Below are 57671 nucleotides of genomic sequence, written 5' to 3'. Positions count from 1 at the left end.
CAAAAGCTTTGTTCCGCTGGCGCACACCAACGAAGCCCGCGCACTGGTCGGCATTTTCCTTAACGATCAATATGTAAAAGGCAAAGCGAAAAAGCTTACCCAAGACGTTGAAACACCGAAACAGGCCGCTGTACTGGGCGCGGGCATTATGGGGGGCGGCATTGCTTACCAGTCCGCGTGGAAAGGCGTGCCGGTTGTCATGAAAGATATCAACGACAAGTCGTTAACCCTCGGCATGACCGAAGCCGCGAAACTGCTGAACAAGCAGCTTGAGCGCGGCAAGATCGATGGTCTGAAACTGGCTGGCGTGATCTCCACGATTCACCCAACGCTCGACTACGCCGGGTTTGACCGCGTGGATATTGTGGTAGAAGCGGTTGTTGAAAACCCGAAAGTGAAAAAAGCCGTGCTGGCAGAAACTGAGCAGAAAGTACGTCCGGATACCGTGCTGGCTTCTAACACTTCAACCATTCCTATCAGCGAACTGGCCAACGCGCTGGAACGCCCGGAAAATTTCTGCGGGATGCACTTCTTTAACCCGGTGCACCGGATGCCGTTGGTAGAAATTATTCGCGGTGAGAAAAGCTCCGACGAAACCATCGCAAAAGTTGTCGCCTGGGCAAGCAAGATGGGCAAGACGCCGATCGTAGTTAACGACTGCCCGGGCTTCTTCGTTAACCGCGTGCTGTTCCCGTACTTCGCTGGTTTCAGCCAGTTACTACGTGACGGTGCGGATTTCCGCAAGATCGACAAGGTGATGGAAAAACAGTTTGGCTGGCCGATGGGTCCGGCATACCTGCTGGATGTCGTGGGGATTGATACCGCGCATCACGCCCAGGCAGTGATGGCAGCGGGCTTCCCGCAGCGGATGCAAAAAGATTATCGCGACGCCATCGATTCATTGTTTGATGCCAACCGCTTTGGTCAGAAGAATTGCCTCGGTTTCTGGCGCTATAAAGAAGACAGCAAAGGCAAGCCGAAGAAAGAAGAAGATTCCGCCGTTGACGGCCTGCTGGCAGAAGTCAGCCAGCCAAAGCGTGATTTCAGCGAGGAAGAGATTATCGCCCGCATGATGATCCCGATGGTCAACGAAGTGGTGCGCTGCCTGGAAGAAGGCATTATCGCCACTCCGGCAGAAGCGGATATGGCGCTGGTCTACGGCCTGGGCTTCCCTCCGTTCCACGGCGGCGCGTTCCGCTGGCTGGACACCCTCGGCAGCGCGAAATATCTCGATATGGCGCAGCAATATCAGCACCTCGGCCCACTGTATGAAGTGCCGGAAGGTCTGCGTAATAAAGCGCGCCATAACGAACCATACTATCCCCCGGTTGAGCCAGCCCGTCCGGTTGGCGACCTGAAAACGGCTTAAGGAGTCACAATGGAACAGGTTGTCATTGTCGATGCAATTCGCACCCCGATGGGCCGTTCGAAGGGCGGTGCTTTTCGTCACGTGCGCGCGGAAGACCTCTCCGCTCATTTAATGCGTAGTCTACTGGCGCGTAATCCGGCGCTGGAAGCAGCGGCTCTCGACGATATTTACTGGGGTTGTGTGCAGCAAACGCTGGAGCAGGGTTTCAACATCGCCCGTAACGCGGCGCTGTTGGCAGAAGTGCCGCATTCCGTCCCGGCGGTTACCGTCAATCGCTTGTGTGGTTCATCCATGCAGGCATTGCACGACGCGGCACGAATGATCATGACTGGCGATGCGCAGGCATGTCTGGTCGGCGGTGTGGAACATATGGGTCATGTACCAATGAGCCACGGTGTCGATTTTCACCCAGGTCTTAGCCGCAATGTTGCCAAAGCGGCGGGCCTGATGGGCTTAACGGCAGAAATGCTGGCGCGTATGCACGGTATCAGCCGTGAAATGCAGGATGCCTTTGCCGCACGGTCACACGCTCGTGCCTGGGCCGCCACGCAGTCGGGCGCATTTAAAAATGAAATCATCCCGACAGGTGGTCACGATGCCGACGGTGTACTGAAGCAGTTTAATTACGACGAAGTGATTCGCCCGGAAACCACCGTGGAAGCCCTCGCCACGCTACGTCCGGCGTTCGATCCAGTCAGCGGTACGGTAACGGCGGGCACGTCTTCTGCGCTTTCCGATGGTGCTGCAGCCATGCTGGTGATGAGTGAAAGCCGCGCCCGTGAATTAGGTCTTAAGCCACGCGCCCGCGTGCGTTCGATGGCGGTTGTCGGTTGTGACCCGTCGATTATGGGTTACGGCCCGGTTCCGGCCTCGAAGCTGGCGCTGAAAAAAGCGGGGCTTTCTGCCAGCGATATCGGCGTGTTTGAAATGAATGAAGCCTTTGCCGCGCAGATCCTGCCGTGTATTAAAGATCTGGGGCTGATGGAGCAGATTGACGAGAAGATCAACCTCAACGGTGGCGCGATCGCACTGGGTCATCCGCTGGGCTGTTCCGGTGCGCGTATCAGCACCACGCTGCTGAATCTGATGGAACGCAAAGATGCCCAGTTTGGTCTGGCGACGATGTGTATCGGTCTGGGCCAGGGCATTGCGACGGTGTTTGAGCGGGTTTAAACACTTGCCGGATGCGGCGTGAACGCCTTATCCGGCCTACGGTTCAGGACTCTTTGTAGGCCGGATAAGACGCGACATAGAGTAATGCCACTGAATAAAGCTTTAGTTGCCGTTTTTCCCGCCTGTCAGGGGCGGGTTTTTTAACCCTTAGATAAACGCAAACGCATCGCCAAACAGGCGATCTTCCCGCGCATTACGCTCATTGCAGAACAGGTCTCGGGCGATTTTCGCCATCTCAAAACGTCCAGCGATATAGATATCATGCTCTGCTAACGTACCGTGATCCTGCAACACCGCCGTTAATACCGTACCGGTACGCCCTCGCCAACCCGCTTCCGGCTGTTCAACCACCGGCACCACTTGTAAACCAGGATGCTTAAGCGAAAGCGCCTCAAGCTCAGAAAGATCGTACAGATGTTGCTGCTCACGCCCGCCCCAGTAAATAGTGATATTACGATTGGGATTACGCGCCAGCGCCGTCAGCAAAATAGAACGGGCATAAGAGAAGCCCGTGCCGCCGGCAATAAGAATCATTGGACGCTCTTCATCATCGCGCAGCCAGGCTTCACCGTGGGGGATATCGACTACGATTTGATGATCTTTAAGGATGCGGTCCATGACAGCTTTCGCGTAAAGATTGATTTCAGAAGCACCGATATGCAACTCGATAAATCCTTTTTCATCAGGCGTTGAGGCCATTGAAAATGGGCGTTTATCGCGCTCGTCCATCACTACCATCAAATACTGACCTGCACGGAATGAAAAGGCCGCATCTGGCACGATTCGAACACGGTATACGGTATCCGTGATAGCTTCTACCGAGGTCACTTTACAGCTTAAGGTTGTCATGCGCTTTCTCTGTCGGATCAATAAATAGGGCAAAACAAACGCGCATCAGGCGCTTTTACCGTTGTTAAAGATGGCCAGTTCATCCCAGATTGCGTCAATATGCGCAACAACATCCGGATCTTTTTTGATAGGACGCCCCCACTCACGCTGGGTTTCCCCTGGCCATTTATTCGTGGCATCCAGCCCCATTTTTGAACCCAGCCCGGAAACAGGCGAGGCAAAGTCCAGATAATCAATAGGCGTATTTTCAACCAGCACCGTATCCCGCGCCGGGTCCATGCGGGTAGTAATCGCCCAAATCACATCGTTCCAGTCGCGTGCGTTGACATCATCATCGCAGACGATCACAAATTTAGTGTACATAAACTGACGTAAGAACGACCAGACGCCCATCATGACGCGCTTTGCGTGTCCAGCGTACTGTTTTTTGATCGTCACTACCGCCAGTCGATAAGAGCAGCCCTCCGGCGGCAGATAAAAATCAACAATTTCCGGGAACTGTTTTTGCAGAATCGGCACGAACACTTCGTTCAGCGCCACGCCCAACACCGCAGGTTCATCTGGCGGACGACCGGTATAGGTGGAGTGGTAAATCGCATCTTCACGCTGGGTAATGTGCGTTACGGTAAAGACAGGGAAGCTATCAACTTCATTATAGTAACCCGTGTGGTCACCATATGGGCCTTCTGCAGCCATCTCACCCGGGTCGATATACCCTTCCAGCACGATTTCTGCACTGGCAGGTACTTCGAGGTCATTAGAAATGCACTTCACCACTTCGGTTTTGGTGCCACGTAACAATCCGGCAAAGGCGTATTCCGACAACGTATCCGGCACTGGCGTCACCGCGCCGAGAATCGTCGCAGGATCAGCCCCCAGAGCAACAGAGATCGGAAAACGTTCACCCGGATGCGCCGCGCACCACTCCTGATAATCCAGCGCACCGCCGCGGTGCGACAGCCAGCGCATAATCAGCTTGTTTTTACCAATCAACTGCTGGCGATAAATGCCAAGATTTTGCCGCTCTTTGTGCGGCCCCCGCGTCACCGTCAACCCCCAGGTAATCAACGGAGCAGCATCTTCCGGCCAGCAGGTCATAATGGGAATGCGGTTGAGATCGACATCATCACCAGAAACAATTTTTTGCTGACAGGGCGCACCACGTAACCGTTTCGTCGGCATGTTCAACACCTGCTTAAACTGCGGCAGCTTATCAAACAGATCGCGAAAGCCTTTTGGCGGCTCCGGTTCTTTCAGAAACGCTAATAATTTACCGACTTCCCGCAACGCCGAAACATCCTCTTGCCCCATACCCATAGCGACACGTTTCGGCGTACCAAACAGGTTGCACAGCACCGGCATTGAATAACCTTTAGGATTTTCAAACAACAGCGCAGGTCCACCGGCACGCAATGTGCGGTCGGCTATTTCAGTCATTTCCAGATGCGGATCCACCGGGAGCGTGATACGTTTTAGCTCACCCTGCTGTTCAAGCAAGGTCAGGAAGTCGCGTAAATCGTTATATTTCATGGCGTCCATTGTAGCCTCTTAATCTGCGCACATTATACGGCGTTCATCTTTACGATGCTGTAAATTTGTTAAATTAGCGTGAACTCAGGCGGTATAACGCAAACCCGGGAATATAATTAACTTAACGCATCGCTTTTGCTATTCTTGCGCCCCGATTAAACGGATAAGAGTCATTATGCAATCCTGGTATTTACTGTACTGCAAGCGCGGGCAACTCCAACGTGCCCAGGAACACCTCGAAAGACAGGCGGTTAATTGCCTGGCGCCGATGATCACCCTGGAAAAAATCGTACGAGGCAAACGTACTGCAGTCAGTGAGCCATTGTTCCCCAACTACCTGTTTGTGGAATTTGATCCAGAAGTGATTCATACCACCACCATCAACGCCACTCGGGGTGTCAGCCACTTTGTCCGTTTTGGCGCATCGCCAGCGATAGTCCCATCGGCGGTGATTCATCAGTTATCGGTGTATAAACCGAAAGACATTGTCGATCCGGCAACGCCATATCCAGGTGATAAGGTGATTATTACCGAAGGTGCTTTCGAAGGTTTTCAGGCCATTTTCACCGAACCCGACGGTGAGGCACGCTCTATGCTCTTGCTTAATCTTATCAATAAAGAGATTAAGCACAGTGTGAAGAACACCGAGTTCCGCAAACTCTAGAACGCAATCCCAAATAACTTTTTGACATTGGCATCCGTGGTGGCAGCCAGCCATGCGGCATCTTCCCCACGCCAGTACGCAATACGTTGCAAAATATGGGGCAAACAGGCTGGCTCGTTGCGCCGGGAGGATGGCTTCGGCGTGAGATCGCGCGGGAGCAAATACGGTGCATCAGTTTCAATCAGTAGTTTATCTGCCGGAATCAACGGCAACAGTTCTCGCAGTTCCAGTCCGCGTCGTTCATCGCAAACCCAACCAGTAATGCCAATATAAATGCCTCGCGCCACACATGCCTGCATCTCTTCGCGTGTGCCAGTAAAACAGTGCAACACCGCGCCAGGTAGTTTATCCAGCCACGGCTCCAGCAATGTAATAAACCGCTCATGGGCATCGCGACAGTGCATAAACACCGGCATGTTTAATTCTGCGGCAATACGCAACTGGGCAACAAAGGCACGTTCCTGTTCTTCTGGCGTAGAAAAGTTGCGGTTAAAGTCGAGGCCACACTCACCCATCGCCACCACTTCTGGCTGCGAGGCCAGCTCCACAAGCACTTCTTCTGTTGCATCTTGCCACTGGCTGCTGTCGTGAGGATGCACGCCTGCCGTTGACCAACAGTGCAGATACTGACGCGCCAGTTTTTGCGCCTGTTGGCTTTCGTGCAGGTTAGTGCCGGTGACGAGTAGCCCATCAACACCCGCAGCAAAAGCGCGTGCCACAACATCATCGCGGTCTTTCGCAAATTGCGAACTGGTCAAATTAACGCCGATATCAAACATCCTGCTCTCCATATGACAACCGCCCTGACGGGCGGTTGAATTTATTCTTCAGTTTTTTCGCTTTCTGCTTCAGCGTCGTTTTCTTCTTCCCGGTTTCGACCTTTACCAACGTAAAAGCGTGAGAAGAAGACACCGATTTCAAACAGGCAGTACATCGGGATCGCCAGCAGCGTTTGCGAGAAGACATCCGGCGGCGTCAGTAGCATCCCGACAACAAATGCGCCAACCAGCACATACGGGCGTTTTTTGCGTAAGTCTTCTGGAGAGGTAATCCCCATCCAGCACAGCAACACAATTGCCACCGGTACTTCGAAGGAGACGCCAAACGCCATAAACAACGCCATAACGAAGCTTAAGTAGCTGGCGATGTCGGTGGACACCTGTACCCCTTCTGGCGCGGTATTGGCAAGGAAGCCAAATGCCAGCGGGAAGACCACAAAATAGGCAAACGCCATACCGATATAAAACAGCAGAGAGCTGGAAACCAGCAACGGCACCACCAGACGACGTTCGTGCTTATACAGCGCGGGAGCGATAAACGCCCACACCTGATAGAGAATCACCGGCGCTGACAGAATCAGCGACACCATAAAGGTCAACTTGATCGGCGTAAAGAACGGCGAGGCCACGTCGGTGGCGATCATCGTTGAACCTTGCGGCAACTGCTTGATCAACGGCGCGGATACCAGGTGATAGATATCATTGGCGAAATAGACCAGGCACAGAAATATCACGATCACCGCGATAATGCAGTTCAGCAGACGCTTACGCAGCTCAATCAGATGCGTGATAAGCGGTTGAGTATCTTCTACAGACATGTTTACGGTTTATCACTCGATGAAGGGGAAGATGCAGCGGTTTTCGGTTCAGCATCCGCAGCAGGTTTTACCACCGGCTCTGGCGTGGCTTCTGGCTTCTGTTCCGGCGAGCTGGCCTGAGTTTCCGCAGCGGCAGGCGTGACGCCTTCATGCGCAGCCTCATTGTCTTTCACCACCGGGTTATGGATGGTGTGCGCTTCATCACTCACCTTTTCAGGATCGTTTGCGACGTAGGAACGTTTCATCGACTCCGCGGCCTGGCGCAGTTCATCCATCGACGCTTTCAGTTCGGGCGTCAGGTTAGTGAGACTCGCCTTTTCAACCTTTTTCAGGCTGTCCTGAAACTCCTGGAGTTTTAACTCCTGGGTCAGTTCGTTCTGCACCGTTGTCGCCAGTGAACGCAACGCACGAATCCAGCCCGCTACCGTTTTTACCGCCACAGGCAATCGTTGCGGCCCCAGAACGACGAGGCCGATGATGAATACCAATAGCAGTTCGCTAAAACCGATATCAAACACGGATTACACCTGCTCTTTATCGTGGCGCTTCGCGTCTTCTGTTTTAGCCTGTTCCTGGTTCGTATCCGCCTGCTTATCGACGATAGTTTTCGCAGTAAAATCAGCATCCTGACTGGTTTTATCCTGCTTTGGTTCATCATCGCTCATTGCTTTTTTAAAGCCTTTGATCGACGCACCAAGATCGGAACCGATGGAGCCGAGCTTTTTGGTGCCAAAAAGCAGTACAACGATGACGGCAATAATCAATAACTGCCAAATACTGATACCACCCATACATGTTCCTCTGTGGTAGATGATGATTAAACAAGGCCGCATTATACGTTACACGGCTCGCCTTGAGCGATGAAAAAATCAGCGTGTTTTGCGCCAACCGACAAACCAGGCGCTCAGCCCCCCCGCCATTAACCAGGCGGGCATCAACCCAAATTCAGGTCGGCTGACCAACAAGAATGTGCCACTTAATACTAATGTCGCACCAATTCCGAGAAAATAACGGGATTGTCCCTGACGCACATGATTCGACTGTAACTCGCGCGCAATCTTATCAACACTGTGCTGTAAATACTTGCCCTGGCGCAAACTGTCATAAACCAATTCAGGCAGTTCTGGCATTTTTTCGATCCAGAACGGCGCTTTTTCCTTAAAGGCTCTCACCAGCGCAGGAATACCAACCTGATCTTTAATCCACGATTCAAGGAAGGGTTTTGCAGTTTTCCATAAATCGAGCTGTGGATAAAGTTGCCGTCCAACGCCTTCGATATAGAGCAACGTTTTCTGAAGTAACACCAGTTGCGGCTGTACTTCCATGTTGAATCGACGCGCCGTATTAAACAGATTTAACAGCACATGTCCAAACGAAATTTCCGCCAGCGGTTTTTCAAAGATAGGCTCGCACACGGTACGAATGGCAAATTCAAAATCTTCCACGTTGGTATCTGGCGGCACCCAGCCTGAATCAACGTGCAACTCCGCCACTTTGCGATAGTCACGGTTAAAGAAGGCGATAAAGTTTTCCGCCAGATAGCGTTTATCTTCTTTGTTTAGCGAGCCAACAATCCCGCAATCAATACCGATATACTTCGGGTTTTCCGGGTGTTCGAAGCTTACGAAGATGTTGCCTGGGTGCATGTCGGCATGGAAAAAACTGTCACGGAAGACCTGAGTAAAAAACACCTGCACGCCGCGTTCCGCCAGCAATTTCATGTTGGTGCCGTTTTTCTCCAGCGCCGCGACATCAGAAACCGGAATGCCGTAGATGCGCTCCATCACCATCATCCCTTCGCTGCAATAGTCAGGGTAAACTTCCGGAATGTAGAGCATCGGGCTGTTTTCAAAATTGCGCCGCAACTGGATTGCGTTAGCGGATTCCCGCAACAAATTCAGTTCGTCGATCAACGTTTTCTCGTACTCGCGAACCACTTCAGTTGGGCGCAGACGACGTCCATCCGGCAGTAAGCGCGGCACCCAGCGGGCGAGACGATAAATAAGTTTCAGGTCCGCTTTAATAACCGGCAAAATATCCGGGCGGATAACTTTAATCACCACCTCTTTGCCATTCGATTTCAGCCGCGCAGTATGTACCTGCGCAACGGAAGCCGATGCCAGGGGCGTAATGTCAAAATCATCAAACCACGCTTCCACCGGCAAGCCGCCCATCGCCGCTTCAATTTGTGCTTTCGCCAGTTTGCCATCAAACGGTGCGACTTTGTCCTGCAATAACGCCAGTTGGTCGGCAATATTCGGCGGGAAAAGATCGCGGCGGGTCGATAACATCTGCCCAAACTTGATCCATACAGGACCCAGTTCTTGCAGCGCCAGTCGTAGCCGCTCGCCTAATGGTTTATCTTTATGCCGATTCGGCATCCAGAACAATGAGTATCGCCATAACCGCAGCGGCAAAGTGATACGCATTTTAGGAATCAGTTCATCAAGTCCGTAGCTTAAAAAAGTGCGAATGATGAAATACAGGCGCCGTACTTCACCTGGCGTCATTAAACTGCCTCCAGTTTTTCCAGCCGTTTGGTTAGCGCATCAACGGCACGTTCAACGGCGGCTGTCTCTTCCGCAAACCAGGCCACTTCAAGCGGACCTGGCGCCATACGCCACTCTTCGGTAATTGCTTCAGCCACATAACGTTGCTGGCGTTTAATACCGTGATGCAGGAACTTCGCGCCACCACGCAGGGCTTTGCTGATGCCTTCGGCAGCGATATCACCAGTATAAGGAGCCAGCAGCTCCGCTGGGTCAAACTCCGCGAGATCTGCCAGTGCAACGAAGTTCTGTACTACCTGAATATCGCCCTGCACTTCCAGCTCGCCGCTGCGGATTAACGCGGCAAGCTGCTGGCGATCGCGGAGTTTCGGTAACACGCTGGCATAAGCAATGACGGTGCAATCAGCATCACCCGCCCATTCTCCCAGAACATCGACCTGACGTTCGCTAAATACCAAAATCAGCGAGGTCGAAAAGCCTTTTACCTCTATGCGCAATACTTTGCCCAACAGACGCGAGCGGGCAGTTTTCAGCGCGGGTGAGCGATACAGGAAGGTGTTGAGCAGACTTTCTATTCCTGCCGTCACTAAAGGTTTAAAAGGCATAGTCGTACTCCTGTCAGAACTTATAACCACGGTGCAGCGCCACAACGCCAGCCGTCAGGTTGTAATAATCGACACTTTCGAATCCGGCATCTTGCATCATGGCTTTCAGGGTATCCTGATCGGGATGCATACGGATGGATTCTGCCAGATAACGGTAGCTGTCGGCGTCATTCGCCACCAGCGAGCCAATACGCGGCAACACATGGAAGGAGTAAGCGTCATAAGCTTTGCTTAGCGGCTCGATAATCGGCTTCGAGAACTCAAGCACCAGCAGACGACCGCCGGGTTTCAGCACGCGATACATCGAACGCAGCGCTTTATCTTTGTCAGTGACGTTACGCAGACCAAACGAAATGGTGATGCAATCAAAGGTGTTATCCGGGAACGGTAGAGCCTCGGCATTTGCCTGAACATACTCAACGTTGCCAATCACGCCGATATTACGCAGCTTCTCGCGCCCCATTTTGAGCATGGATTCATTGATATCAGCGAGGACCACTTTGCCAGTTTCACCGACCAGGCGGGAGAATTTCGCCGTCAGATCGCCAGTGCCGCCAGCCAGATCCAGCACGGTCTGCCCACGGCGTACGCCGCTACAATCGATCGTGAATCGCTTCCACAAACGATGAATACCAAAGGACATCAAATCGTTCATGACATCGTATTTCGATGCCACGGAATGGAAAACGTGGGCGACCATGTCCGCTTTTTGTTCCTTCGCGACGGTCTGAAAACCAAAGTGCGTCGTTTCTTGTGACTTATCCACCATCTCAATGCCTGCTCATCAAAAAATTGTTCCAGAAGTGTAACAGATTGGGCGTCGTTGCCCTAGATTTCTACCCGGTTTAGCTACCCCTAATGGGCTAACGCGATTGCTGATTATATTCATCATCACGTTGATAAGCTTCACCATTCGGCTGCTCCGGAACCGACCGCAATCGGTACTCTTCGTCCTGGCTTACCGCCTGATCGGCCAAATCCGGATTAATCTCGCGTTTAATTTCTACCCCTAAACCACGAAACGCTTCTGCCTGCGCCAGCACATTTCCGCGACCTGAAGAAAGTTTTTTCATCGCCTGGCGATAGTTATCCTGCGCTTTATCCAGACTTTGACCAATCGCAGACATATCATCAACAAACAGGCGCATTTTGTCGTACAGCTTGCTGGCACGATCAGCGATTTGCTGAGCGTTACGGCTTTGATGCTCATAACGCCACAGGTTGGCGATAGTACGCAACGCCACCAGCAGCGTGGTGGGGCTAACCAGCATAATATTGTTTTTCAACGCTTCGGTGATTAGCTCCGGCTGCCTGTCCAGCGCCAGTAAGAATGCCGGTTCGACGGGGATAAACATCAGCACGTAATCCAGGGTTCTTAGCCCAGGAAGCTGCTGATAATCTTTACGCCCCAACAAGCGGATATGGTTACGCACCGACGCGATATGTTCCTGCAATGCGCTTTCGCGGGTGTAGTCGTCTTCCGCATTGAAGTAGCGTTCATAAGCGACCAGCGTCATTTTGGCGTCGATAACCACATCTTTCCCCTGTGGTAAGCGCACGATGACATCTGGTTGCATCCGCGAGCGGGCGTCATTCTCGATGCTGACCTGGGTTTCATATTCATACCCCTCACGCAACCCGGAAGCCTCCAGTACTCGCGTTAATACCACTTCGCCCCAGTTACCCTGGGTTTTATTGTCGCCTTTTAGCGCCCGTGTCAGGTTGATTGCTTCCTGGGCCATTTGGGCGTTGAGTTGTTGGAGATTGCGAATTTCGTGGGTCAGGGTATGGCGTTCTTGTGCTTCTTTACCAAAACTGTCCTGAACCTGACGGCGAAAACCATCCAGTTGTTCACGCAGCGGCGACAAAAGGCTGTTCAGACTCTGGCGATTTTGTTCATCAACCCGGCGATTGCTGTGTTCAAAAATACGGTTAGCGAGGTTTTCAAACTGCTCGCTTAAACGCTGTTCGCTGTTGATCATCTGGCGAATTTTATCGTCAGCATGTTGCTGTGCGGCTTCCATCCGCGTGGTCACTTCACGCAGATCGGCCTCCAGCGAGGTGTTAATACTTTGCAGGCTGCGCACTTCGTTATTGAGTAGTTCACACTCTTCACGCCAGTGCTCACTTTGGGTAATTTGTTGTTTTGCCGCACTTAACTCCGCAACCATCTCTTCACGTTCGGCTAGTTGCTCGGCTTTTTGCTGTGCATGTTGATAACTGGCAAACAGCCAGCCGATGGCCACACTGACCAGTGCAATAATGGCATAAACAATGATTGAGAAATCCACAAAGCCTCCTGACGCAACAACTTACCCGCACAAAATAGAATTGTGCTGTACAAACGTCCAGTTGGAAAGGCATTTCCTGCGAGGCGCTACGCAAAAATACAAAAGGCCGAACGTATCGGCCTTCAGACAGGAGAAGAGAATTACAGCAGACGACGCGCCGCTTCCACCACGATTTTCACCGCATGGCTTTCGGTTTGTTTCATCGTCTCAGCATTCGGGATCTCTTGCTGGGTACGGTTAACAATAACGCCAGCTACCATACCGGCACGCAGGCCCTGGCTTGCACACATGGTCAGCAGAGTTGCAGATTCCATCTCATAGTTCATTACGCCCATCGCCTGCCACTCTTCCATAGAGCCTTTAAAGTGACGGACTACACGGCCAGAATAAGTGTCGTAACGTTCCTGGCCCGGGTAGAAAGTGTCAGAAGAGGCAGTCACACCCACGTGAGTGGTTGCACCAATAGACTTCGCTGCTTCAACCAGCGCGGTAGTACATTCGAAATCAGCCACTGCCGGGAATTCCAGCGGTGCGAAATGCAGGCTCGCGCCATCCAGACGAACAGACGCCGTAGTAACCAGTACATCACCAACATTAATATGCGGCTGAATAGCGCCAGTCGTACCGATACGCAGGAAAGTGCGAATGCCAAGCTGTGCCAGTTCTTCAACGGCAATAGAAGTCGACGGACCACCGATACCGGTAGAACAAACGATAACAGGTTTACCATCCAGCTCTGCACGCCAGGTGGTGAATTCGCGGTGAGATGCCAGTTTAACCGGCTTATCCATTAGCGCGGCGATCTTTTCCACACGATCCGGGTCGCCAGGAACGATGGCTAGCGTAGCCCCTTGTAAATCGTTTTTAGTGAGGCCGAGATGAAAAACATCAGACTTGGACATATACAACTCCTCTGTGAATCGGTTTAGTCAGAAGAAGCAAAATGATACTTTACCGAAGGGATTAACATTTTTTCGTGATAATCATCACTATGATGCAAATGTGTTGCATACATTTACTCATCAAAGGTGACTTAAATCACATAATTTGCTCTTAAGTCAGTAAGGCTGCTTAAAAGATGAGCCATTTGAGGCAATGTGAATTGTTGCACGCTGACTATAGTTAACATTGCGCAAAATTTTCATAAGGGTACGGAGAATCCCATGACAACAACACAACAATCCGGATTTGCACCTGCTGCATCACCCCTCGCCTCAACAATTGTTCATACCCCGGACGATACGATTGTGGCAGGGTTCACCTCTATCCCTTCACAAGGGGATAACATGCCTGCTTATCATGCTCGTCCAAAGCAGAGCGATGGCCCACTACCTGTGGTCATTGTAGTGCAGGAAATTTTTGGTGTGCATGAACATATCCGCGACATTTGTCGCCGTCTGGCGCTGGAGGGGTATCTGGCTATCGCACCAGAGCTTTACTTCCGCGAAGGCGATCCGAATGATTTCACCGACATCTCGACGCTGTTAAGTGGTCTGGTAGAAAAAGTACCTGACTCACAGGTGCTTGCCGATCTCGATCACGTCGCCAGTTGGGCGTCACGCAATGGCGGTGATGTGCATCGCTTAATGATCACTGGATTTTGCTGGGGTGGGCGAATCGCCTGGCTGTATGCCGCGCATAACCCGCAACTGAAAGCGGCAGTAGCGTGGTATGGCAAACTGACGGGCGACAAAACATTAAATTCACCGAAACAGCCTGTTGATATCGCGGCTGACCTTAATGCCCCGGTTCTCGGGTTGTACGGCGGTCAGGATAACAGCATTCCGCAGGAGAGCGTTGAAACCATGCGCCAGGCGCTGCGGGCAGCGAACGCGAAAGCGGAGATTATCGTTTACCCGGATGCCGGACATGCATTCAACGCCGATTATCGCCCGAGCTATCATGCCGAGTCTGCGCAAGACGGCTGGCAGCGAATGCTGGAATGGTTTACGCAGTATGGTGTTAAAAAGTAACGCCATTGCCGCTAAATCTGATGATTAAGCTCACACAATTTCAACGATTTTTTTAATCTCAAAAACATACAGCATCAAAAAATTTGTTGCTGTATGCCACTATTTGACCCCCTTCACATTCGTCATCACACCACCTGCTGAATGCAAAAATTTCGTTGCTGTGCGGCAAACTTTTTTCCTGTTTTATACCGCTTTTCTCCTGAATACTCGCTCTCAGAACAACCGGATCGTTTAAACATCAGACAGGAGATTTACCATGACGCAATCCATTTTTCAGGCCCAACCCTTTGAATTACCTTTTGATCCGTGTACGACTGCACTGGTCATGATCGACATGCAGCGTGACTTTGTCGAGGCAGGAGGCTTCGGTGAGGCATTGGGTAATGATGTTTCGCTGGTTCGCACGGCTATCGCGCCATGTACAGAGGTGCTGGCAGCCGCACGTCAAAAAGGAATTATGGTTATTCATACCCGTGAAGGCCATCGCGCTGACTTAAGCGACTGCCCACCAGCCAAACTGACACGCGGTGGTAAAGCCTTTATTGGTGAACCAGGACCGATGGGACGCATTCTGGTCAGAGGTGAAGCAGGTCATGACATCATTCCTGAACTGTACCCGGTAGCAGGCGAACCGGTGATTGATAAACCTGGCAAAGGCGCTTTTTATCAAACCGACTTACATCTGATTTTGCAAAACCACGGTATCAAGACGCTGATTGTTTGTGGTGTGACTACCGAAGTTTGCGTAACCACCACCGTGCGCGAAGCAAATGACCGTGGCTATGAATGCATCATCCCGGAAGATTGTGTTGGCTCCTATTTCCCGGAATTCCAGAAATACGCCCTAGAAATGATCAAAGCACAAGGTGCTATTTTCGGTTGGGTGACTGATTCCAAAGCCATTATTGCAGGTCTGGAAGGCTAACACCGATGGTACAGGTTACGCTTTGCGCATCGTCGTTGGGGTATCTTTTTCCGCGGAATGAAACGCAAAATTTACGTCTGCATAGTGCTTTTAAGCATGCGGTAAATCTGTCTTCAGAAGCGGGAACATTCATCACCCTGCTGTGTGCGCAAACGTATCTGAATCTCCCTGATGCCGCCAGAGTCATCCTGCCTGAGCGTTGGGACTGGCGAAGAGAGATCGCCCGTTCAGATCCTGTTCAGTTAACCCCTGGCTTGCTACAAACACCTCGCTTTTACGTGGTGCTTCATAACACAACACTCTGGCAGCCGCCATTTGTGGGGGGAATGTTGACACTTGAGGCGTTCCCTTTGGTTTTACAGCACTACCCAACAATGGCATCGCAACGGCTTTTATTTTGTCTGGAGCATAACGTTCAAAGCACATTGCACCTGCCGGATAGCCTCATGCACGAGGGATTAGAGATTATGGAACATCCAGATGCGCTGGAACGCCAGGTGCCACAACTGATCGGCTTTGGCAAAGGCTTAACGCCCGATGGTGATGACTATTTGCTGGGCTATCTGGCGGCGCTCTGGTTATGGCAACTACCTGCACCACTTGCCGATCATCAATACCGGTTGCAGCAGGCAATTAACCAACATGCACACAACACCACGGATATTAGTCGTCATTATCTGGAGCGTGCACTTCAGGGACATTTTTCAGAACCGATTTGCCAGTTACTCGCACAACTGGTTGGGGGCGCATCGGCAATGACCATCGCATCTTATGCTGAACGGGTCATGCAATTTGGCGCAACGTCAGGAGTGGACTGCCTTGCAGGAATGCTGCATGGCTTTCGAACCCTGAACACCATGAATTGATTTCAACCTTTTCTCCCGTAGCCCGTTTATGGCGCTACACGGGGATGCTTTGCCCGAATTTTGCTATCGGGCGGAATGAAACAGGCATAACAGCATGAAAGTTAAATATAAAGTTTTCAGCAATCTTTATCAGGACTCAGTGTCTCTGATGCAGATTTCCGCGCAAATCAGCAAGTTGACCGGTATTCAACAGGCCTCGGTCGTCATGGGAACGCCCAATAATCTCGAACAATTGCGCGATGCGGGTCTGGGCGACGAAATCAACGCCAGCCCCAATGATTTAGTGATCGCGGTTATGGGTGAAGAAGAGATTTGCAATGAAGCACTGGTGCTGGCCCAACAACGTCTGACCAGCAAGCCTGATGATGAAACGGATAGTGGCATTAAAACACCGGAAAAGGTCAGTCTGGAAATGGCACTGGAAGCCGAACCCGAAGCCAACCTGGCACTCATTTCTGTACCGGGAGACTACGCCGCCGCCGAAGCGATTAAAGCGTTAAACCTCGGAATGAACGTGATGATGTTCAGCGATAACGTCAGTATCGAGCAGGAAAAATCCATCAAAACTCTAGCCCGGGAACGTCAGCGCATCGTAATGGGGCCGGACTGTGGAACCGCCATTGTTAACGGAATTCCGTTAGGCTTCGCCAATGTGGTGAAACGCGGAGCAATTGGTGTTATCGGTGCATCCGGCACCGGGTTACAGGAAGTGACTTGCCGAATCGACCGACTCGGAGCAGGCATTTCTCAGGCTCTGGGAACAGGTGGGCATGATCTCCGTGAAGAGATTGGTGGAATATCGATGCTCTTTGCTTTAGATGCACTGGCGCAAGATGATGAAACGCGCGTGATTGTGCTGATTTCAAAACCGCCGTCACCCATCGTTGCCCAAAATATTCTGGAGCGTGCCGAGGCTTGTGGAAAACCCGTGGTAGTGAATTTCCTCGGTGCAAATCCGCACGATCTGGCACGCCCCAATATCACCGCTGCCACCACGCTGGCCAGCGCTGCGGATATCGCCGTGGCGTTGCTAAATGCTCAGCCTCTTCCGGCTGTTGAGACAGAGGTTTCCTCTGCCGATCTCGCAATGTTAGAACACGCCAGCCAACATCTGTCAGCCCATCGCCAGGCGATACGCGGAGTTTTCGCCGGAGGAACCTTCTGTTACGAAGCGCAACTTATCTGCCAACAAAAGGGATTCAGCGCAGCCTCCAATACGCCAGTTGCGGGTAATCGCACACTGGCAAATATCTGGCAAAGCGAAGAACACACGCTGATCGATATGGGCGACGATGATTTCACCCGTGGCAAACCGCATCCAATGATCGACCCGACTCTGCGCAATCAACGTCTGCTCAACGAACTCAACGACTCACACACTGCCGTCGTGTTATTCGACCTGGTCCTTGGTTATGGCGCTTCCGCTATGCCTGCCAGCGAATTACTGGAGCAACTTTCACACATCAACATGAATAACGCACCGTTGCTGATTGCGCACGTTTGCGGAACAGAAGCTGATCCACAAGTACGCAGCCAACAGATAAGTGCGCTGCAAAACGCAGGCGTCATCATCGCCGGCAGTAATGCACAGGCGGCGCTATGGGCCAGCACCGTTGCGCAGACTCAGTTGCAGAAAAAGGGGCTAAACGCATGAACACCTTATTTAATCAGCCTTTGAAGGTCGTGAACGCGGGACTACACAGTTTTGCTGACAATATTCAACACGCCGGGGGAAGCGCAATTGCCCTCAACTGGCAGCCACCAGCACAAGGCGATATTGACGCTGGATTGGATCTGGCATCGTTGCTACGTCATCCACTGGTAGAAAATGCCAACCAAATCGCCATGACACGTTATCTCGAAGCACAACCCGTGCTGGTGGATGTCATGCTCGCTAAAGAGGCCATTCCAGCAATGGCTGAACAAAAACGTATTTTGCACTCTGGTCCGCCGATTGCCTGGGAAGAGATGTGTGGTCCGGTAAAAGGAGCGATTATTGGTGCCATGCTGTACGAAGGTTGGGCCACCAACCAGCAAGATGCAGAAAACCAGATAACCGCAGGCGATATCGACCTTGCCCCTTGTCATCATTATCACGCGGTTGGCCCAATGGCAGGCATCATCAGTCCGTCAATGCCGTTATGGGTGGTAGAAAACAAAACCAACGGCCACCGTACTTTTAGCAATTTCAATGAAGGTCTGGGTAAGGTTCTCCGTTTTGGTGCCAATAACGACGAAGTTCTCAATCGTCTGGCCTGGATGCGCGATGAGCTGGCTCCGGCAATGAAAGCAGCAATCGCACAACACGGCGAGCTGGAACTCAAGCCATTAATGGCGCAGGCGCTGCATATGGGGGATGAAGTTCATAATCGCAATGCCGCTGCTACCGGTTTGCTGATTAAGCGTCTTCTTCCGGCATTGCTGGCCAGCTCTCTTCCACAAGAACATATCCAGCGCGCCGTGGCATTTATCACCAGTAACGATCACTTCTTCCTTAATCTGTCGATGGCTGCCTGCAAAGCGATGATGGATGCCGCCGCCAATGTACCGTTCAGTTCAATGGTTACGGTAATGGCGCGTAACGGGGTGAATTTTGGTATTCGGCTTTCCGGTACTGGCGATCGCTGGTTCCAGGCTCCCGCCAATGCAGTTGAAGGTCTGTTCTTCCCCGGATTTGGCGTTGACGACGCCGCTGCTGACCTGGGCGATAGCGCAATTACCGAAACCGCAGGTGTGGGTGGCTTCGCGATGGCGTCATCTCCGGCGATCGTCAAATTTGTGGGAGGCACCCCTGCCGATGCCACCAATAACAGCCGCCGGATGCAGGCAATCACCCTCGGCGGCAATCCCGCATTTACACTTCCGGCTCTCAATTTTGCCCCCACCGCAGCAGGGATTGATGCGCGTAAAGTGACCGACCGCGGCATTTTACCGGTCATCAATACGGGTATCGCCCACAAACAAGCGGGGGTCGGGCAAATTGGTGCCGGGATCACCACTGCGCCAATGGCCTGTTTTGTCGCCGCTGTACGTGCACTGGCTGAGATCGTCGCAAAGGAGAATCATCATGGTTAAGCCTCTGGCTGTTGTCGCGGTTGGCGGCAATGCGCTCATCCAAGACGATCAGCACAATAGTATCCCCGATCAATATGTTGCAGTGATGGAAAGCGTGCAGCATATCGTTGATATGGTTGAAGCCGGATGGGATCTGGTGCTAACCCACGGTAATGGGCCGCAGGTGGGCTTTATTCTGCGCCGCTCAGAACTTGCCAGTAACGAAGTTTCTCCGGTTCCGCTTGATTACGCCGTGGGTGATACACAAGGTGCTATTGGCTACATGTTCCAGAAGGCACTGCATAACGAACTGGCTCGCCGTGGCATAAACAAACCGGTAATTGCGCTGGTGACACAAACGCGAGTCAACCCACATGACGATGCTTTCACCAGCCCCAGTAAACCGATTGGCGCATTTCTCGATGAAGTAACGGCTCAACAACGCCAACAACAACTCGGCTGGACTCTGATGGAGGATGCCGGGCGCGGATGGCGGCGTACGGTTCCCTCTCCTGCGCCACTGGAAATTATTGAACATGGCACCATCGCTCATCTGGTGCGCCAGGGATATCTGGTCATTGCCTGCGGCGGTGGTGGTATTCCGGTGGTGCGAGACGGGCAACAACTGAAAGGTGTGGAAGCTGTGATCGATAAAGATCTGGCCTCCGCGCTGCTCGCCAGTCAGTTGGCCGCGGATCTACTGGTGATCCCCACCGGTGTAGAAAAAGTGGCGATTAACTTTGGTACACCACAACAACAGTGGCTCGATGCTATCAGCGTTGCCGAAGCACAAACGCTGTTGCGGGAAGGTCAATTTGGTATCGGCAGTATGCAACCAAAAGTGGAAGCCATTGTTGATTTCATCAATACCAGCCTGCAACAAGGCAAACAGGCCAGCGGCCTGATTACTTCACCGCAAACCATAAAAGCAGCCCTTTCGCATCAGAGCGGCACATGGATAACCCTTTAATTCTCTGGAGAACTCAATGACTACAACACTTTTAGCCGTTAACGGAACGCTGATGCGCGGCCTGGAACTCAACCCAAATATGCAAAAAGCGGGCGGCATTTTTGTCCGTGAAGACCGAACTGACGCCCATTACCGGTTGTGGAGTATTAACGATCGCCATCCGGGAATGATTCGCGTGAATGAAGGGGGAACACACGTCGACGTAGAAATTTGGCAACTGCCACTGGCCAGTTTTGCCGCTCTATTAATGAGCGAACCTGCCGGACTGGCAATTGGCAAAATCAAACTTGCCGATGGTAGCGAAGTGCTGGGCGTACTGGCAGAAAACTGGCTGACGGAAGGCCAACGGGAAATTACAGAACTGGGTAGCTGGCGCAAATACACCGGGCATTTTCATACTGTGTAACGCGCATTTATAAAGGGAACATACTATGCGTAAAAAAGAAGAGAATCTGAAAACGGCATCAGGATTGCGTATTGCCATGATTTTGCTGGGTATTGCCGTCACACCTGTGCTGTTGTCATCCTCAAGCCTCGGCAATCAACTTTCCAGCGGCAGTTTAATTAGCGTCGTATTGTTAGGCGGCGTCATTCTGACCTTACTTTCTACCATCACCATTAGCGTTGGAGAAAAAGCCCGCCTGCCAACGTATGGCATTGTGAAATATTCGTTTGGCGAAAAAGGGGCCATTGCCATTAACATTTTGATGGCGATAAGTCTGTTCGGCTGGATTGCCGTTACCGCCAATATGTTTGGTCATTCGGTACATGACTTACTGGCCCAGCATGGGCTGGAAGTTCCACTGGCACTGTTAGTGGCGCTTGGTTGTGTCATTTTTGTCGCCTCTACGGCATTTGGTTTTGCCGTTCTGGGAAAAATTGCCCAGATTGCCGTGCCAGTTATCGCGCTGGTGCTGTGTTACATCCTCTATGTGGCAACCCATACCGAAGTAGCAGCACCAGCAGCGATAGTGGAGATGAATACGGGTGTCGCCGTTTCCACCGTTGTTGGTACGATTATTGTACTGGTTGCCACACTGCCTGATTTCGGTAGCTTTGTGCATAACCGCAAACATGCGCTGATTGCCGCAGGCGTGACGTTTCTGGTTGCCTACCCTCTGCTCTACTGGGCGGGTGCAACGCCGAGCGCCATTAGCGGTCAGGGATCTTTACTGGGTGCAATGGCGGTATTCGGTGCGGTTCTGCCCGCGGCGCTGTTATTGATTTTCGCCTGCGTCACCGGTAACGCGGGCAATATGTTCCAGGGCACGCTGGTGGTTTCCACGCTGCTTACCCGCTTTCCAAAATGGCAGATTACCGTGGCGCTGGGTATCCTTTCCGCCATCGTAGGCAGTCTGGATATTATGGCGTGGTTTATTCCGTTTCTACTGTTCCTCGGTATCGCCACGCCACCCGTTGCCGGAATTTATATCGCTGACTTTTTCCTTTATCGCCGTAATGGCTATCAAGAGTCAGTATTAGCCCAGGAGTCACAGATTAAAGTGCTGACATTCGCAGCCTGGATCATAGGCGCTGCGGTTGGCTTTATGACGGTAAAAGGCTTATTCACCCTGACGACGATCCCTTCGGTGGACTCTATTCTGGTGGCATGCATCGCGTATGCGATTCTCAGTCGGGTAAGTCAACACCGCTAATTCCTGGGTATACTCAAGCAATGATTACGGCTGAATCTGGAGTGATTCAGCCACTTTACCACTGACCAGGGAGCCTTATGTTCATCTCAGATGAAACGCTTCGTGTTATTCATCTGGTCGCCAGACACCAGAGCATTACCACCGCAGCCGAGCAGTTAAATAAAGTTCCTTCCGCCATCAGCTACACCATTAAGAAAGCGGAAGAGAGTCTGGGCGTTGAACTGTTCATTCGTAAGGGACGCTATATTGAATTATCTCCGGCCGGGAGTTACTTCATCGAACATAGCAAAACTATTCTGGGCGACCTGGAAGCATTAAAGCGCAACACAGTGCTGATTCACGATGGTATTGAACGTGAACTGACAATTGCGGTGAACAATATTATTCCTGGTGATTTGCTGGTGGCATTCATTCGAGATTTTGAACGGCAATTCACATCAACAACACTGACGGTAGATCTTGAGGTATACAACGGCTGCTGGGATGCGCTGTACAGTAAGCGTGCCGATCTGGTCTACGGTGCTCCTCATGCAGTGCCAAGCAGTGAAGGCATCATTAGCGAACCGGTCGGACAAATGGAATGGGATTTTGTCGTCAGCCCACTCCACCCACTGGCAGCGAAGCGGCATCCATTAGAAAACAGTGAATTGCGTCATTATCCGGCGGTTTGTATCCGCGATACCTCCGTTAATTTCCCCCCGATGCAAGCCTGGCTACTGGAAGGACAAAAACCCATTTTTGTTCCTGACTTCACTACGGCAATCGCCTTAATAGAACAAAACGTCGGTATTGGTTATATTCCACATCATCTGGCATTGCCGTTATTAAATAGCGGTAAATTACTGAAAAAGCCGATGCGCGAACATAAACACGCCACCAAGTTATTTCTTGCCGCTCGTTCCGATGGTATGGGCAAAGCCTGTCAGTGGTGCATTGAGTATTTAAGAAATCCGCAATTAATTTTCTGCTCCTGAAGATCCACTTAATACCAGTCACACATAGCAAAATGGCTTCCAGTGCTGGAAGCCATCATCGTACTGCAATTTACAGTGACTCGTTAATACTCATCACCCCCGACGCAAGTTCTGCGCCGCCTGCACCATGTTCGCCAGTGCCGCGCGGGTTTCTGGCCAACCACGCGTTTTCAGGCCGCAGTCCGGGTTGACCCACAGGCGCTCTGCCGGAATACGTTGTGCCGCTTTCTTCAGCAGGGATTCAATCCATTCCACGCTCGGTACGTTTGGCGAGTGAATGTCATAGACGCCAGGACCGATTTCATTCGGATAATCAAACTCTTCAAACGACTCCAGCAACTCCATGTCGGAACGCGAGGTTTCAATGGTAATGACGTCTGCGTCCAGCGCCGCAATCGAATCCATGATGTCGTTGAACTCGCAATAACACATGTGGGTGTGAATTTGCGTTTCATCCTTCGCCACGGCGGCGTTGATACGGAAGGCCTCTACGCCCCACTGGAGATAGGCATCCCAGTCGCTGCGACGCAGCGGTAAACCTTCGCGCAGTGCCGGTTCGTCAATCTGGATGATGCCAATTCCAGCGGCTTCCAGATCCGCCACTTCATCACGCAGCGCCAAAGCGATCTGTTTAGCGATGGTTTCACGGCTGACATCTTCACGCGGGAACGACCAGCAGAGAATCGTCACCGGCCCCGTCAGCATCCCTTTCACCGGTTTGTCAGTCAGCGATTGCGCATACTTTGCCCACTCAACGGTAATCGGCGCCGGACGGCTAACGTCACCAATGACAATCGGCGGCTTAACGCAGCGGGAACCGTAGCTCTGTACCCAACCGTTTTGTGTGAAGACAAAACCGTCGAGATGCTCGCCAAAGTATTCCACCATGTCGTTACGTTCAGCTTCGCCGTGCACCAGCACATCCAATCCCAAACGTTCCTGCTCAACAATGGCCTGCTTGATATGTTCCGCAATACCCGTGCGGTAGTTGTTGGCGTCAAGATTGCCCTTTTTGAAATCCAGACGCAGGGTACGAATTTCCGTGGTTTGCGGGAAGGACCCAATCGTGGTGGTCGGCCATGCGGGCAGTTTAAAACGCGCACGCTGGGCTTCAGCACGCACTTCATAGACATTCGCACGCTGACTGTCCTGGGCGGTAATGGCTGCCAAACGTTTTTCTACAGCCGGATTATGTACGCGGGTTGAGTGACGGCGCGCCTGAATCGGTGCGCTCCACTCTGCCAGAGCTGCCGTGTCACCACTGTTCAACGCATCACGTAGCAGTGCCAGTTCATGACATTTTTGCAGGGCGAAGGCAAACCAGCTTTTCACTTCTGCATCAAGGCGCGTTTCCACGCTCAGGTCGATAGGGCTATGAAGCAGTGAGCAGGAAGATGCCACCCATAAATCACGTTTACCGACAATGTCCTTAATTTGCGCATATTTCTCGGTGAGATCGGCGCGCCAGACGTTACGACCATTGACCAGTCCGGCAGACAGCAGCCAGTCAGAAGGCAGGCGCTTGTGTAGTTCTGCTACATCATCTTTGCCATGTACGAGGTCGACATGCAGACCCTGAACAGGCAGCGCAGTAATCGTGTCGAGGTTCGGTGTTACGCCTTCAAAATAGGTGGTCAACAGCAGTTTCACCTGCCCCTGCAGTGCATCGTAAGCAGGTTTATACGCGTCCAGCCACGCCTGCGGCAGTTCCAGTACCAGCGCCGGTTCGTCGATCTGTACCCACTCAATGCCACGTTTTGCCAGTTCCGCCAGAACTTGCTGATAAACCGGCAGAATGTCATTCAGCAGACTCAGGCGATCAAACTGTTCACCTTTCACTTTACCCAGCCACAGGTAGGTGACCGGTCCCAGTAGCACAGGTTTCACCTTGTGACCCAGCGCCTGCGCCTCATCCACTTCATCCAGCAACTGCGTCCAGGTCAGTTTGAATTGCTGCCCTTTAACGAACTCCGGCACCATGTAGTGATAGTTGGTGTTAAACCATTTGGTCATTTCCGCCGCCGCCGCAGGTTCGCCAGTTGGCGCACGTCCACGACCAATACGGAAAAGGGTGTCGATATCTACAGAACCATCTTTGTTCTGATGACGCGCCGGAACGTTACCCAGCAACAGGCTGGTGGTCAGAACATGATCGTACCAGGCAAAGTCGCCCACCGGCAGCAAGTCGATACCGGCCTGCTTTTGTTGATCCCAGTGACGGGCACGCAATTCACGCCCCACCGCCAGTAATTCTTCACGCGTGGAGTTCCCCGCCCAATAACTTTCTTGTGCTTTTTTCAGCTCGCGACGCAGGCCAACGCGAGGAAAACCGAGGGTGTGATTAAGAATTGTCATTATATGCCCCTTATGGAATTTTTAGTATTTAGACGTCCAGATGTTTACACATCCATAATTGGCGGTTACTGTATATTCCTCAAGCGCAAATTATTCATGCCGAAGTGAAGGACTTTCATGATCGAAGTAAAACACCTGAAAACGCTACAAGCGTTGCGGAACTGCGGCTCGCTCGCAGCCGCTGCGGCGACGTTGCATCAGACGCAATCCGCCCTGTCTCACCAGTTTAGCGATCTGGAACAACGTCTTGGCTTCCGGCTATTTGTGCGTAAAAGCCAGCCGCTACGCTTTACGCCGCAGGGAGAAATCCTGTTACAACTGGCAAACCAGGTACTGCCGCAAATCAGTCAGGCACTGCAAGCCTGCAATGAACCGCAGCAGACTCGCCTGCGTATCGCCATCGAATGTCATAGCTGTATTCAGTGGCTGACGCCCGCGTTAGAAAACTTTCATAAGAACTGGCCGCAGGTCGAGACGGATTTTAAATCGGGCGTAACCTTTGACCCGCAGCCCGCGTTGCAACAGGGCGAGCTGGATCTGGTGATGACATCCGATATTCTGCCGCGCAGTGGCCTGCATTACTCGCCAATGTTCGATTATGAAGTGCGTCTGGTGTTAGCACCTGACCATCCACTGGCTGCGAAAACGCGGATCACGCCGGAAGATCTCGCCAGCGAGACGCTGTTAATTTATCCGGTGCAGCGTAGCCGACTGGATGTCTGGCGGCATTTTCTTCAGCCCGCAGGCGTCAGTCCGTCACTGAAAAGCGTCGATAACACCTTATTGTTGATTCAGATGGTTGCCGCGCGGATGGGTATTGCCGCCCTGCCGCATTGGGTGGTGGAGAGCTTTGAACGCCAGGGTTTGGTAGTGACTAAAACCCTTGGCGAAGGATTGTGGAGCCGACTGTACGCCGCCGTTCGCGATGGCGAGCAGCGTCAGCCGGTTACGGAAGCGTTTATTCGCTCAACGCGCAATCACGCCTGCGATCATCTGCCGTTTGTGAAGAGCGCGGAGCGACCCACTTACGATGCACCCACAGTGAGGCCAGGATCACCAGCGCGCCTGTAATAAACGTTGGCCAGTGCGGCTGTTGGTGCCAGATTGCCAGGTTAACCAGCAGCCCTGCCGGAACATGCATATTATTCATAATACCCAGCGTTCCGGCGTCCACCTGAGTCGCGCCGTAGTTCCACATAAAGTAACCAATCCCGGAGGCCACCACGCCAAGAAACACCAGAATGCTCCATTGCAGCGTAGTTTCCGGCATTTTCTGCGTATTGCCCAGCAAGAACCATGCAATCACCGCCACCAGGAACGCGCCGAGATAGAACCACGCAAAGGCGTTATGCTGCGGCATCGGGCGGGTTTCCATCAGGCGTTTATAGCCCACCATACCAATCGCGAAAGTGATATTGGAGAGTTGCACCAGCAGCAGGCCAGTCCAGAAATGGTCAGTGACCTGATCGTAACGAATAATCCCGGCACCAATAACTGCCAGCAAGGCGCTAAAAGCGTAGCCCCAGCGCAGACGGCGCTTACTCATGATGTCATAAATCAGCGTGATGTAGAGCGGCGTCAGGACGGTAAATAACAGCAGTTCAGAGACAGTCAGGTAAAGATAGGCACGGAAACTAAGCATATACATAATGCCAAGCTGCATCGCGCCCACCAGCATATACAGGCCAATGGTTTTCAGGCTATTGCCTCGGGTACGCAGGAACGGCAGGAAAACGAGCGCCGCCAGGCCAACGCGTACCAGCACCGAAAAATAGCTGTCGACGTGCCCCGCAAGGTACTCGCCGTAAAAGCTAAAGGAGAAGGCCCACAGAATAGTGGTGATGATTAGTAGCGCCACAATGGAAAACTCTTTGATTAACGAGTATCCATTGTAGCGAAGTATCAGGTTGACAACTGAACAAATAAAGAACGATTACGATAAATAGAGCTTACGCAGATAATGCGGCACCGCGTCTTCGGCATTAGTCCCAATGACTTCCAGTTCCGGATGCAGATCTTTCAGACGCTGGTGCGCGCTGCCCATAATGCAACCTTTCCCCGCCATCGACAGCATTTCGGCGTCGTTCATCCCGTCGCCAAAGGCAATGCAATCCTTCAGACTGTAACCCAGTTTCTTCGCCACCGCTTCCAGCGCATGGCCTTTAGAAACACCGCCAGCCATCACTTCCAGACAGGTTAAGGTAGAGAAGCTGACGTTGACGCGATCGCCCCAGCGAGCATTGATTGCTTGCTCAAGTGGTAACAATTTTTCATGAGAATCGCAGGTGAAGAATACTTTGCTGACGCCTTCCGGCTCCAGCAATCCCGGCTCATACAGAGCATATTTGAATACCGCTTCTTTAAAAAAGCGCATCTCTTCCGGGCGGTGGCGGTTCATAAACCATTCATCATCACGATAAACGTTAGTAATGATGTCCGGGTTGTCGTTGACCACGCCAAACAGATCGCTGGCAATGTCATGATCCAGGTTATGAGCAAAAATCAGATTGCCATCGAGGTCGTGAACGCGCGCGCCATTGGAGGTGATCATGTACGACTTAATCTCCAGATTATCGCGAATTTGCCCCACATCGACGTGGTGGCGACCGGTCGCAAACACAAAGTTGATACCGCGCGCAGTGAGCAATTTCAGCGTTTCTTTGGCGTAAGGGGACAACGTATGGTCGGGGGAAAGTAACGTACCATCTAAATCAGACGCAACAACCTGATACATAAGAAATTTAAACCTCTATAACGAGCGACTTCCGCTGGATGTGTTATGCCGGTCGAAAAATTCGACGATGGCGTGGAGCGCGACTGAGCGCATTGCGTCCTTTTCAAAAAGGATCTCGTGGTACGCACCTTTAATTACCAGCGGTCGCCCCCCTTCTACAGGATGACCCGCTGCGGCGCGGAGTTCACAAAAACGGTCGTGCATACGGTTATCTACCACACGTTCTTCTTCGGCCTGCAAGAGAAGCGTTGGTGTGGCGTCATTACCCGCACCGGCTAACACCTGTTCGCCAGCCAGAATACTTTCGCGTACCCAATGGTAGGTCGGCCCACCGACGCGAATCGTTGGATCATCAGCATAGAAGCGTAAATTACGTCGATATCGCTGTCTGCTGTGGGTCAGTACATTGATGGCAAACGGCAGCGCGCGCCAGCGACCGGTGCCTATTGCATAGCCATCACGAAAACGTGGGTGCGCTTCAGCCCAGTTAAGGATTTTCCGCGCCATAAATGACGGCATACGAATCACAATACCGAACATTGGTGCAGTTAGCGCAATGGCGTCACATACACCTGGATGGCGTTGCAGAAATAATGTGGAGATCGCGCCGCCCATCGAATGTGCCAGTATATAGCGTTTACGCCACGGGCCTGGCTGGATCTCTTGTTGCCAGAATGCCGCCAGGTCATCGACATAATCATTAAACTGGTTCACGTGTCCGAGATGCGGATCGGCTAACAGACGACCGGAGCGTCCCTGCCCTCGATGGTCGATGATTAACACATCAAACCCCAGATGGAACAGGTCATAGGCTAGTTCGGCATACTTTACATAGCTCTCAATGCGCCCCGGACAAACGACGACTACCCGGTCATGTTGCGGAGCGCAAAAACGGACAAAGCGCACCGGAATATCATCCACGCCAATAAACTCTGCCTCGTCCCGCTGACGCCAGAAGTCAGTCAGTGGCCCCATCGTAAAAGCAGCAAACGCTTTTTCTCTTGTTTCCCAGTCTTTTTGCTGCTGAAACATCGGGTAATCTGCCTCTTAAACCACGTAAAATCGTTTTTTTAAGCGTGTCTGACACAACGCCGCGACAGTAGCGTATTGTGGCACAAAAATAGACTATCCGGGAGATTCCCATGACCTTTGAATGGTGGTTCGCCTACTTGCTGACATCGATCATTTTAAGCCTCTCGCCAGGCTCTGGCGCAATCAACACCATGACGACCTCACTTAACCACGGTTATCGCGGTGCGTTAGCGTCTATCGCTGGACTGCAAACCGGACTGGCGATTCATATTGTATTGGTTGGTGTGGGTTTGGGTACGCTATTTTCACGCTCGGTTATTGCTTTTGAAATATTAAAATGGGCAGGTGCCGCCTACCTGATTTGGCTGGGAATTCAGCAATGGCGCGCCGCCGGAGCTATCGACCTCAAGTCGCTGTCCCCAACCCAATCTCGCCGTCATCTGTTTCAGCGAGCCGTGTTTGTGAATCTTACTAATCCCAAAAGTATTGTGTTTCTGGCGGCGCTATTTCCACAATTCATCATGCCCCAGCAGCCACAACTGATGCAGTATATCGTGCTCGGCGTCACCACCATTGTGGTCGATATTATTGTGATGATCGGTTACGCCACCCTCGCCCAACGGATTGCACTCTGGATTAAAGGGCCAAAACAAATGAAGGCGTTGAATAAGATTTTCGGCTCGTTGTTTATGCTGGTGGGAGCACTGTTGGCATCGGCCAGACATGCCTGAAAATCATGTCGGATACGGCGAAACGCCTTATCCGACTTACTCTGATGACGCGTCAGGTATCAACGCGAAATAATCAAATGTATGCCAAATCCGGCAAATAACGCTCCGGCAAAACCATCGATCCACTTCGACAGGCGCTGATAACCACGGCGCATCTTCGGCAAGGCAAACAGGCTGGCAACGACGGTAAACCACGCCAGCGTTTCGATAATGATCAGCGCGAAAATGCCCCAACGAGCGGTGGTGCCGACGTTATCACCGACAAACAGCGAGAACACCGAACCAAAGTAGATAATCGCTTTAGGATTGGCGAGATTCGTCAGCAAACCTTTCAGGAAACTGCGTCCACTTTTCGCCAGTTCCACCTGTGGTGCAGGCGCGGAAACCGTCTCTTTTTTCAGTGCGCCGCGCAGCATCTGGTAACCCATCCAGCAGAGATACAGCCCACCGCCAACCATAATCAGCGTATGCAGCCAGGCCATTTTTTCGATAATCAGATGCAAGCCAAGCAGCGCGATCCCTGCCCAAACCATTACACCACAGGTAATACCCAACACGCCCATCATCGCTTCTTTACGGGAACGACTAACGGCAGTCTGAGAGACAAAAAAGAAATCGGGACCGGGACTCATAAGCGCCACAATATGCACCATGGCAACGGTGAGGAATAACATCAACATACATTTGACTCGTGGGGAAAACGTTTACGGAATATTCATCCTGGCACTTTTTTATGCCGATGACTACTCTTCGTCGTCACCGTCGACATGCGCGCGGATCAGCGTCATAAACGGTTTGCCAAAGCGTTCCAGCTTACGCATCCCGACACCGTTAACGCTCAACATTTCGCTGGCGGTGATCGGAATCTGCTCTGCCATCTCAATCAGCGTTGCATCGTTAAACACGACATATGGCGGAACATTGCTTTCATCAGCAATAGACTTCCGCAGTTTGCGTAATTTGGCGAACAGCTTGCGGTCATAATTGCCGCCGAATGATTTCTGCATCACCTTCGGTTTAAGCGCCACAATACGCGGCACGGCGAGTTGCAGAGGGGATTCGCCACGCAGCACCGGGCGCGCGGCTTCTGTCAGTTGTAGGGCAGAATGCTGGGCGATGTTTTGTGTCACCAGACCGAGGTGAATCAGTTGGCGAATTACGCTCACCCAGTGCTCATGGCTTTTCTCACGCCCCATGCCATAGACTTTCAGTTTGTCGTGACCGTAGTCGCGGATACGCTGGTTATTGGCACCGCGAATCACTTCCACCACATAGCCCATACCAAAACGCTGATTCACCCGGCCAATGGTGGAAAGCGCAATCTGCGCATCGGTTGAACCGTCGTATTGTTTCGGCGGATCGAGGCAGATATCGCAGTTACCGCACGGCTCCTGACGACCTTCGCCAAAATAGTTCAGCAACACCAGACGGCGACAGGTTTGCGCTTCGGCAAATGCGCCCATCGCATTGAGTTTATGGCGCTCGATATCCTGCAACTGCCCTTGTGGCTTTTCTTCCAGACAACGACGCAGCCACGCCATATCGGCCGGATCGTAAAACAGCATCGCTTCCGCTGGCAGGCCATCACGCCCGGCGCGACCGGTTTCCTGATAATAGGATTCAATGTTGCGCGGAATATCAAAATGCACCACGAAGCGAACGTTAGGCTTGTTGATGCCCATGCCAAACGCCACGGTCGCCACGACAATTTGCAGATCATCGCGCTGGAATTTCTCCTGCACATCGGCGCGGACATCGTTTTCCAGTCCGGCGTGATACGCTGCTGCGCTAATCCCCTTGCTTTGCAGACGCGCGGCGGTGTCTTCCACTTTCGCCCGACTGTTACAGTAAATAATGCCGGACTTACCCCGCTGTTCCTGCACGTAACGCATCAGTTGATCGAGTGGTTTAAACTTCTCCATCAACATGTAGCGAATATTCGGGCGGTCAAAACTGCTGATTTGAATCAGCGGATCGTTCAACCCGAGCAGGCGCACAATATCTTGTCGCGTGGTGTCGTCGGCGGTGGCTGTCAGCGCCATAAATGGCAGCATCGGGAAACGCTGGCGCAGTTGACCAAGCGCGGCATATTCCGGGCGGAAATCGTGTCCCCATTGGGAAATACAGTGCGCTTCATCAACGGCTAATAAGACAGGATTCCAGTGCGCCAGATGCTCAAGGAAGTTATCCAGCATCAGGCGTTCTGGTGCGATATACAGCAGGCGAATTTGCCCGGTACGGCAGCCAGTCATCACTTCAAGCTGCTGCTCGCGGGTTTGCGTTGAGTTAAGGCACGCCGCCGCCACACCGTTGGCTTGCAGTTGATCCACCTGGTCTTTCATCAACGAAATCAGTGGTGAAACAACAACGGTCAGGCCGTTCAATAACAACGCAGGAATTTGATAACACAGAGATTTGCCGCCGCCGGTTGGCATAACGACGAGGCAATCGCGACCGGAAAGTACGGTGTCGATAATTTCTTCCTGGCCTGGGCGAAACTGTTGGTAGCCAAAGGTTTCTTGTAAAACCTGTTTAGCTCCGGACTCCAGATTCAACACTTCCGCCTGCGCCACATTCACCCCGATTGCCTGAAATAAAAACAGGCGCTATTTTCAGCGCCTGAGCGAGAAACTGCAATGCTTTTAGCGCCAGGATGGATAATGTTGGAAGTAAGATTCCAGTTTTGCCTGCCGCTCAACTCGCATTAGAACAGGTCGTTTAGCATAACCCCCACACCGACGCGGGTCTGGTTAAAGTTATAGTCGATAAGTGATTCACCGTAACCGCTGTAGACCTGAGTATAAAGACGCACATGTTTGGTGATTGGGTAACTTAAGCCTAACTCTGCGCCGCCGTAACCGGTGTTCCAGTTATACTGCCCTTTCGCGCTCAATACCGCATCACCGAGGTGATAGCCGATTTTAAGCTGGTAGTAACCCATATATTTGGTGATATCCGGGTTATCGTCCGTATTACCCACCACATACCACGGCTTCACTTCTACCAGCCAGTTACCGTGTTCTGCCATCAGGCGGGTATAAAGGCGGTTCCAGCTACGGGACGTCGGGTCAGAACGCCCGTTCGAGTCATGGTTGTAGCCCATCTCCACATCACGCAGTGTCCAGCCTGCAAAACGGTAATCGGTAGCAAAACCGAGGAACAATTGCGGTTCATAGTTGGTTTCACGAAACGGCGATGACTCTTCGCTATTAGAAAGCTGCCACCAGGATTTCTGGGTGTAGGAAGCGCCCAGTACAGAGTTTGGCCCCAAAATCCCCCGCCACAGCGGAAACGCCAGACTCAACTGGAATTTCACTTCATCCTTACGCGCGTTTTCTGCCCAGTCGTAGCTGGCAATCGCTTCTTTATTCAGATCGCTGGTCTGGGTATAGATGATGTAGTTGGTGTCATAAGGATAAAGGGTGAAAGGATTATCATGCTCCTGCAACATATTGGCGATAATGCTGCCACGTACTGCAGGCGCATCATGCACATCTTTCACCGTTGCCTCTTGCGCATTTGCCACTATCGGCAGCATACACACCGGCAACAAGCAGCCCAGTAGAGTCCGCATCGATCGTGTTCTCCGTAACGAATTATTGATTAGATGAATATTTTTTCTGCGGGCTATTTTACATACTTAACTCAATTGCCGTTAGTTATCCCTTCCTAAAGTAGAAACCAACAACAAAGAAGCATAAAATCAACATTTCATTAACCACTGAAGTGTAAGGATGATATGTCTGCCGTACTGACTGCCGAAAAAGCCCTGAAATTAGTGGGTGAGATGTTTGTTTATCACATGCCGTTTAATCGGGCATTGGGGATAGAACTGGAGCGTTACGAGAAAGAATTTGCGCAACTGGCCTTTAACAATCAGCCAATGATGGTTGGTAACTGGGCACAAAGCATTTTGCACGGCGGGGTGATTGCGTCGGCGCTGGATGTCGCCGCTGGCCTGGTATGTGTAGGTAGTACCTTAACCCGCCACGAAACCATCAGTGAAGATGAACTGCGCCAGCGGTTATCGCGGATGGGAACCATTGATCTTCGCGTCGATTATCTGCGCCCAGGCAGAGGCGAGCGTTTTACAGCCACCAGCAGCCTGTTACGTGCGGGTAATAAAGTCGCCGTCGCCCGCGTTGAACTGCACAATGAAGAACAACTTTATATTGCCAGTGCTACCGCCACCTATATGGTGGGTTGAAAATCTAAAAGCAGGTAAACTGCTGAGACTGATAACAAACGCAAATTGCCTGATGCGCTACGCTTATCAGGCCTACCAGAGAAATGCAATATATTGAGTTTGCATGATTTTGTAGGCCAGATAAGGCGTTAACACCGCATCCAGCATGGGCAAAGCGCACTTTGTCAGCAATCTGAGCAGGTAAGCTGCCGTTAACAATTAAAAATGAGTTTTTCCAATGGATACCAAACAAACGCGGCAGGGCGTATTACTCGCTCTTGCCGCTTATTTTATTTGGGGTATTGCTCCTGCGTACTTCAAGCTGATTTATTACGTACCTGCTGATGAGATCCTGACGCATCGTGTAATCTGGTCGTTTTTCTTTATGGTGGTGCTGATGAGCATCAGCCGTCAGTGGTCCTATTTAAAAACCCTGATTCAGACGCCACAGAAAATCTTTATGCTGGCAGTCTCTGCTGTGCTGATTGGTGGCAACTGGCTACTGTTTATCTGGGCAGTGAACAATCACCATATGCTGGAGGCGAGTCTCGGTTACTTTATTAACCCGTTGGTGAACATTGTGCTGGGAATGATTTTCCTCGGTGAGCGGTTCCGCCGGATGCAGTGGCTGGCGGTAATTCTGGCGGTGTGTGGTGTGCTGGTCCAGCTCTGGACTTTTGGTTCGCTGCCAATCATCGCGCTGGGTCTGGCATTTAGCTTTGCCTTCTATGGTCTGGTGCGTAAGAAGATAGCGGTAGAAGCACAAGCTGGCATGTTAATCGAAACCATGTGGCTGCTGCCCGTGGCGGCGATTTATCTGTTTGCTATTGCTGACAGTTCTACCAGCCATATGGGGCAAAACCCAATGTCGCTGAATTTACTGCTGATCGCTGCTGGAGTTGTCACCACCGTTCCGCTGTTGTGCTTTACCGCCGCCACGCGCCTGCGTCTCTCCACTCTGGGCTTTTTCCAGTATATTGGCCCGACGCTAATGTTCCTGCTGGCAGTAACGTTTTATGGTGAAAAACCGGGTGCCGATAAAATGGTGACATTTGCCTTTATTTGGGTGGCACTGGCGATTTTTGTAATGGATGCGATTTATACGCAGCGTAGAACGACCAAATAAAAAATAAATATATTCTGAAAAAATATGCCTGCTCTTGCACGAGAGTGGGCGTATTGTCATGCTGGCAGGAGATTAAGACAAGGATGTAAAATTAATGTTACGTGTATTTATTCCAACATCTGATGGTAGGATTTCCAGACGCCATTATATATTGTCATTTACTTTGACAAACCTAATCTGCACCTTTCTTATTGTCTTCTTTGCAAATGTGGAAGCAAATTTTCTTGTTATAGCCTCTACTCTCTTACTCCATTATCTCGTCATCAACATGAGTTGCCAACGACTCCGTGATAGTGGGTTCACGTATATAAAAACTTATATTTTTGGTACATTAGCAGTCTATATCGTCTCTTTCATCACAATGATTGCCGAACATTTTGACTGTTCAGGCACTGGTTCGATGATTTTCTTAATTTGCTACTTTTCCACTTTCAGTATGCTAATGCTTGCACCTACTGATTCATCAAAAAAATAGTTAAGGGAGTATTTATGAGTAAGGAATATATGAACGATGGTTCATTAACTGAAAAATGGAAATTTCGATTTAATTTTTATGAAAAACATGGTTTTCCTGGATTCTGGGGAGCAACACCTGAATATAAAACAGCATATAAAGAATTAAAAATAAGACAACGATTAACTATTCAAATGAATTTTATTGCTTTCTTCTTTTCCTGGATATATTTATTTGTTCTCGGGTTATGGAAAAAAGCGATTATAGTTCTATTACTTGGCATTTTATCTCTATTTGTCGGTGCATTAATTGGCGTTAACATTCTGGGAATTGTTGTAGTAGCCTATTTTGCTGTTAACACGAATAAATGGTTCTATGAGAAAGAGGTAAAAGGATTAAATACCTGGAGCCTTTGAATGACCGGTGGCTTAGCCTGGCTAAACCACCATTCTCGTTTTTTACAACCAGTTCTTCCGCTTAAAGTACAGATACGGCGCCAGGCCCGCGAGGATCATAAAGATAATTGCGCCCGGGTAGCCGAAAGTCCACTTCAGTTCCGGCATAAACTCGAAGTTCATCCCGTAGCTGGAAGCGACCAGCGTCGGCGGCAGGAACACGACGGATACCACCGAGAAGATCTTGATGATGCGGTTCTGCTCGATGTTGATAAAGCCCATCGCCGCCTGCATCAGGAAGTTCACCTTCTGGAACAGAGACTCGTTATGTGGCAACAGGGATTCGATATCACGCAGGATCTCGCGCGCCTGCTCCAGTTGCCCACCCGGTAAGCGCGCTTTGCGCACCAGGAAGTTGAGCGCACGCTGGGTATCCATCAGACACAGGCGAACTTTCCAACCGATATCTTCCAGTTCTGCCAACGTGGAGAGCGCCTCGTCGTACTCATCGCCCTGACGCCCTTCCATAATCACCCGGCTCAGTTGCTCCAGATCGCTGTAGATGTTTTCAATTTCATCTGCCAACTGTTCAATTTTGGTTTCGAACAAATCCAGCAGTAACTCGTAGGCGTTACCGTCAACCATCGACTGGCTACGGGCGCGCATACGATACAGACGGAATGCAGGCAACTCACGCTCACGCAGGGTAAACAGGCGGCCATCACGGATGGTAAATGCCACGGTGGAGTTACCGGCGTGATCTTCCGCATCTTCAAAGAAGAAGAAGGAGTGAATATGCAGGCCGTCATCGTCTTCAAAGAAACGTGCCGATGCTTCGATGTCTTCCAGTTCCGGGCGAGTTGCCAGGCTCTGGCCAAGTTCAGATTGTACGCGCAGTCGCTCGTCGTCATCCGGTTCGACAAGATCAATCCATACTGCATTGACAAGGGGTTGTGACTCTTCGACTTCCAGCCGGGTCAGTCGGTTATTTTCCAGTTGAAATGCGCTCAGCATGACCGGGACTCCCAATGCTTAAAATATCGGACAGTTCGGTGGGCACACAGAAACATATTGGGTTTCAGACCATTAAACAGCCTGACTCAGCGCGACGGGAAAAATTGAGGTCGCTGACAACCGCTAAGGCTATCAGCAAAAGGGGATAGCCTTAGGAGTTGATCCTGGATGACAGGATAGTGAGCCAGTATCTACTGGGTGTGTCCAAGGCGAATGTCCTCTTAGAGTGATCGTGCGCGCATGTTACGCCAGCAAAATTTTGCCGTCAACACGCAACGGAACACCACAGAACAATAGTTGAACTTCGCGCTTTTCGGTACTCGTCAAGGTCATTAACAGGATAAAAAAATCCCACATCCAGAACCTATAATGGCGCATTGACTACTCATTGGTAAAGGAATGATCACCTTGAATCTCAAACGGATTTTTCTCACTCTCACCTTACTCCCCTTGTTTGCTGTTGCCGCTGATGACTGCACGCTCTCCGATCCGACGCTGACCGTACAAGCGTATACCGTCAATCCCCAGACAGAACGGGTGAAAATGTACTGGCAAAAAACTAATGGCGAAGCGTGGGGAACATTTCATGCGCTGCTGGCTGATGTTGACAGCCTGGGGCAAGTGCAGATGGTGATGAACGGAGGTATTTATGATGAAGGTTATGCGCCTCTCGGTTTGTACATCGAAAACGGTCAACAGAAGGTAGCGTTAAATCTCACCTCGGGGGAAGGTAATTTCTTTATTCGTCCTGGCGGCGTGTTTTATGTTGCGGGAGATAAAGCCGCTATCGTTCCGCTGCAGGCATTTAAAGCCAGTAAAGATATTCAGTTTGCGGTGCAGTCGGGGCCGATGTTGCTGGAGAATGGCGTGATAAATTCGCGTATTCACCCCAACGTCGCGTCGCGCAAAATCCGTAACGGTGTAGGGATTAATAAACAAGGTAACGCAGTATTTTTGCTCAGTCAGCAGGCGACAAACTTTTATGATTTTGCCTGCTATGCCAAAGCGAAACTGGATGTCGGGCAGTTGCTTTATCTTGATGGCACTATCTCACATATGTATGTGAAAGGCGGCACGATCCCCTGGCAACGTTATCCCTTCGTCACCATGATTTCCGTCGAGCGGAAAAGTTAGAACGATAGTTTTATGTCAGATACTGAATATGGTGCAGATGCCGGATGCGGCGTAAACGCCTTATCCGGCCTACATGACGTTGCAATTTATTGAATCTGCATGATTTTGTAGGCCGGATAAGGTGCGCAGCACCGCATCCGGCAACGGAATCGTAAATTACACCGTCTCCAGCCGGGCGTAAGCCGCCACCAGCCATTTAATACCCTGGCCCTGGAACGCCACCTGCAGGCGGCTATGCTCGCCGCTGCCTTCCATATTGACGATAGTCCCTTCACCAAACTTGGCATGGCGCACACGCTGGCCGAGTTTGTAACCGCTGTCGTTCTCAGCCAGTGGCGTACCCATACGCTGATGACTGACCGGACGACTCACCGTAGCGCGTAATCGCACCTCTTCCACACATTCTTCCGGCAGCTCACCAATAAAGCGCGACGGGCGATGGTAAACCTCTTTGCCATACAGACGGCGAGTTTCCGCATAGGTCAGCGTCAGTTTCTGCATCGCACGGGTTACCCCAACGTAGGCCAGACGACGTTCTTCTTCCAGACGCCCACCTTCATCCAGCGACATCTGGCTGGGGAACATTCCCTCTTCCATACCGACGATAAATACCTGCGGGAACTCCAGCCCTTTCGCTGAGTGCAAAGTCATCAACTGCACCGCATCCTGCCAGGTATCCGCCTGCCCTTCACCCGCTTCCAGTGCCGCATGCGAGAGGAAAGCCTGCAGCGGCATTAAATCTTCATCTTCTTCGTTGTAGCTGAACTGGCGCGTTGCTGTCACCAGTTCCTCTAAGTTTTCAATACGCGTCTGGCCTTTTTCGCCTTTCTCCTGTTCATACATGGTACGCAGGCCAGAGTCTTTAATTACCCGGTCAGTCTGTACATGCAGCGGCATATCGGCAGTTTCTTGCGCTAAGGCGTCAATCAGTTCCATAAACCGTTGCAAGGCGCTGGCAGCGCGCCCAGCGAGGGCTTTTTCCTGTAACAGTTCACGACACGCCTGCCAGAGAGTTAGCTGGCGATCGCGCGATGTCTGGCGAACTACGTCCAGCGTCCGATCACCAATACCCCGCGTTGGCGTATTCACCACGCGCTCAAATGCCGCGTCATCGTTACGGTTGGCAATCAGGCGCAGATACGAGAGCGCATCTTTGATTTCCTGGCGTTCGAAGAAGCGCATACCGCCATAAATACGGTACGGCATACTGGCCTGCAATAAGGCCTCTTCCAGCACACGCGACTGGGCGTTGCTACGGTAGAGAATGGCGCACTCAGCGAGCGCCCCGCCATTGTCCTGCCAGGTTTTGATGCGGTTAACCACAAAACGCGCTTCATCGAGTTCGTTAAAGGCACAATAAAGGGAAATCGGCTCACCGTCCGCGCCATCGGTCCACAATTTTTTACCTAAGCGTCCATTGTTGTTTTCAATCAGGGCGTTGGCGGCGCTCAGAATGTTACTGGTGGAGCGATAGTTCTGCTCCAGGCGAATAGTTTCGGCACCAGGGAAATCATTGAGGAAACGCTGAATATTCTCGACCTGCGCACCGCGCCAGCCATAAATTGACTGGTCATCATCACCGACGATCATCACTTTGCCGGTATCACCCGCCAGCAGGCGGATCCACGCGTACTGAATGTTGTTGGTATCCTGGAATTCGTCCACAAGGATATTGGTAAAACGTTCGCGGTAGTGCTGAAGGATATGCGGCTTGTTAAGCCACAGTTCGTGGGCGCGCAGCAGCAGTTCAGCGAAGTCCACCAGGCCCGCGCGGTCACACGCTTCCTGATACGCCTGATAAACCTTCTGCCAGGTTTGCTCTACCGGGTTACCGTAGCTCTGAATATGATGCGGCCGCAGGCCTTCATCTTTCTGGCTGTTGATGTACCACATTGCCTGGCGCGGCGGCCACTGCTTCTCGTCGAGGTTCATCGCTTTGATCAAACGCTTGAGCAGGCGCAGTTGGTCTTCGCTATCGAGGATCTGGAAATCCTGCGGTAGGTTAGCGTCCATATGGTGCGCACGCAGCAGGCGGTGCGCCAGCCCGTGGAAGGTGCCAACCCACATGCCGCCCTGGCTGGTGCCCATCAATTGCCCGATGCGATGGCGCATTTCCGCCGCCGCTTTGTTGGTAAACGTCACCGCCATAATCGAGTACGGCGAGCAGTTTTCCACGCTCATCAGCCACGCAATACGATGCACCAGAACGCGCGTCTTACCACTGCCCGCGCCCGCCAGCACCAGAAGATTGCTGCGTGGCGCGGCCACCGCTTCGCGCTGTTTGTCATTAAGGCTTTCGAGCAGGTAAGAAACGTCCATTGGCACCGCCGCGTAAAAATGTTGGGGCGGAGAAGCGCAACGCCCTCCGCCAAAAAGCTGGGTATATATACAGAGTTGCTGATTATATCAGCGAGGTCAGAGATGCCAACCGGGAAATTTCCAGATGCGGCAGTAAACGGCTGTCCCAGGTTTGCATCAGATCGCCATTTTCCGGTTTGATCCAGCACGCCTGCATTCCGCTGCGAATTGCCCCACCAACGTCGGTGGTGAGATCATCGCCAACATGCAGGATCTCACCGATCGGCACATTGAGTTTTTCTGCCGCCAGAAAGTACATATCGCTGAACGGTTTCGAGCGCCCGTGCGGGCCAGCACGCAGCACGAACTCAAAGTAATCGCCCAGGCCAAACAATTCAGGCTGGGCGTTACCGTTGGTGATCGCCACCAGCGGCCATTTCTTCGCCAGTTGTTTTAAGGTGTCGTGAGTTTGCTGCGGCACATCAATACGGCTGCGCCATTTAGCAAAGTTGATCATCGCCGCGTGTGCGCCTGCACTGGCCTCTTCGGCACTCAGCCCGGCGTCGAGCATGGCTTGTTCGATAGAACGAAAACGCCAGCGCGTCACATCATGATAAATCTCTGGTTCCGCTTCCCGTACCGCCTGGCGCAGACGTTGCAGATCTTCATTCTGGAAGCTACGCAGCGCCGGATGATAATTTTGCACAAAGATAAGTGCTTCTTGCTCGGTACGTTGGATCACCGGACGGTTATCGTAAAGGGTATCATCCAGGTCAAAAGTGAGCGCCGAGATGCGCCCCAAAGGCCGGTAAAAACGCATTATTTCCCCCGTTTAGCGCGTGGATGCGCCGCATCGTACACCGAGGCAAGGTGTTGAAAATCAAGATGAGTATAGATTTGCGTGGTGGAGAGGTTGGCATGGCCCAGCAGCTCCTGCACACCACGAAGATCGCCGCTCGACTCCAGCATATGCGTGGCGAACGAGTGACGTAATTTATGCGGGTGAACGTGATTATTCAGCCCTTGTTTTATGCCCCATTCGGCAAAGCGTTTTTGCACATTACGCGCGGATATGCGTTTCCCCTGTTTCGACAGGAAAAGCGCATCGTCTTCGCAACCAAACAGGTCACGCAAATCAAGCCAGTGCTCAATCCACGCCACCGCGTTGCGACCAATCGGCAAACGACGTTCTTTGCTGCCTTTACCCATCACCCATACTTCACCGGACTCCAGGTCGAGGTGTTTGATGTCCAGCCCCACCAGTTCGGAAAGACGCAGACCTGCACCGTACATCACTTCCAGCATTGCCCGGTCGCGCACGGCGAGGGGATCATTGATATCGATATCCAGCAGCCGATTCATATCATCGACATCGATATTTTTTGGCAGATGGCGTGCCGCTTTCGGTGCCGAAACACCTTTCGCCGGGTTGGCTTTGAGTTCGTTCTGGCTGACCAGCCAGTCAAAAAAGCTACGTAGCGCAGAGAGGCGTAATGCGAGGCTTGCTGCTCCCAGCCCTTTACGACGACTGCGTACAGCAAAATTACGCACCATCGTCACATCACATTGTTGCCAGCTTTGCAGGTCGTTTTCACTGGCAAAATTGATGATCGCCTCAAGCTGGCGTCGGTAGTTAAGCAGAGTTATCGGGCTAAGTTGACGCTCCACGCTCAGATAGCGTAGATAGCGTTCCACATCGGTATGTAAATCGATCATACGCGTTCAATCCAACGCTCCAGAAGCTCCGGCATCATCAGCGCAATTTCATGGAGTAACTGCGTTCCTTGCCCTTGTTGATAGTGACTGGCATCCCGGCTGGTGAACAGTACTACACCTAAATCAGCATCACTTCCCAACATCGACATCGCTACTGATCCCACCGCTTTCGCTTCCGGCAGCACCACCAGCAGTTCAGGCCCGTTAAGCGGCCCCAGATAATGCTGTTCCTGCCCCAGACGCTGAATACGCAGTGGTTCAAAAGCCTGACGACTCAATGCCAGATAGGTATAGTTCGACGGCGCGCCTAAACGCCAGCGATCCGGGAACAGACGCAGACTCGCGCCCGCCAGACCGAGATCGCGTGCCCAACGGTGAAAGCGCATTAGCATATCGTCGAGACTGCTGGCAGCAGTGAGAGTGCGCTGCAGATAAAGTAAGCGATAAAACAGGCCTTCGTTGGCGGTAGCCTGTTCCATCAACAGCGCCATATTCTCTTCCAGAACATGAATATGGTTACGCGCGCGGGCCATATGCCATTCGACGAGCGAAACGGTGCCACGTACCGGATGCGGCACCCGAATTGCCTCTACTGCGTGCGCATTGCGGATAAAAAACTCAGGATTTTTAATCAGATAATCGACAACCGCTCGGTCATCAAGCTCCGTGAGTGTTTCCTGTAGTTCTTCCCCTGGTTGCTTCATAGATGAATAAATCCGTCGTAAACATGTACTGCCGGACCCGTCATATATAACGGATGACCCGGACCTTTCCAGGCGATATCAAGGCGACCGCCAGGGAGTTCCACACGTACTTCTTCGGCCAGCAAACCTTGCTGAATCCCTACCGCTACTGCCGCACACGCGCCGCTGCCACAGGCCTGAGTTTCTCCTGCCCCACGTTCATAGACTCGTAAACGAATATGCTCGCGCTTAACCACTTGCATAAAACCGATATTGGCACGTTCCGGGAAGCGTTCGTGGTTTTCCAGAACAGGGCCTAGTGTTTCTACCGCCGCAGTATCGACATCATCGACCTGAATCACGCAGTGTGGATTACCCATTGACACCACGCCGCATAAGATTGTCTGCTCGGCGGCGCGCATAATATAGGTCTTTTCCGCTTTGTTGGCGCGAAACGGCACGGCGGAAGGTTCGAAATTTGGTTCGCCCATATTTACCCGCACCAGATCATCATCGGTGACGGTCAGCACCATCCGACCATTGGCGGTGCTAACGCGAATATCGCGCTTATTGGTCAGCCCTTTCAGGCGTACAAAGCGGGCAAAGCAGCGTGCGCCGTTGCCGCACTGCGCCACTTCACTACCGTCAGCATTAAAAATACGATAGTGGAAATCGAGTTCTGGATCGTAAGGCGGCTCGACCACCAATAGCTGATCAAAACCCACACCCAGGTGCCGATCCGCCAGACGACGAATCAGATCCGGTGAAAAAAAGACATTCTGCGTTACCGCGTCGACGACCATAAAATCGTTGCCAAGGCCATGCATTTTCGAGAACTGCATTATCTACTCCATTCACGCGGGTACAGAAACTGACTTTTAGTAATTCACCTGAGATGGGCCATCGCCAGTGGCGCGGTCGTTTTTATCCGGCAACGTGGATTGCGTTTGCGTATCTACCGGTTTGGTCGGCGGTGGCGCGTTTTTATCTGCGGGCGGGAAATAGAGCGGACCTTTCAGACCGCAGCCCGTCAGGCTGAAAAGAGTCAGTAATACAGTGAGTGCCTTAAACACGTTTTTCATTATGGATTGCCTGTAAAGTTCATCGCTTTCTGCTTTCTATCATCGCAGGAGAAGACGTAAAAGCAAGCGTTTAGCGACTCTTTATGAAGTCTGAAAAGTGAGGAATTGCTGCGAGTATAACGCTTACACGTGGGGATTTATGTTTTGCTGATAGTTTCGTGATCGACACCTCGCGCCAGGATGGCTTTATGCACTATCGCAATGTGGTTTGTTTGTTGTCTTGTTCGTTGTTCTTATCGTCAGCATGGGGATGTCGGCTTGATGAGCCGGAACATAATATTTACCAGAAACAGGGAAAAGGCGTGGTGTACCTGCGCCCTTATGAAAAGACCAATCTTTCGCTACCGCAGATTAACTACAAGCGTCTGCATCTGTTACCGAATTTGTTAATTGACCCAACAAAACTGGAAGATTGGGAAACGGTGCCCCCGGCAACCGATCTCACGACAGACGTTGTCTACAGCGGCGTAAACGCAACATTTCCCCATTACTCTTACTATAGCGATGGTCGCGCTATTCTCTACGCTGGTGAGGTGGTGCAAAACCCTCCAGGCACGCCGCCAGTCGATATCTCGTCATTTCAGGCATGGGGGGATTTTGCCGCAGATAAGTACAGCCTCTATTACGAAGGCAAACGCACCGATAGCAACCAGCAACTAAACCGCCGAACGTTGCGTCAGGTAGAATTTAACCCGCAATGGAAACCAGACTGGCTAGGTTTGATTCTCCGTGACAAGCACTATCTTTACGCAAATGGTCAGCGCCTTGATGATCCCAACACCTTTACGGTACTGGCACAAAAGTCATGGGATCAGCGCGGTAAATTCTCTACAGCATTCAATCCCTGCCTTCCTGCCCCATTTGGCCCCTGGGATACCCTTGCCCGAACACGGACCAAAATCCTGATCAACGGCGAACAACTGGATGCCGACCCGGACACCTTTTCCGTCGTGCGCTGGATGCCCGGCTCACTCTTGACCTGGCGTGATAAAAACGGGCTGCAGCGTAAGGTCCTCGACAAGGAAAATCTGGCCTGGTATGAGGATTTAACAAAGCACTGTCTGGATTTTTCTCTGCTGGAAAAGAAAGTGTTCTGGCGTAAAGGGCCTGCTTGTAAACAGGAAGAATTACCCGGACTCGATCCTGAACAGTTCCACCCCATCAGTGATGCTGTCGCCCAGTATCAGGACTCGCTTTATACCATCATCGAAACAGAGTCTGGTGACCGCAAGCTGGAGATCGTGAAACTTGATGATCCCAATCTTATTATCAACAAACGTTTCAACGCCGGGAAGCGCCACGGCTATTTACTTACGCGTGCCGAAGGGTGGCCAAACCATTCCAGTTTACACGTGTTTGAATCTGACGGACCGCTGATCTTACTGGATAACCGCTCTCCGGATGAACGCGAAGCCCATCTTAATGACCATCCCTTTTTACGCAGATGGTATGCCCGCGATAACCGCTACGTTTACAGCTTTGATGGCGCGCAGCTCTGGCGATACCGCACCGCTGATCCGAAACAAGTTCGCTTAATCTGGAAGGAACAACATTCGGGATATGGCTATGGCGTAGATTACAAAACGGGATATCTGGACGGAAAAATTACCGATGACGGCGAATTTATTCCTGCCCCGCGCAATGAGGCGACAAAATGAATAGTCAAATAATCACACTTGCACTCATCCTGTTGGGGCACGTATTTCTGACACCTGCCGTACAGGCCATAGGGTTCGACTATTACAATGATCACGGTGTCATGTCTTACGGTAAAGGTAATTGGGAGGATAAGAAAATCATTGCCCAATTTCCGGAGATGAACAGGGCCGATTTGCGCCTTGTGAAAAATATATCCGGGGAGACGGGTTATATACCTTCCGATGAAATAAGCATAGAAAATGAGGAATACCACTGGGTGACAGATGGCCGCGTTATTCTCTGGCGTGGCAAAATTGTTAGCAACCCACCGGGAACACCTACTGTCGATATTGCCAGCTTTCAGGCTATGGGCCGCTTTGCGGTCGATAAATATAGCCTCTATTTTGACGGACAACGCACCGAAAGTAATAGCGGCGCGTCACGTGTTGATCTGGCGACGCTAAAATCTATCGAAGGTAACACTACCACGTTGGTGGATAGTAAAAATCTCTATTTGTCTGGTCGACGTCAGGGAAGCAGCAGTGATGTTACTGTATTAGAAAAAAGATGGTGGGGTATTAATCCACGTCTTATGGGTGTAAACAGAGAAATGTATTCCAATGATCTGCTTATCCGCAGTGGGCAGAACATTTATTTAAATGGTGTTCGCCTTGCAGCGAATGCAGACTCATTTGAGATAATTCGCTGGATACCTCATTCACTGCTGGTTTTTCGCGACAACAATGGTTTGCATCGTTATCCCTTTGGTCAATTATCAGGCAAGGCAATACCCGTAGATGATGACGTCTCTTTTGAAGTAGGGGAAAGTCGCGTTCGCTGGCGTAAACAGCTCACGCCCGACCGTCAGTGGAGCCAGTGGATAGACCTACCAGGTATTGAACCTGAACAATTTCATCTGATTACTGGCAATATTGCGCAGTATAAAGATCGGCTGTATGTAACAAAATTATCGACATTTGGTGAAGACCAGCTTGAGATAATCCCGCTGGATACGCCAGACCTGGTCATTGATCGCTCATTTAATAGCGGCAAACAACATGCTTATTTTATCCGCCAATTACGGTCAAAAAGCGTGCAAATTATTCCAGTTAACGGTTCGCTAACTAAAAACGATCGCTTTGCTTATGACGATCGCAATGTTTATACATGGACCGATACAGAGGTAAGGATTACACCCTCCCCCTGCCCGGCGAAAACACGCGTCAGAGAAGAGAATGTCCGTGAAATTCATAACAACGACATTATGATTATTACAGAGGAACCAGGATGCAAAAAATAGCCTTACGGATTGGCATAGCTCTAAGCATAATGGCCGCAAGCAGCTTCAATTACGCGGCCACAAGCAAGATACAAAAACTAAACGTCATCCTGGATGCAACGACATTAAGCACTGACAGCGATGAGATTAGCCGTCCCCTCGACATTAATGATGATGGCATTTCCGAAACGCTTAACTGCACGTATTCACCTTCCACGCCTCCCGCTGCCTGCGGGAAAGATGATTGTGGATATACCGCGAGTGACGCACCAACTATGGCTTGCAGTATTATGACCCCAGATAACTCCAGAATTAACATTGATTATTTTTGTAGCAAAATTAGCCTGATGAAAGAAAAGAATCATGGCCTACACGACCTGTTATGCGACGAGGATACAATCTTGCGTTGGAATGGGACGAGGTATGAAGGTTAAGTTTTATAGCCGAACCATGTTGATTTCACTGTTAGACGAAACAACTTATACTGCCGCCATCACTTAAAAACAGGATACAACAATGAACGACAGTGAATTTCATCGCCTGGCAGATCAACTGTGGCTGACCATTGAAGAACGCCTGGACGACTGGGATGGCGACAGCGATATCGACTGCGAAATCAACGGCGGCGTGCTGACCATTACCTTTGAAAACGGCAGCAAAATCATTATCAACCGCCAGGAACCGCTGCACCAGGTGTGGCTGGCAACCAAACAGGGCGGCTACCATTTTGACCTGAAAGGCGATGAGTGGATTTGCGACCGTAGCGGCGAAACCTTCTGGGATTTGCTGGAACAGGCCGCGACGCAGCAGGCAGGAGAAGCGGTGAGCTTCCGCTAAAATTCTTTGCCGGATGCGGCGTAAACGCCTTATCCGGCCTACAAATCCTGCAAAATTATAGAGTTGGGTGAAAAGCGCATTTAGCGGATCATATAGGGAGTTTGCCGCTATACATCAGCTTCGCCATCTGGAATAACCACTCGCCACCGCGAAAATCCCCCCCAACAAGAGCCACTATAAAAAAAAGAAAACCTGCTCCATATAACCACCAACTCAATTCATACAAAACGTGGTAGTTATCACAGGAAATCAGCACGTCGGGGCACTCAACACCGTACTTACCGCCATCACCCCATCGTTCATAATAAGACTCTCGCCATACCAGAATACTTACTCCACTCGCTACGAGCGATAACAAACAACCCGCCCATAACTTACGAAATATTGGGTAACTAAACATAAAGATGACGCTGAGCAGCGCCTCTATGACACCCCAAATAATAGACAGGCTCGTCATTCCCCAGTCACTGTGCATAATGTCCTCTCCCTGATGTAATTTCAGGGAGCAACTTTAGTGAGGGAAAATGAAATCAGCGTGAAGTCAGAGGCGGAAATTGAATTATCCGGCACGCTCATCACGAAAAATACTGCTGTAACAGCGGCGTATCGTTGTCCTGATTGGCTGGCGGCATGTTGCCAATAGATTTGGTACGGAACGGAATGACCTGTTCGCGACCATCGACCTTCACAATCTGGTAAAACTGCGGCAGGTTAAAGTTGATGAAACTGGAGCCGTAAGTGAAACGATCGTGCGATGACGAGTAGAAGCGACTGACATCACGCACCAACTCCTCTTTGCTACCCTCGCAGTGATGATACACCTCAACGCGGTTACTTTCGTCGAGAATGTAGATATTAAAGCCGTTCTCATCGTGTGTTTCTTCGAAGAAGAACTGGATGATCCCTTCGCTGGCGAAGCCGTCCACCACCGCCGGTAATTTAACGTGATTAGTCTCAACCTGCACTGACAAACCATGCAGTTTGTTATGCGAGATCGCGCCATAAAACTCGATGGCATTTTCCAGTTTCTGTACCGATACATTCAGGCGTTCGAAGAACAAACCCCAGGTCTGGCCAGAAACGCGCAACGCTTTAAAGCGCCCGGTTTCCTGGCGGGTGCTGGAAAGACGCAGTTCAATGCACTCAGAAACCAGTTGCTGCACGCGAGTACGGATTAATCCACGCAAATGCTGGCTATAACAGAACACTTCCACGCTATCAGGGGGTGCAGCGTCCTGATGCATTTTGCCGAGGATGGTTTTCAGGGCTTCAATCATCGACTGCTCGCCGTTGAAATGCAGCGTGCGCACTTCATTCCATGAGTTGCGATACAGCAGGTCAACACTACCCACCAGACATTTTTGCTCTTCGCCAAAGCTGAAGACGTCCAGCTTACGGAAATCGAAATGTACTACCTGATTACGAAACGCTGTCGTCGGGTCATATTCCAGGTTGACGATAATCGCCAGATGGCGGATCTCACAAGGACTGTAGAGCGCTTTCGGTGTCGGCGCAGGTAAGCGCAACGGGAAATGGTGCGACACATCAGCCACCATCTCTTGCAGCTTAGGCAGATCGACAATGCCGTTGCCTTTAATGTACAAACGGGTGCGCGAGGTCAGCAGTCCGTTAAACCATGCCCACGCCACCAATTTGTTCAGGTAACGGTTATATTCCAGCGGTTGATGGCTGATGATCGACTCAATTGTCGGCGCACGGTTATACAAATACCAGCCAGAGCGATTAGCACGCCCCGGCGGTACATAAATAAAGGTCAGATTTGGCTCGGAAAGATCCGGTGAAATCTGCGGGTTTACCAGCGTCACTTTCCCCGGTAATGCTTCAAACGCAGCGTACAGTTTACGCGTAAGCACACCGATATCCTGCGGGCTGGCAGAAACGCTAAGGTTATTGCGACGCGCAAAGCGGATCAGATTACGGTAACTCTGCATCATCGCATCGAGCAGTTCGTTGTGCGCTTCACGCACCTGATCAATCTTCCAGTTAGCGCGGTTATCCAGCATCGTCAGGCGAGATTCGTCCCAACTCCACTCTTTCACCAGTTGGCTTAACACTTCACGACGCCAGCCCACGCAGGCGCGTTCGCGGCTTAATTTTTCGCACACTTTTAAATAAAAGCAGCGGCGCACCAAATCCAGACGGGTGAAATCTTCAATCGCCGTCAAATATTCGGTAACGCGCTCCAGCATCATGCAGTACGGATCGAGGCCAAATGACACTATCTCGCCGTCGTGCAAACGCTGTTTGATATCTTTCGCCAGCAGGCGTGGATTAGGGTATTCCCAGGAATAGGCTTCCAGCAGCAGTGTTTTCAGCACCGCTTTGTACGGGGAGTCGATACTTTTGTAGAGCTGCCAAAGGCTGGCACCGAAGTACTCTTCAGCAGAAAGCGAGCTTAAACCACCGAGATCCAGCCATTCATTTGGCGTCAGTACGCCCTGCGCGTAAAGCGTCATTACATAATCATCGTAATGCTCTTCTTCGTCGCACGGCACCATATTCCACAGAATACGCTTACCGGCGAGACGCACGGCGGTACGGTAAAATTCATCAAGTAGCAGTATATGCTGGGTGGAGCCACAATCTTCGCCCCCCAGACTGCCACTTTCGTTGTGGCGGAAACGGTTTTCATCAATCAGGAAGAAGCTAACTTCCACCCCCAATGAGGCGGCCCAGCTTTCCAGCAAGCTGCATTTACGTTGCAGTAACTGACGCTCTTCGCTATCCAGCCACGATTGATGGCAGACCCAGATATCCAGATCAGAGGAACAACTTTGCCCTATGGACGAGGTGCTGCCCATTGTGTATACGCCAGTAATTGGAAGCTCGCCTTTTGGCGGATCCTGTACTGACATTCCACGATACAGTTCCAGTTCGTTCAGGTAGTGGCGTTGGGTTTCATCAGGCGTATAAAGGCAAATGCCCTTGGGAACGTTACCATCAAGGTAACCCGGCATTAGCGGATGGTGATAGTGCAACAATGTCGGCAGCAGACTGTAGACCTGTTGGAATGCAGGCCCCATAGCAGCAAGCGCGCGATCCACGCGCAATTGATTTATGGCATCCAGTCTCTGTTTCAGAGTCTCAATATAGAGGTACAAGACGTATCGCCTGATTTGCTACCCGTCATGTCTGTGATTCCGGCAACATCAACGGAAACACGCGGCATTCGGGATATTTCGTATGTCAAAGGTAACCGTACCACTTTCCGCGCCTGGTTTTTTTAGTTTCACGACGAAAAAATGGTCTAAAACGTGATCAATTTAACACCTTGCTGGTTGACCGTAAAGAAAGATGCGCTACATACAAGTGTAGCACTGTTTATTCTCTGTAAATTCCTTATTACGACGGCTTGAAGCGCCTGTCAGGATCCACCGCCTGGCTATATTTTACGTTTTGCTCAGGCATCTACGTTTCACCACAACACTGACATCGCTCCGGCAAGGATGTTAGGATGGACCATGGATGATAATGACGGTAACAAGCATGTTAGACAATGTTTTAAGAATTGCCACACGCCAAAGCCCACTTGCACTCTGGCAGGCACATTATGTCAAAGACAAGTTGATGGCGAGCCATCCAGGGCTGGTGGTTGAACTGGTGCCGATGGTGACGCGCGGCGATGTGATTCTTGATACGCCGCTGGCGAAGGTAGGCGGGAAAGGCTTATTTGTGAAAGAGCTGGAAGTCGCGCTCCTGGAAAACCGTGCCGATATCGCCGTACATTCAATGAAAGATGTGCCGGTTGAATTTCCGCAAGGTCTGGGGCTGGTCACCATTTGCGAGCGTGAAGATCCTCGCGATGCCTTTGTCTCCAATAACTATGACAGTCTGGATGCGTTACCTGCGGGCAGCATCGTCGGAACTTCCAGCTTACGCCGTCAGTGCCAACTGGCTGAACGCCGTCCGGATCTCATTATCCGTTCTCTGCGCGGCAATGTCGGTACTCGTCTGAGTAAACTGGATAATGGCGAATACGATGCCATTATTCTTGCCGTGGCTGGCTTAAAACGTTTAGGGCTGGAGTCACGCATTCGCGCCGCGCTGCCGCCAGAAGTTTCTCTTCCGGCTGTAGGACAAGGTGCGGTGGGCATTGAATGCCGCCTTGATGATACGCGCACCCGCGAGCTTCTTGCCGCGCTCAATCACCACGAAACTGCACTGCGCGTCACCGCCGAACGCGCCATGAATACCCGTCTTGAAGGCGGTTGCCAGGTGCCGATTGGTAGCTACGCCGAACTTATTGATGGCGAAATCTGGCTGCGTGCACTGGTCGGCGCACCGGACGGTTCGCAGATTATTCGCGGTGAACGCCGTGGTGCGCCGCAAGATGCCGGGCAAATGGGCATTTCGCTGGCAGAAGAGCTATTGAATAACGGCGCACGTGAAATCCTTGCTGAAGTCTATAACGGAGACGCTCCGGCATGAGTATCCTGGTCACCCGCCCGTCTCCCGCTGGAGAAGAGTTAGTGAGCCGTCTGCGCACACTGGGGCAGGTGGCCTGGCATTTTCCGCTGATTGAGTTTTCCCCTGGTCGGCAATTGCCACAACTTGCCGACCGGCTGGCGGAGCTGAGCGAAGGCGATCTGTTGTTTGCCCTTTCGCAACATGCCGTTGCTTTTGCCCAGTCACAGCTACATCAGCAAGGTCTTAAGTGGCCCACCCTACCCACTTATTTCGCTATTGGCCGTACCACGGCGCTGGCGCTGCATACCGTGAGCGGACATGAAGTTCGTTATCCGCATGATCGGGAAATCAGTGAAGTCTTGCTACAATTACCTGAATTACAAAATATTGCGGGAAAACGTGCGCTAATTTTACGTGGCAACGGCGGTCGTGAGCTGATTGGGGAAACCCTGACGGCACGCGAGGCTGAAGTTACTTTTTGCGAATGTTATCAACGATGCGCCATTCATTACGATGGTGCAGAAGAAGCGATGCGCTGGCAGTCCCGCGAAGTGACAACGGTCGTTGTTACCAGCGGTGAAATGTTGCAACAGCTCTGGTCGCTGATTCCACGATGGTATCGTGAGCACTGGTTACTACGCTGTCGACTACTGGTCGTCAGCGAGCGTCTGGCGAAACTCGCCCGGGAACTGGGTTGGCAAGACATTCAGGTCGCTGATAACGCTGACAACGATGCGCTTTTACGGGCATTACAATAACTCTCATAACAGGAAGCCATAATGACGGAACAAGAAAAAACCTCCGCCGTGGTTGAAGAGACCAGGGAGGCCGTGGACACCACGCCACAATCTGTCACAGTAGAAAAAAAGAGTAATAACAGTACTGCTCTGATTTTAAGTGCGGTGGCTATCGCTATTGCTCTGGCTGCAGGTGTCGGTTTGTATGGCTGGGGTAAACAACAGGCCGTCAATCAGACGGCCACCAGCGATGTCCTCGCTAACCAGCTCACTGCGCTACAAAAAGCCCAGGAGAGCCAAAAAGCAGAACTGGAAGGTATCATCAAACAACAGGCTACGCAGTTAGAGCAGGCAAACCGTCAGCAAGAAGCGTTAGCAAAACAACTGGATGAAGTTCAACAAAAGGTCGCCACCATTTCCGGAAGCGATGCTAAAACCTGGCTGCTGGCGCAGGCAGATTTTCTGGTGAAGCTCGCCGGACGTAAGCTGTGGAGCGATCAGGACGTCACCACCGCCGCTGCGCTACTGAAAAGCGCAGATGCCAGCCTGGCCGATATGAATGACCCAAGTCTTATTACCGTTCGCCGGGCAATTACCGATGACATCGCCAGCCTTTCTGCGGTATCACAGGTCGATTATGACGGTATCATCCTCAAGTTGAATCAACTTTCTAATCAGGTAGATAACCTGCGTCTGGCCGACAATGACAGTGACGGTTCACCAATGGATTCCAATGGTGAAGAGCTTTCCAGCTCCATCAGCGAATGGCGTATCAATCTGCAAAAGAGCTGGCAGAACTTTATGGATAACTTCATTACGATTCGGCGTCGTGATGACACCGCCGTACCCCTGTTAGCGCCGAATCAAGATATCTACCTGCGCGAAAATATTCGTTCCCGTCTGCTGGTCGCAGCACAAGCTGTACCGCGTCATCAGGAAGAAACCTACCGCCAGGCGCTGGAAAACGTCTCTACCTGGGTACGTGCTTATTACGACACTGACGATGCCACTACCAAAGCGTTTCTCGACGAAGTGGATCAGCTAAGTCAGCAGAATATTTCGATGGATCTCCCGGAAACCCTGCAAAGCCAGGCAATGCTGGAAAAGCTGATGCAAACCCGCGTGCGTAATCTGTTGGCACAGCCTGTAGCACCAGCAACGGAAGCTAAATCTGCACCTGCACCGCAAGCTGATACTCCGGCAGCCGCGCCGCAAGGAGAATAACCATGCTAAAAGTGTTGTTACTCTTTGTTCTGCTTATTGCGGGGATCGTGGTTGGTCCGATGATTGCCGGGCATCAGGGTTACGTACTGATTCAAACCGACAACTACAATATCGAAACCAGCGTCACGGGTCTGGCGATCATTTTTATACTGGCAATGGTGGTGCTGTTTGCTATCGAGTGGCTACTGCGACGGATTTTCCGCACCGGCGCGCACACCCGCGGTTGGTTTGTCGGGCGTAAACGCCGCCGCGCACGTAAGCAGACCGAACAGGCGCTGCTGAAACTGGCGGAAGGTGATTACCAGCAGGTTGAAAAGCTGATGGCGAAAAATGCCGATCACGCTGAACAACCGGTAGTGAACTACCTGCTGGCTGCTGAAGCCGCACAACAACGCGGCGATGAAGCGCGCGCCAATCAGCATCTGGAACGCGCAGCAGAACTTGCAGGCAATGACACCATTCCGGTAGAAATTGCCCGCGTGCGCCTGCAACTGGCACGCAATGAAAATCATGCTGCACGCCACGGCGTAGATAAGTTGCTGGAAGTCACGCCACGCCATCCTGAAGTGCTGCGTCTGGCGGAACAAGCTTATATCCGCACCGGTGCGTGGAGTTCGCTGCTGGACATCATCCCGTCAATGGCAAAAGCTCACGTTGGTGATGAAGAACATCGCGCAATGCTGGAACAACAGGCATGGATTGGCCTGATGGATCAGGCTCGTGCTGATGACGGTAGTGAAGGTTTGCGAAACTGGTGGAAAAATCAAAGCCGGAAAACGCGTCATCAGGTGGCGTTGCAGGTGGCAATGGCAGAACATCTTATTGAGTGTGACGATCATGACACCGCCCAGCAAATTATCATCGACGGCCTGAAACGCCAGTATGACGATCGCCTGCTGCTACCAATCCCACGCCTGAAAACCAATAATCCAGAACAACTGGAAAAGGTGCTGCGCCAGCAGATTAAAAACGTGGGCGATCGCCCGCTGTTGTGGAGCACATTGGGTCAGTCGCTGATGAAGCATGGCGAATGGCAGGAAGCATCTCTCGCCTTCCGCGCGGCGCTGAAACAACGCCCGGATGCCTACGATTATGCATGGCTTGCTGACGTGCTGGACAGACTGCACAAGCCGGAAGAAGCCGCTGCAATGCGCCGCGACGGTTTGATGCTGACGTTACAGAACAACCCACCGCAGTAATCCTTTCTCACCTGGAGGCGCAGAGCCTCCGGGCCTTTCCTGAATAGATAAAAAAACGCCTGCTCTTATTACGGAGCAGGCGTTAAAACAGGTCTGTATGACAACAAGTGGGTGCTTCACTCAACGTTGTGTCCATGGTGTCTGATGAGGCAAAAGCGACATCTGTCAGTGGACGATAAGCACCGTAAACGGCTCTGCGTCATTCCTGAGTTTATGAGGCACTAAGGCGAACATAAGAGATGGAATGAGCATCTACTCAGTTATTATGCCACAGAGGATGGGGTAATAACATCCCCTAATACTTGTTATGAGAAAAATCTGTAACCCTTTTTTCTTCATATTTAATAAATTACCGAGTAAATCCTTCCCTTAACCTGATGCTTTTTTATATGTGATATGAATGATTAAATATAAGCAATTAATGACACGCATATTAATTACAAACAAAACTAAAAACAGCATCAATAATCAACGCGATATAATAAACACGCCTTACATATCGCATGCACGGGGGGTAGGATTGAAAACGCTCTCCTGATATTTCAATTTATTCTTAAGATAAATAGATAATTTATTTTCATCATCATTATTTATGAAATCATCCTGTCAGGGAGAGGGACCTCAATTATCAATGCTTAACTACGCCATCATTTTGATGACATTAAATCGGAGCATTTTGCATGGAATTTTCGTTCTCACCCAAGCTTCTTGTTGTCGCTGTCGCTGCCGCTCTTCCATTAATGGCCAGCGCTGCAGATACCCCGTCAACCGCCACCGCACGCAAAGGATTTGCTGGTTACGATCACCCAAATCAATACCTGGTTAAACCGGCAACCACCATTGCCGATAATATGATGCCGGTAATGCAGCATCCGGCGCAGGATAAAGAAACTCAGCAGAAGCTGGCAGAATTAGAGAAAAAAACAGGTAAGAAACCGAATGTGGTTATTTTCTTGCTGGATGACGTGGGCTGGATGGATGTTGGCTTTAATGGTGGCGGTGTGGCGGTGGGTAACCCAACACCAGATATTGACGCCGTTGCCAGCCAGGGGCTGATTTTAACCTCCGCGTATTCTCAACCCAGTTCTTCACCAACCCGCGCGACGATTCTCACCGGACAGTATTCTATCCACCACGGCATTTTGATGCCGCCGATGTACGGACAACCAGGTGGTCTGCAAGGGTTAACTACCCTGCCGCAATTATTGCATGATCAAGGTTACGTCACTCAGGCCATCGGTAAATGGCATATGGGAGAAAACAAAGAGTCGCAGCCACAGAACGTCGGCTTTGATGATTTCCGCGGCTTTAACTCGGTGTCTGATATGTATACCGAATGGCGCGATGTTCACGTCAATCCGGAAGTCGCCCTGAGTCCGGACCGTTCTGAGTACATCAAGCAATTACCGTTCAGCAAAGATGACGTTCATGCGGTGCGCGGCGGTGAGCAGCAAGCCATTGCCGATATTACGCCGAAGTATATGGAAGATCTTGATCAACGCTGGATGGAATATGGCGTTAAGTTCCTCGACAAAATGGCGAAGAGCGATAAACCATTCTTCTTGTATTACGGTACGCGCGGCTGCCACTTCGATAACTACCGAATGCCAAATATGCCGGTAGTTCTCCGGCACGCACCTCTTACGGCGACTGCATGGTAGAAATGAACGATGTGTTCGCTAATCTCTATAAAGCACTGGAGAAAAATGGTCAGCTTGATAACACGCTGATTGTCTTTACCTCCGATAACGATCCGGAAGCCGAAGTGCCACCGCACGGTCGCACACCGTTCCGTGGCGCGAAAGGTTCTACCTGGGAAGGCGGCGTTCGCGTACCCACCTTCGTGTACTGGAAAGGCATGATCCAACCGCGTAAATCCGACGGTATTGTCGATCTGGCCGATCTCTTCCCAACCTCGCTGGATCTGGCAGGGCATCCTGGAGCGAAAGTGGCGAATTTAGTGCCGAAAACGACCTTTATCGATGGCGTAGACCAGACCTCTTTCTTCCTCGGAACAAACGGTCAGTCTAACCGCAAGGCTGAACACTACTTCCTCAACGGCAAACTCGCCGCTGTACGTATGGATGAGTTCAAATATCATGTTCTCATTCAGCAACCATACGCGTATACACAGAGCGGGTATCAGGGTGGATTCACCGGTACGATAATGCAAACGGCCGGATCGTCGGTGTTTAACTTGTACACCGATCCGCAGGAAAGCGACTCTATCGGCGTGCGGCATATTCCGATGGGTGTATGTAGTGGCACACTAAATTTGGCCACCTGAACAGAGGTGATATGCTCACCTCAGAACAACACAGGTGCTCCAATGAAAAAAAGAAATTTCAGCGCAGAGTTTAAACGCGAATCCGCTCAACTGGTTG

55 protein-coding genes and 1 pseudogene (1 of these 56 running past the window's edge) are annotated in these 57671 nt (G+C 51.3%); 28 read left to right on the top strand and 28 right to left on the bottom strand.

Annotated features, from left to right (window positions below; genetic code table 11):
* Together fadB and fadA are read left to right on the top strand one after the other, a co-directional pair.
* Positions 1-1369, top strand: partial view of a fatty acid oxidation complex subunit alpha FadB gene (gene fadB / locus C7B16_RS16460; RefSeq protein ID WP_000965974.1) — the 3' portion only. The gene continues 821 nt to the left of window position 1, outside the view; 1369 of the gene's 2190 nt are visible here — the last part of the coding sequence; its start codon lies beyond the left edge, outside the window; its stop codon occupies positions 1367-1369.
* 9 nt (positions 1370-1378) lie between these two features.
* A complete protein-coding gene (gene fadA / locus C7B16_RS16455) occupies positions 1379-2542 on the top strand; it encodes an acetyl-CoA C-acyltransferase FadA (RefSeq protein WP_000438693.1) in 1164 nt (387 codons plus the stop codon).
* A gap of 147 nt (positions 2543-2689) precedes the next feature.
* Here fadA and fre read toward each other — a convergent pair whose 3' ends face one another.
* Entirely contained in the window at positions 2690-3391 is a 702-nt protein-coding gene (fre, locus tag C7B16_RS16450; RefSeq protein WP_001517365.1) for an NAD(P)H-flavin reductase, read from the bottom strand.
* A 45-nt stretch (positions 3392-3436) separates the two neighbouring features.
* Positions 3437-4930, bottom strand: coding sequence for a 4-hydroxy-3-polyprenylbenzoate decarboxylase (gene ubiD, locus C7B16_RS16445; protein ID WP_000339824.1), 1494 nt, complete (start codon positions 4928-4930; stop codon positions 3437-3439).
* A 166-nt stretch (positions 4931-5096) separates the two neighbouring features.
* Here ubiD and rfaH point away from each other — a divergent pair, with 166 nt between their 5' ends.
* Positions 5097-5585, top strand: coding sequence for a transcription/translation regulatory transformer protein RfaH (gene rfaH, locus C7B16_RS16440; protein ID WP_001192396.1), 489 nt, complete (start codon positions 5097-5099; stop codon positions 5583-5585).
* Here the strand turns inward: rfaH and tatD are convergent.
* The 9 genes from tatD to udp all read right to left on the bottom strand — a co-directional run bounded on the left by tatD (position 5582) and on the right by udp (position 13490).
* Positions 5582-6364 carry a 3'-5' ssDNA/RNA exonuclease TatD gene (gene tatD / locus C7B16_RS16435; RefSeq protein WP_107179913.1) on the bottom strand — a complete coding sequence of 261 codons (783 nt, stop codon included), beginning with the start codon at positions 6362-6364 and terminating at the stop codon, positions 5582-5584. The genes rfaH and tatD overlap by 4 nt on opposite strands.
* Positions 6365-6405: 41 nt before the next feature.
* On the bottom strand, positions 6406-7182 hold the full coding sequence (gene tatC / locus C7B16_RS16430) for a Sec-independent protein translocase subunit TatC (RefSeq protein WP_000109943.1): 777 nt from the start codon (positions 7180-7182) through the stop codon (positions 6406-6408).
* A gap of 2 nt (positions 7183-7184) precedes the next feature.
* Positions 7185-7700 (bottom strand): Sec-independent protein translocase protein TatB, encoded by a 516-nt coding sequence (tatB, locus tag C7B16_RS16425; protein WP_000459603.1) that lies wholly within the window; start codon positions 7698-7700, stop codon positions 7185-7187.
* 3 nt (positions 7701-7703) lie between these two features.
* A complete protein-coding gene (gene tatA / locus C7B16_RS16420) occupies positions 7704-7973 on the bottom strand; it encodes a Sec-independent protein translocase subunit TatA (protein WP_001517367.1) in 270 nt (89 codons plus the stop codon).
* 78 nt (positions 7974-8051) lie between these two features.
* A complete protein-coding gene (gene ubiB / locus C7B16_RS16415; RefSeq protein ID WP_000187550.1) occupies positions 8052-9692 on the bottom strand; it encodes a ubiquinone biosynthesis regulatory protein kinase UbiB in 1641 nt (546 codons plus the stop codon).
* The gene (ubiJ, locus tag C7B16_RS16410) at positions 9692-10297 is read right to left on the bottom strand and encodes a ubiquinone biosynthesis protein UbiJ (RefSeq protein WP_001116105.1); all 606 of its coding nucleotides are present in this window, start codon (positions 10295-10297) and stop codon (positions 9692-9694) included. Before ubiJ ends, ubiB begins: the two co-directional genes overlap by 1 nt.
* A 13-nt stretch (positions 10298-10310) precedes the next feature.
* Positions 10311-11066: a bifunctional demethylmenaquinone methyltransferase/2-methoxy-6-polyprenyl-1,4-benzoquinol methylase UbiE gene (ubiE, locus tag C7B16_RS16405; protein WP_000227958.1), complete on the bottom strand. Its 756-nt coding sequence runs from the start codon at positions 11064-11066 to the stop codon at positions 10311-10313.
* A 94-nt stretch (positions 11067-11160) separates the two neighbouring features.
* Positions 11161-12588: a DNA recombination protein RmuC gene (gene rmuC / locus C7B16_RS16400; protein ID WP_000347690.1), complete on the bottom strand. Its 1428-nt coding sequence runs from the start codon at positions 12586-12588 to the stop codon at positions 11161-11163.
* Positions 12589-12728: 140 nt separating this feature from the next.
* Entirely contained in the window at positions 12729-13490 is a 762-nt protein-coding gene (udp, locus tag C7B16_RS16395; RefSeq protein WP_000045177.1) for a uridine phosphorylase, read from the bottom strand.
* A 261-nt stretch (positions 13491-13751) separates the two neighbouring features.
* Between udp and C7B16_RS16390 the strand changes: the two genes are divergently transcribed.
* The 9 genes from C7B16_RS16390 (at position 13752) to C7B16_RS16350 (ending at position 23005) form a co-directional block, all read left to right on the top strand.
* Complete coding sequence (locus C7B16_RS16390) at positions 13752-14561, top strand: dienelactone hydrolase family protein (RefSeq protein WP_107179912.1); 810 nt, start codon at positions 13752-13754, stop codon at positions 14559-14561.
* Between the two features lie 256 nt (positions 14562-14817).
* Positions 14818-15486: a cysteine hydrolase family protein gene (locus C7B16_RS16385; RefSeq protein WP_107179911.1), complete on the top strand. Its 669-nt coding sequence runs from the start codon at positions 14818-14820 to the stop codon at positions 15484-15486.
* Between the two features lie 5 nt (positions 15487-15491).
* Positions 15492-16352 (top strand): DUF2877 domain-containing protein, encoded by an 861-nt coding sequence (locus C7B16_RS16380; protein WP_001517371.1) that lies wholly within the window; start codon positions 15492-15494, stop codon positions 16350-16352.
* Between the two features lie 94 nt (positions 16353-16446).
* On the top strand, positions 16447-18006 hold the full coding sequence (gene fdrA / locus C7B16_RS16375) for an acyl-CoA synthetase FdrA (RefSeq protein ID WP_107179910.1): 1560 nt from the start codon (positions 16447-16449) through the stop codon (positions 18004-18006).
* Positions 18003-19427, top strand: a complete 1425-nt coding sequence (locus tag C7B16_RS16370; protein WP_024193619.1) for a DUF1116 domain-containing protein — start codon at positions 18003-18005, stop codon at positions 19425-19427. Before fdrA ends, C7B16_RS16370 begins: the two co-directional genes overlap by 4 nt.
* Entirely contained in the window at positions 19420-20376 is a 957-nt protein-coding gene (gene arcC, locus C7B16_RS16365) for a carbamate kinase (protein ID WP_000240541.1), read from the top strand. Before C7B16_RS16370 ends, arcC begins: the two co-directional genes overlap by 8 nt.
* Positions 20377-20392: 16 nt before the next feature.
* Complete coding sequence (locus tag C7B16_RS16360) at positions 20393-20782, top strand: glutamyl-tRNA amidotransferase (RefSeq protein ID WP_000214035.1); 390 nt, start codon at positions 20393-20395, stop codon at positions 20780-20782.
* A 25-nt stretch (positions 20783-20807) separates the two neighbouring features.
* Positions 20808-22031 (top strand): cytosine permease, encoded by a 1224-nt coding sequence (locus tag C7B16_RS16355; protein ID WP_061090340.1) that lies wholly within the window; start codon positions 20808-20810, stop codon positions 22029-22031.
* 77 nt (positions 22032-22108) lie between these two features.
* Entirely contained in the window at positions 22109-23005 is an 897-nt protein-coding gene (locus C7B16_RS16350; protein WP_000470721.1) for a LysR substrate-binding domain-containing protein, read from the top strand.
* 93 nt (positions 23006-23098) lie between these two features.
* On the opposite strand, the gene metE is transcribed toward C7B16_RS16350, so the two are convergent.
* The gene (metE, locus tag C7B16_RS16345) at positions 23099-25360 is read right to left on the bottom strand and encodes a 5-methyltetrahydropteroyltriglutamate--homocysteine S-methyltransferase (protein ID WP_000153915.1); all 2262 of its coding nucleotides are present in this window, start codon (positions 25358-25360) and stop codon (positions 23099-23101) included.
* A 117-nt stretch (positions 25361-25477) separates the two neighbouring features.
* Between metE and metR the strand changes: the two genes are divergently transcribed.
* Positions 25478-26431, top strand: coding sequence for an HTH-type transcriptional regulator MetR (metR, locus tag C7B16_RS16340; protein WP_000573631.1), 954 nt, complete (start codon positions 25478-25480; stop codon positions 26429-26431).
* Here metR and bioP read toward each other — a convergent pair.
* The 3 genes from bioP to pldB all read right to left on the bottom strand — a co-directional run bounded on the left by bioP (position 26319) and on the right by pldB (position 29126).
* Positions 26319-27218, bottom strand: a complete 900-nt coding sequence (gene bioP / locus C7B16_RS16335) for a biotin transporter (RefSeq protein WP_001196250.1) — start codon at positions 27216-27218, stop codon at positions 26319-26321. The genes metR and bioP overlap by 113 nt on opposite strands.
* A 75-nt stretch (positions 27219-27293) precedes the next feature.
* Positions 27294-28094, bottom strand: a complete 801-nt coding sequence (gene yigL, locus C7B16_RS16330; protein ID WP_000285344.1) for a sugar/pyridoxal phosphate phosphatase YigL — start codon at positions 28092-28094, stop codon at positions 27294-27296.
* 15 nt (positions 28095-28109) lie between these two features.
* Complete coding sequence (gene pldB / locus C7B16_RS16325; RefSeq protein WP_105268313.1) at positions 28110-29126, bottom strand: lysophospholipase L2; 1017 nt, start codon at positions 29124-29126, stop codon at positions 28110-28112.
* Positions 29127-29236: 110 nt separating this feature from the next.
* Between pldB and rhtB the strand changes: the two genes are divergently transcribed.
* A complete protein-coding gene (rhtB, locus tag C7B16_RS16320; RefSeq protein WP_000142511.1) occupies positions 29237-29857 on the top strand; it encodes a homoserine/homoserine lactone efflux protein in 621 nt (206 codons plus the stop codon).
* Positions 29858-29916: 59 nt separating this feature from the next.
* Here the strand turns inward: rhtB and rhtC are convergent, their stop codons facing one another.
* The 3 genes from rhtC to pldA all read right to left on the bottom strand — a co-directional run bounded on the left by rhtC (position 29917) and on the right by pldA (position 33431).
* Positions 29917-30537, bottom strand: coding sequence for a threonine export protein RhtC (gene rhtC / locus C7B16_RS16315; protein WP_000928833.1), 621 nt, complete (start codon positions 30535-30537; stop codon positions 29917-29919).
* 63 nt (positions 30538-30600) lie between these two features.
* A complete protein-coding gene (gene recQ / locus C7B16_RS16310; RefSeq protein WP_107179915.1) occupies positions 30601-32430 on the bottom strand; it encodes an ATP-dependent DNA helicase RecQ in 1830 nt (609 codons plus the stop codon).
* A gap of 131 nt (positions 32431-32561) precedes the next feature.
* Entirely contained in the window at positions 32562-33431 is an 870-nt protein-coding gene (pldA, locus tag C7B16_RS16305) for a phospholipase A (RefSeq protein WP_016262691.1), read from the bottom strand.
* A 165-nt stretch (positions 33432-33596) separates the two neighbouring features.
* Here pldA and yigI point away from each other — a divergent pair, with 165 nt between their 5' ends.
* The 4 genes from yigI to C7B16_RS16285 all read left to right on the top strand — a co-directional run bounded on the left by yigI (position 33597) and on the right by C7B16_RS16285 (position 36039).
* Positions 33597-34064 carry an acyl-CoA thioesterase YigI gene (gene yigI, locus C7B16_RS16300; RefSeq protein WP_107179909.1) on the top strand — a complete coding sequence of 156 codons (468 nt, stop codon included), beginning with the start codon at positions 33597-33599 and terminating at the stop codon, positions 34062-34064.
* A gap of 217 nt (positions 34065-34281) precedes the next feature.
* Positions 34282-35169, top strand: coding sequence for an EamA family transporter RarD (rarD, locus tag C7B16_RS16295; protein WP_107179908.1), 888 nt, complete (start codon positions 34282-34284; stop codon positions 35167-35169).
* A gap of 94 nt (positions 35170-35263) precedes the next feature.
* Positions 35264-35644, top strand: coding sequence for a hypothetical protein (locus tag C7B16_RS16290; protein WP_107179907.1), 381 nt, complete (start codon positions 35264-35266; stop codon positions 35642-35644).
* 14 nt (positions 35645-35658) lie between these two features.
* The gene (locus tag C7B16_RS16285; protein ID WP_107179906.1) at positions 35659-36039 is read left to right on the top strand and encodes a DUF2628 domain-containing protein; all 381 of its coding nucleotides are present in this window, start codon (positions 35659-35661) and stop codon (positions 36037-36039) included.
* Between the two features lie 42 nt (positions 36040-36081).
* Here C7B16_RS16285 and corA read toward each other — a convergent pair whose 3' ends face one another.
* Positions 36082-37032 carry a magnesium/cobalt transporter CorA gene (corA, locus tag C7B16_RS16280; protein ID WP_000947160.1) on the bottom strand — a complete coding sequence of 317 codons (951 nt, stop codon included), beginning with the start codon at positions 37030-37032 and terminating at the stop codon, positions 36082-36084.
* A 151-nt stretch (positions 37033-37183) separates the two neighbouring features.
* Positions 37184-37240 carry a protein YsgD gene (gene ysgD / locus C7B16_RS25035; protein ID WP_211180520.1) on the bottom strand — a complete coding sequence of 19 codons (57 nt, stop codon included), beginning with the start codon at positions 37238-37240 and terminating at the stop codon, positions 37184-37186.
* Positions 37241-37431: 191 nt separating this feature from the next.
* Here ysgD and C7B16_RS16275 point away from each other — a divergent pair, with 191 nt between their 5' ends.
* The gene (locus C7B16_RS16275) at positions 37432-38166 is read left to right on the top strand and encodes a phosphodiester glycosidase family protein (RefSeq protein WP_228929139.1); all 735 of its coding nucleotides are present in this window, start codon (positions 37432-37434) and stop codon (positions 38164-38166) included.
* Between the two features lie 156 nt (positions 38167-38322).
* Here the strand turns inward: C7B16_RS16275 and uvrD are convergent, their stop codons facing one another.
* The 6 genes from uvrD to lptM all read right to left on the bottom strand — a co-directional run bounded on the left by uvrD (position 38323) and on the right by lptM (position 43945).
* Positions 38323-40485, bottom strand: coding sequence for a DNA helicase II (gene uvrD, locus C7B16_RS16270; RefSeq protein ID WP_001517382.1), 2163 nt, complete (start codon positions 40483-40485; stop codon positions 38323-38325).
* 82 nt (positions 40486-40567) lie between these two features.
* A complete protein-coding gene (gene yigB / locus C7B16_RS16265) occupies positions 40568-41284 on the bottom strand; it encodes a 5-amino-6-(5-phospho-D-ribitylamino)uracil phosphatase YigB (protein ID WP_001213593.1) in 717 nt (238 codons plus the stop codon).
* Positions 41284-42180 carry a tyrosine recombinase XerC gene (gene xerC, locus C7B16_RS16260; RefSeq protein ID WP_000566225.1) on the bottom strand — a complete coding sequence of 299 codons (897 nt, stop codon included), beginning with the start codon at positions 42178-42180 and terminating at the stop codon, positions 41284-41286. Before xerC ends, yigB begins: the two co-directional genes overlap by 1 nt.
* The gene (locus C7B16_RS16255; protein WP_001517383.1) at positions 42177-42884 is read right to left on the bottom strand and encodes a DUF484 domain-containing protein; all 708 of its coding nucleotides are present in this window, start codon (positions 42882-42884) and stop codon (positions 42177-42179) included. The genes xerC and C7B16_RS16255 overlap by 4 nt, the downstream gene beginning before the upstream one ends.
* The gene (dapF, locus tag C7B16_RS16250) at positions 42881-43705 is read right to left on the bottom strand and encodes a diaminopimelate epimerase (RefSeq protein ID WP_001160644.1); all 825 of its coding nucleotides are present in this window, start codon (positions 43703-43705) and stop codon (positions 42881-42883) included. The genes C7B16_RS16255 and dapF overlap by 4 nt, the downstream gene beginning before the upstream one ends.
* 36 nt (positions 43706-43741) lie before the next feature.
* Positions 43742-43945 (bottom strand): LPS translocon maturation chaperone LptM, encoded by a 204-nt coding sequence (gene lptM, locus C7B16_RS16245; RefSeq protein ID WP_000799886.1) that lies wholly within the window; start codon positions 43943-43945, stop codon positions 43742-43744.
* Positions 43946-44133: 188 nt separating this feature from the next.
* Between lptM and C7B16_RS16240 the strand changes: the two genes are divergently transcribed.
* From C7B16_RS16240 to cyaY, 4 genes are all read left to right on the top strand, one after another.
* Complete coding sequence (locus C7B16_RS16240) at positions 44134-45603, top strand: hypothetical protein (protein WP_016262693.1); 1470 nt, start codon at positions 44134-44136, stop codon at positions 45601-45603.
* Positions 45600-46883: a DKNYY family protein gene (locus C7B16_RS16235; RefSeq protein ID WP_107179905.1), complete on the top strand. Its 1284-nt coding sequence runs from the start codon at positions 45600-45602 to the stop codon at positions 46881-46883. The genes C7B16_RS16240 and C7B16_RS16235 overlap by 4 nt, the downstream gene beginning before the upstream one ends.
* Positions 46871-47296, top strand: coding sequence for a hypothetical protein (locus C7B16_RS16230; protein WP_001517387.1), 426 nt, complete (start codon positions 46871-46873; stop codon positions 47294-47296). The genes C7B16_RS16235 and C7B16_RS16230 overlap by 13 nt, the downstream gene beginning before the upstream one ends.
* Positions 47297-47378: 82 nt before the next feature.
* Positions 47379-47699, top strand: coding sequence for an iron donor protein CyaY (cyaY, locus tag C7B16_RS16225; RefSeq protein WP_001517388.1), 321 nt, complete (start codon positions 47379-47381; stop codon positions 47697-47699).
* A gap of 88 nt (positions 47700-47787) precedes the next feature.
* Here cyaY and C7B16_RS16220 read toward each other — a convergent pair whose 3' ends face one another.
* The gene (locus tag C7B16_RS16220; RefSeq protein ID WP_236942248.1) at positions 47788-48174 is read right to left on the bottom strand and encodes a hypothetical protein; all 387 of its coding nucleotides are present in this window, start codon (positions 48172-48174) and stop codon (positions 47788-47790) included.
* Positions 48175-48274: 100 nt separating this feature from the next.
* A complete protein-coding gene (gene cyaA, locus C7B16_RS16215) occupies positions 48275-50821 on the bottom strand; it encodes a class I adenylate cyclase (RefSeq protein WP_001517390.1) in 2547 nt (848 codons plus the stop codon).
* Positions 50822-51206: 385 nt separating this feature from the next.
* Between cyaA and hemC the strand changes: the two genes are divergently transcribed.
* From hemC to aslA, 5 genes and pseudogenes are all read left to right on the top strand, one after another.
* A complete protein-coding gene (gene hemC / locus C7B16_RS16205; RefSeq protein WP_010377386.1) occupies positions 51207-52148 on the top strand; it encodes a hydroxymethylbilane synthase in 942 nt (313 codons plus the stop codon).
* The gene (gene hemD / locus C7B16_RS16200; RefSeq protein WP_000026081.1) at positions 52145-52885 is read left to right on the top strand and encodes a uroporphyrinogen-III synthase; all 741 of its coding nucleotides are present in this window, start codon (positions 52145-52147) and stop codon (positions 52883-52885) included. The genes hemC and hemD overlap by 4 nt, the downstream gene beginning before the upstream one ends.
* Before the next feature lie 21 nt (positions 52886-52906).
* Positions 52907-54088: a uroporphyrinogen-III C-methyltransferase gene (hemX, locus tag C7B16_RS16195; RefSeq protein WP_107179904.1), complete on the top strand. Its 1182-nt coding sequence runs from the start codon at positions 52907-52909 to the stop codon at positions 54086-54088.
* A 2-nt stretch (positions 54089-54090) separates the two neighbouring features.
* On the top strand, positions 54091-55287 hold the full coding sequence (gene hemY / locus C7B16_RS16190; RefSeq protein ID WP_000921776.1) for a protoheme IX biogenesis protein HemY: 1197 nt from the start codon (positions 54091-54093) through the stop codon (positions 55285-55287).
* 680 nt (positions 55288-55967) lie between these two features.
* Positions 55968-57544 (top strand): annotated as a pseudogene (gene aslA, locus C7B16_RS16185) (arylsulfatase AslA); the annotation flags it as partial.
* Positions 57545-57671 lie beyond the last annotated feature (127 nt).

Origin of the sequence: Escherichia sp. 20412-1 (genome assembly GCF_003027595.1) — a bacterium.
GTDB classification, from domain to species: domain Bacteria; phylum Pseudomonadota; class Gammaproteobacteria; order Enterobacterales; family Enterobacteriaceae; genus Escherichia; species Escherichia marmotae.
This window is presented reverse-complemented; position numbering and strand designations above follow the sequence as displayed.

Excerpts from the sequence above, each read along its gene's own strand:
- fadA (WP_000438693.1), top strand. The coding sequence starts at position 1,379 with ATGGAACAGGTTGTCATTGTCGATGCAATTCGCACCCCGATGGGCCGT.
- fre (WP_001517365.1), bottom strand. The coding sequence starts at position 3,391 with ATGACAACCTTAAGCTGTAAAGTGACCTCGGTAGAAGCTATCACGGAT.
- ubiD (WP_000339824.1), bottom strand. The coding sequence starts at position 4,930 with ATGGACGCCATGAAATATAACGATTTACGCGACTTCCTGACCTTGCTT.
- rfaH (WP_001192396.1), top strand. The coding sequence starts at position 5,097 with ATGCAATCCTGGTATTTACTGTACTGCAAGCGCGGGCAACTCCAACGT.
- tatD (WP_107179913.1), bottom strand. The coding sequence starts at position 6,364 with ATGTTTGATATCGGCGTTAATTTGACCAGTTCGCAATTTGCGAAAGAC.
- tatC (WP_000109943.1), bottom strand. The coding sequence starts at position 7,182 with ATGTCTGTAGAAGATACTCAACCGCTTATCACGCATCTGATTGAGCTG.
- tatA (WP_001517367.1), bottom strand. The coding sequence starts at position 7,973 with ATGGGTGGTATCAGTATTTGGCAGTTATTGATTATTGCCGTCATCGTT.
- ubiB (WP_000187550.1), bottom strand. The coding sequence starts at position 9,692 with ATGACGCCAGGTGAAGTACGGCGCCTGTATTTCATCATTCGCACTTTT.
- ubiJ (WP_001116105.1), bottom strand. The coding sequence starts at position 10,297 with ATGCCTTTTAAACCTTTAGTGACGGCAGGAATAGAAAGTCTGCTCAAC.
- ubiE (WP_000227958.1), bottom strand. The coding sequence starts at position 11,066 with ATGGTGGATAAGTCACAAGAAACGACGCACTTTGGTTTTCAGACCGTC.
- udp (WP_000045177.1), bottom strand. The coding sequence starts at position 13,490 with ATGTCCAAGTCTGATGTTTTTCATCTCGGCCTCACTAAAAACGATTTA.
- C7B16_RS16390 (WP_107179912.1), top strand. The coding sequence starts at position 13,752 with ATGACAACAACACAACAATCCGGATTTGCACCTGCTGCATCACCCCTC.
- C7B16_RS16385 (WP_107179911.1), top strand. The coding sequence starts at position 14,818 with ATGACGCAATCCATTTTTCAGGCCCAACCCTTTGAATTACCTTTTGAT.
- C7B16_RS16380 (WP_001517371.1), top strand. The coding sequence starts at position 15,492 with ATGGTACAGGTTACGCTTTGCGCATCGTCGTTGGGGTATCTTTTTCCG.
- fdrA (WP_107179910.1), top strand. The coding sequence starts at position 16,447 with ATGAAAGTTAAATATAAAGTTTTCAGCAATCTTTATCAGGACTCAGTG.
- C7B16_RS16370 (WP_024193619.1), top strand. The coding sequence starts at position 18,003 with ATGAACACCTTATTTAATCAGCCTTTGAAGGTCGTGAACGCGGGACTA.
- arcC (WP_000240541.1), top strand. The coding sequence starts at position 19,420 with ATGGTTAAGCCTCTGGCTGTTGTCGCGGTTGGCGGCAATGCGCTCATC.
- C7B16_RS16360 (WP_000214035.1), top strand. The coding sequence starts at position 20,393 with ATGACTACAACACTTTTAGCCGTTAACGGAACGCTGATGCGCGGCCTG.
- C7B16_RS16355 (WP_061090340.1), top strand. The coding sequence starts at position 20,808 with ATGCGTAAAAAAGAAGAGAATCTGAAAACGGCATCAGGATTGCGTATT.
- C7B16_RS16350 (WP_000470721.1), top strand. The coding sequence starts at position 22,109 with ATGTTCATCTCAGATGAAACGCTTCGTGTTATTCATCTGGTCGCCAGA.
- metE (WP_000153915.1), bottom strand. The coding sequence starts at position 25,360 with ATGACAATTCTTAATCACACCCTCGGTTTTCCTCGCGTTGGCCTGCGT.
- metR (WP_000573631.1), top strand. The coding sequence starts at position 25,478 with ATGATCGAAGTAAAACACCTGAAAACGCTACAAGCGTTGCGGAACTGC.
- yigL (WP_000285344.1), bottom strand. The coding sequence starts at position 28,094 with ATGTATCAGGTTGTTGCGTCTGATTTAGATGGTACGTTACTTTCCCCC.
- pldB (WP_105268313.1), bottom strand. The coding sequence starts at position 29,126 with ATGTTTCAGCAGCAAAAAGACTGGGAAACAAGAGAAAAAGCGTTTGCT.
- rhtB (WP_000142511.1), top strand. The coding sequence starts at position 29,237 with ATGACCTTTGAATGGTGGTTCGCCTACTTGCTGACATCGATCATTTTA.
- rhtC (WP_000928833.1), bottom strand. The coding sequence starts at position 30,537 with ATGTTGATGTTATTCCTCACCGTTGCCATGGTGCATATTGTGGCGCTT.
- pldA (WP_016262691.1), bottom strand. The coding sequence starts at position 33,431 with ATGCGGACTCTACTGGGCTGCTTGTTGCCGGTGTGTATGCTGCCGATA.
- yigI (WP_107179909.1), top strand. The coding sequence starts at position 33,597 with ATGTCTGCCGTACTGACTGCCGAAAAAGCCCTGAAATTAGTGGGTGAG.
- rarD (WP_107179908.1), top strand. The coding sequence starts at position 34,282 with ATGGATACCAAACAAACGCGGCAGGGCGTATTACTCGCTCTTGCCGCT.
- C7B16_RS16290 (WP_107179907.1), top strand. The coding sequence starts at position 35,264 with ATGTTACGTGTATTTATTCCAACATCTGATGGTAGGATTTCCAGACGC.
- C7B16_RS16285 (WP_107179906.1), top strand. The coding sequence starts at position 35,659 with ATGAGTAAGGAATATATGAACGATGGTTCATTAACTGAAAAATGGAAA.
- corA (WP_000947160.1), bottom strand. The coding sequence starts at position 37,032 with ATGCTGAGCGCATTTCAACTGGAAAATAACCGACTGACCCGGCTGGAA.
- C7B16_RS16275 (WP_228929139.1), top strand. The coding sequence starts at position 37,432 with ATGATCACCTTGAATCTCAAACGGATTTTTCTCACTCTCACCTTACTC.
- uvrD (WP_001517382.1), bottom strand. The coding sequence starts at position 40,485 with ATGGACGTTTCTTACCTGCTCGAAAGCCTTAATGACAAACAGCGCGAA.
- yigB (WP_001213593.1), bottom strand. The coding sequence starts at position 41,284 with ATGCGTTTTTACCGGCCTTTGGGGCGCATCTCGGCGCTCACTTTTGAC.
- xerC (WP_000566225.1), bottom strand. The coding sequence starts at position 42,180 with ATGATCGATTTACATACCGATGTGGAACGCTATCTACGCTATCTGAGC.
- C7B16_RS16255 (WP_001517383.1), bottom strand. The coding sequence starts at position 42,884 with ATGAAGCAACCAGGGGAAGAACTACAGGAAACACTCACGGAGCTTGAT.
- dapF (WP_001160644.1), bottom strand. The coding sequence starts at position 43,705 with ATGCAGTTCTCGAAAATGCATGGCCTTGGCAACGATTTTATGGTCGTC.
- lptM (WP_000799886.1), bottom strand. The coding sequence starts at position 43,945 with ATGAAAAACGTGTTTAAGGCACTCACTGTATTACTGACTCTTTTCAGC.
- C7B16_RS16240 (WP_016262693.1), top strand. The coding sequence starts at position 44,134 with ATGCACTATCGCAATGTGGTTTGTTTGTTGTCTTGTTCGTTGTTCTTA.
- C7B16_RS16235 (WP_107179905.1), top strand. The coding sequence starts at position 45,600 with ATGAATAGTCAAATAATCACACTTGCACTCATCCTGTTGGGGCACGTA.
- C7B16_RS16230 (WP_001517387.1), top strand. The coding sequence starts at position 46,871 with ATGCAAAAAATAGCCTTACGGATTGGCATAGCTCTAAGCATAATGGCC.
- cyaY (WP_001517388.1), top strand. The coding sequence starts at position 47,379 with ATGAACGACAGTGAATTTCATCGCCTGGCAGATCAACTGTGGCTGACC.
- C7B16_RS16220 (WP_236942248.1), bottom strand. The coding sequence starts at position 48,174 with ATGCACAGTGACTGGGGAATGACGAGCCTGTCTATTATTTGGGGTGTC.
- hemC (WP_010377386.1), top strand. The coding sequence starts at position 51,207 with ATGTTAGACAATGTTTTAAGAATTGCCACACGCCAAAGCCCACTTGCA.
- hemD (WP_000026081.1), top strand. The coding sequence starts at position 52,145 with ATGAGTATCCTGGTCACCCGCCCGTCTCCCGCTGGAGAAGAGTTAGTG.
- hemX (WP_107179904.1), top strand. The coding sequence starts at position 52,907 with ATGACGGAACAAGAAAAAACCTCCGCCGTGGTTGAAGAGACCAGGGAG.
- hemY (WP_000921776.1), top strand. The coding sequence starts at position 54,091 with ATGCTAAAAGTGTTGTTACTCTTTGTTCTGCTTATTGCGGGGATCGTG.